This is a genomic window from Duganella sp. CF517, assembly GCF_900110275.1.
Taxonomy (GTDB): domain Bacteria; phylum Pseudomonadota; class Gammaproteobacteria; order Burkholderiales; family Burkholderiaceae_D; genus Rugamonas.
In genome coordinates this window covers 915,197-971,147 of record NZ_FODC01000001.1, presented here as the reverse complement: position 1 = coordinate 971,147, position 55,951 = coordinate 915,197, and the positions used below count along the sequence as shown (strand labels likewise).

Annotated in this window: 54 protein-coding genes and 1 riboswitch (2 of these 55 cut by a window edge); of the genes, 30 read left to right on the top strand and 24 right to left on the bottom strand. The window is 64.3% G+C overall.

From position 1 onward, the window contains the following. Positions 1–307, bottom strand: the 5' end (the start) of a protein-coding gene (gene dapC / locus BMX85_RS04150) for a succinyldiaminopimelate transaminase (RefSeq protein ID WP_090315215.1). Its footprint begins 911 nt before the window's first position; only the first 307 of its 1,218 coding nucleotides appear in the window; its start codon is at positions 305–307; its stop codon lies off the left edge, out of view. Positions 308–495: 188 nt separating this feature from the next. Between dapC and BMX85_RS04145 the strand changes: the two genes are divergently transcribed. Next, a complete protein-coding gene (locus tag BMX85_RS04145) occupies positions 496–2,337 on the top strand; it encodes a DUF4153 domain-containing protein (protein ID WP_177196639.1) in 1,842 nt (613 codons plus the stop codon). Between the two features lie 15 nt (positions 2,338–2,352). Here the strand turns inward: BMX85_RS04145 and BMX85_RS04140 are convergent, their stop codons facing one another. After that, the gene (locus BMX85_RS04140) at positions 2,353–3,321 is read right to left on the bottom strand and encodes a dipeptidase (protein ID WP_090314385.1); all 969 of its coding nucleotides are present in this window, start codon (positions 3,319–3,321) and stop codon (positions 2,353–2,355) included. 117 nt (positions 3,322–3,438) lie between these two features. Between BMX85_RS04140 and BMX85_RS04135 the strand changes: the two genes are divergently transcribed. Further along, positions 3,439–4,707: a DEAD/DEAH box helicase gene (locus BMX85_RS04135; protein WP_090314384.1), complete on the top strand. Its 1,269-nt coding sequence runs from the start codon at positions 3,439–3,441 to the stop codon at positions 4,705–4,707. Between the two features lie 17 nt (positions 4,708–4,724). Here BMX85_RS04135 and BMX85_RS04130 read toward each other — a convergent pair whose 3' ends face one another. The 7 genes from BMX85_RS04130 to BMX85_RS04100 are packed head-to-tail and all read right to left on the bottom strand — an operon-like array spanning position 4,725 to position 9,998. Beyond that, a complete protein-coding gene (locus BMX85_RS04130; RefSeq protein WP_090314383.1) occupies positions 4,725–5,075 on the bottom strand; it encodes a translation initiation factor Sui1 in 351 nt (116 codons plus the stop codon). Further along, complete coding sequence (locus BMX85_RS04125) at positions 5,072–6,055, bottom strand: nucleoside hydrolase (protein ID WP_090314382.1); 984 nt, start codon at positions 6,053–6,055, stop codon at positions 5,072–5,074. Before BMX85_RS04125 ends, BMX85_RS04130 begins: the two co-directional genes overlap by 4 nt. A 49-nt stretch (positions 6,056–6,104) precedes the next feature. Continuing rightward, entirely contained in the window at positions 6,105–6,611 is a 507-nt protein-coding gene (locus tag BMX85_RS04120) for a DUF2867 domain-containing protein (protein ID WP_090314381.1), read from the bottom strand. A gap of 9 nt (positions 6,612–6,620) precedes the next feature. Beyond that, positions 6,621–7,292 (bottom strand): hypothetical protein, encoded by a 672-nt coding sequence (locus BMX85_RS04115; protein ID WP_090314380.1) that lies wholly within the window; start codon positions 7,290–7,292, stop codon positions 6,621–6,623. Next, positions 7,289–8,269, bottom strand: a complete 981-nt coding sequence (locus BMX85_RS04110) for an MlaD family protein (protein WP_090314379.1) — start codon at positions 8,267–8,269, stop codon at positions 7,289–7,291. The genes BMX85_RS04115 and BMX85_RS04110 overlap by 4 nt, the downstream gene beginning before the upstream one ends. A 21-nt stretch (positions 8,270–8,290) precedes the next feature. Beyond that, entirely contained in the window at positions 8,291–9,079 is a 789-nt protein-coding gene (locus tag BMX85_RS04105) for an MlaE family ABC transporter permease (RefSeq protein WP_090314378.1), read from the bottom strand. 52 nt (positions 9,080–9,131) lie between these two features. Beyond that, on the bottom strand, positions 9,132–9,998 hold the full coding sequence (locus BMX85_RS04100) for a LysR family transcriptional regulator (protein WP_090314377.1): 867 nt from the start codon (positions 9,996–9,998) through the stop codon (positions 9,132–9,134). 115 nt (positions 9,999–10,113) lie between these two features. Between BMX85_RS04100 and BMX85_RS04095 the strand changes: the two genes are divergently transcribed. Next, a complete protein-coding gene (locus BMX85_RS04095; protein ID WP_090314376.1) occupies positions 10,114–11,517 on the top strand; it encodes an MFS transporter in 1,404 nt (467 codons plus the stop codon). A gap of 102 nt (positions 11,518–11,619) precedes the next feature. Here the strand turns inward: BMX85_RS04095 and ribB are convergent, their stop codons facing one another. After that, on the bottom strand, positions 11,620–12,300 hold the full coding sequence (gene ribB / locus BMX85_RS04090; RefSeq protein ID WP_090314375.1) for a 3,4-dihydroxy-2-butanone-4-phosphate synthase: 681 nt from the start codon (positions 12,298–12,300) through the stop codon (positions 11,620–11,622). A gap of 95 nt (positions 12,301–12,395) precedes the next feature. Further along, positions 12,396–12,546, bottom strand: a riboswitch (FMN riboswitch). 98 nt (positions 12,547–12,644) lie between these two features. Here ribB and BMX85_RS04085 point away from each other — a divergent pair. Together BMX85_RS04085 and BMX85_RS04080 are read left to right on the top strand one after the other, a co-directional pair. Continuing rightward, positions 12,645–15,491: a M16 family metallopeptidase gene (locus BMX85_RS04085; protein ID WP_090314374.1), complete on the top strand. Its 2,847-nt coding sequence runs from the start codon at positions 12,645–12,647 to the stop codon at positions 15,489–15,491. 53 nt (positions 15,492–15,544) lie between these two features. Continuing rightward, positions 15,545–15,745: a hypothetical protein gene (locus BMX85_RS04080; RefSeq protein ID WP_090314373.1), complete on the top strand. Its 201-nt coding sequence runs from the start codon at positions 15,545–15,547 to the stop codon at positions 15,743–15,745. Between the two features lie 10 nt (positions 15,746–15,755). Here BMX85_RS04080 and BMX85_RS04075 read toward each other — a convergent pair whose 3' ends face one another. Then, positions 15,756–16,154, bottom strand: a complete 399-nt coding sequence (locus BMX85_RS04075) for a VOC family protein (protein WP_090314372.1) — start codon at positions 16,152–16,154, stop codon at positions 15,756–15,758. 135 nt (positions 16,155–16,289) lie between these two features. On the opposite strand from BMX85_RS04075, the gene BMX85_RS04070 reads away from it, so the two are divergent. Then, positions 16,290–16,745 (top strand): hypothetical protein, encoded by a 456-nt coding sequence (locus tag BMX85_RS04070; RefSeq protein ID WP_090314371.1) that lies wholly within the window; start codon positions 16,290–16,292, stop codon positions 16,743–16,745. Positions 16,746–16,748: 3 nt separating this feature from the next. Here the strand turns inward: BMX85_RS04070 and BMX85_RS04065 are convergent, their stop codons facing one another. Next, positions 16,749–19,187: a TonB-dependent receptor gene (locus BMX85_RS04065; RefSeq protein ID WP_229210266.1), complete on the bottom strand. Its 2,439-nt coding sequence runs from the start codon at positions 19,185–19,187 to the stop codon at positions 16,749–16,751. Positions 19,188–19,491: 304 nt separating this feature from the next. Here BMX85_RS04065 and BMX85_RS04060 point away from each other — a divergent pair, with 304 nt between their 5' ends. Genes BMX85_RS04060 through BMX85_RS04050 form a run of 3 tightly spaced genes read left to right on the top strand, consistent with a single transcriptional unit; the run spans position 19,492 to position 23,325 of the window. Next, entirely contained in the window at positions 19,492–20,904 is a 1,413-nt protein-coding gene (locus BMX85_RS04060; RefSeq protein WP_090314370.1) for a flavin-containing monooxygenase, read from the top strand. Between the two features lie 8 nt (positions 20,905–20,912). Continuing rightward, positions 20,913–22,430, top strand: coding sequence for an aldehyde dehydrogenase (locus BMX85_RS04055; RefSeq protein WP_090314369.1), 1,518 nt, complete (start codon positions 20,913–20,915; stop codon positions 22,428–22,430). 19 nt (positions 22,431–22,449) lie between these two features. After that, positions 22,450–23,325 carry an SDR family NAD(P)-dependent oxidoreductase gene (locus BMX85_RS04050; RefSeq protein ID WP_090314368.1) on the top strand — a complete coding sequence of 292 codons (876 nt, stop codon included), beginning with the start codon at positions 22,450–22,452 and terminating at the stop codon, positions 23,323–23,325. A gap of 6 nt (positions 23,326–23,331) precedes the next feature. On the opposite strand, the gene BMX85_RS04045 is transcribed toward BMX85_RS04050, so the two are convergent. Then, positions 23,332–24,396, bottom strand: coding sequence for an AraC family transcriptional regulator (locus BMX85_RS04045; RefSeq protein WP_090314367.1), 1,065 nt, complete (start codon positions 24,394–24,396; stop codon positions 23,332–23,334). A gap of 175 nt (positions 24,397–24,571) precedes the next feature. On the opposite strand from BMX85_RS04045, the gene BMX85_RS04040 reads away from it, so the two are divergent. After that, entirely contained in the window at positions 24,572–25,765 is a 1,194-nt protein-coding gene (locus BMX85_RS04040; protein WP_090314366.1) for an MFS transporter, read from the top strand. Here the strand turns inward: BMX85_RS04040 and BMX85_RS04035 are convergent. From BMX85_RS04035 to BMX85_RS04020, 4 genes are all read right to left on the bottom strand, one after another. Beyond that, positions 25,743–27,101: a diguanylate cyclase domain-containing protein gene (locus tag BMX85_RS04035; protein ID WP_090314365.1), complete on the bottom strand. Its 1,359-nt coding sequence runs from the start codon at positions 27,099–27,101 to the stop codon at positions 25,743–25,745. The genes BMX85_RS04040 and BMX85_RS04035 overlap by 23 nt on opposite strands. Before the next feature lie 316 nt (positions 27,102–27,417). Further along, complete coding sequence (locus BMX85_RS04030) at positions 27,418–28,611, bottom strand: aminotransferase-like domain-containing protein (protein WP_090314364.1); 1,194 nt, start codon at positions 28,609–28,611, stop codon at positions 27,418–27,420. Between the two features lie 109 nt (positions 28,612–28,720). Then, positions 28,721–29,182: a RidA family protein gene (locus BMX85_RS04025; protein WP_090315211.1), complete on the bottom strand. Its 462-nt coding sequence runs from the start codon at positions 29,180–29,182 to the stop codon at positions 28,721–28,723. A gap of 100 nt (positions 29,183–29,282) precedes the next feature. Next, complete coding sequence (locus BMX85_RS04020; protein ID WP_177196638.1) at positions 29,283–30,263, bottom strand: DMT family transporter; 981 nt, start codon at positions 30,261–30,263, stop codon at positions 29,283–29,285. Between the two features lie 123 nt (positions 30,264–30,386). Between BMX85_RS04020 and BMX85_RS04015 the strand changes: the two genes are divergently transcribed. Continuing rightward, positions 30,387–32,057 carry an aminotransferase-like domain-containing protein gene (locus BMX85_RS04015; protein ID WP_090314363.1) on the top strand — a complete coding sequence of 557 codons (1,671 nt, stop codon included), beginning with the start codon at positions 30,387–30,389 and terminating at the stop codon, positions 32,055–32,057. A gap of 119 nt (positions 32,058–32,176) precedes the next feature. Next, a complete protein-coding gene (gene htpG, locus BMX85_RS04010; RefSeq protein ID WP_090314362.1) occupies positions 32,177–34,096 on the top strand; it encodes a molecular chaperone HtpG in 1,920 nt (639 codons plus the stop codon). A 146-nt stretch (positions 34,097–34,242) separates the two neighbouring features. Here the strand turns inward: htpG and BMX85_RS04005 are convergent, their stop codons facing one another. The 4 genes from BMX85_RS04005 to kynU form a co-directional block, all read right to left on the bottom strand. After that, entirely contained in the window at positions 34,243–34,863 is a 621-nt protein-coding gene (locus tag BMX85_RS04005; RefSeq protein WP_090314361.1) for a CHRD domain-containing protein, read from the bottom strand. A gap of 81 nt (positions 34,864–34,944) precedes the next feature. Beyond that, positions 34,945–35,490 carry an RBBP9/YdeN family alpha/beta hydrolase gene (locus BMX85_RS04000; RefSeq protein ID WP_090314360.1) on the bottom strand — a complete coding sequence of 182 codons (546 nt, stop codon included), beginning with the start codon at positions 35,488–35,490 and terminating at the stop codon, positions 34,945–34,947. Positions 35,491–35,695: 205 nt separating this feature from the next. Continuing rightward, positions 35,696–36,586 carry a tryptophan 2,3-dioxygenase gene (kynA, locus tag BMX85_RS03995; RefSeq protein WP_090314359.1) on the bottom strand — a complete coding sequence of 297 codons (891 nt, stop codon included), beginning with the start codon at positions 36,584–36,586 and terminating at the stop codon, positions 35,696–35,698. A gap of 10 nt (positions 36,587–36,596) precedes the next feature. Beyond that, positions 36,597–37,847, bottom strand: coding sequence for a kynureninase (gene kynU, locus BMX85_RS03990; RefSeq protein ID WP_090314358.1), 1,251 nt, complete (start codon positions 37,845–37,847; stop codon positions 36,597–36,599). Positions 37,848–38,487: 640 nt separating this feature from the next. On the opposite strand from kynU, the gene flhD reads away from it, so the two are divergent. From flhD to BMX85_RS03905, 17 genes are all read left to right on the top strand, one after another. Beyond that, positions 38,488–38,805: a flagellar transcriptional regulator FlhD gene (flhD, locus tag BMX85_RS03985; protein ID WP_090315207.1), complete on the top strand. Its 318-nt coding sequence runs from the start codon at positions 38,488–38,490 to the stop codon at positions 38,803–38,805. Positions 38,806–38,901: 96 nt separating this feature from the next. Further along, positions 38,902–39,447, top strand: a complete 546-nt coding sequence (gene flhC / locus BMX85_RS03980) for a flagellar transcriptional regulator FlhC (protein ID WP_090314357.1) — start codon at positions 38,902–38,904, stop codon at positions 39,445–39,447. A gap of 62 nt (positions 39,448–39,509) precedes the next feature. After that, positions 39,510–40,244 (top strand): class I SAM-dependent methyltransferase, encoded by a 735-nt coding sequence (locus tag BMX85_RS03975; RefSeq protein WP_090314356.1) that lies wholly within the window; start codon positions 39,510–39,512, stop codon positions 40,242–40,244. 132 nt (positions 40,245–40,376) lie between these two features. Beyond that, complete coding sequence (gene motA / locus BMX85_RS03970; RefSeq protein ID WP_090314355.1) at positions 40,377–41,237, top strand: flagellar motor stator protein MotA; 861 nt, start codon at positions 40,377–40,379, stop codon at positions 41,235–41,237. Between the two features lie 53 nt (positions 41,238–41,290). Then, positions 41,291–42,238 (top strand): flagellar motor protein MotB, encoded by a 948-nt coding sequence (motB, locus tag BMX85_RS03965; RefSeq protein ID WP_090314354.1) that lies wholly within the window; start codon positions 41,291–41,293, stop codon positions 42,236–42,238. Between the two features lie 75 nt (positions 42,239–42,313). Continuing rightward, the gene (locus tag BMX85_RS03960; protein WP_090314353.1) at positions 42,314–42,862 is read left to right on the top strand and encodes a chemotaxis protein; all 549 of its coding nucleotides are present in this window, start codon (positions 42,314–42,316) and stop codon (positions 42,860–42,862) included. 83 nt (positions 42,863–42,945) lie between these two features. Then, positions 42,946–43,311, top strand: coding sequence for a response regulator (locus tag BMX85_RS03955; RefSeq protein WP_090314352.1), 366 nt, complete (start codon positions 42,946–42,948; stop codon positions 43,309–43,311). Between the two features lie 39 nt (positions 43,312–43,350). Beyond that, complete coding sequence (gene cheA / locus BMX85_RS03950; RefSeq protein WP_090314351.1) at positions 43,351–45,546, top strand: chemotaxis protein CheA; 2,196 nt, start codon at positions 43,351–43,353, stop codon at positions 45,544–45,546. A 32-nt stretch (positions 45,547–45,578) separates the two neighbouring features. Then, positions 45,579–46,067 (top strand): chemotaxis protein CheW, encoded by a 489-nt coding sequence (locus BMX85_RS03945; RefSeq protein ID WP_090314350.1) that lies wholly within the window; start codon positions 45,579–45,581, stop codon positions 46,065–46,067. Between the two features lie 134 nt (positions 46,068–46,201). Next, positions 46,202–47,926 (top strand): methyl-accepting chemotaxis protein, encoded by a 1,725-nt coding sequence (locus tag BMX85_RS03940; RefSeq protein WP_090314349.1) that lies wholly within the window; start codon positions 46,202–46,204, stop codon positions 47,924–47,926. A gap of 49 nt (positions 47,927–47,975) precedes the next feature. Next, complete coding sequence (locus BMX85_RS03935; RefSeq protein WP_090314348.1) at positions 47,976–48,851, top strand: CheR family methyltransferase; 876 nt, start codon at positions 47,976–47,978, stop codon at positions 48,849–48,851. A gap of 3 nt (positions 48,852–48,854) precedes the next feature. Continuing rightward, positions 48,855–49,451, top strand: coding sequence for a chemoreceptor glutamine deamidase CheD (gene cheD, locus BMX85_RS03930; RefSeq protein ID WP_090314347.1), 597 nt, complete (start codon positions 48,855–48,857; stop codon positions 49,449–49,451). 46 nt (positions 49,452–49,497) lie between these two features. Beyond that, a complete protein-coding gene (locus BMX85_RS03925) occupies positions 49,498–50,568 on the top strand; it encodes a protein-glutamate methylesterase/protein-glutamine glutaminase (protein ID WP_090314346.1) in 1,071 nt (356 codons plus the stop codon). A gap of 174 nt (positions 50,569–50,742) precedes the next feature. Beyond that, positions 50,743–51,132, top strand: coding sequence for a chemotaxis response regulator CheY (cheY, locus tag BMX85_RS03920; RefSeq protein ID WP_008450066.1), 390 nt, complete (start codon positions 50,743–50,745; stop codon positions 51,130–51,132). 91 nt (positions 51,133–51,223) lie between these two features. Continuing rightward, a complete protein-coding gene (locus BMX85_RS03915) occupies positions 51,224–52,441 on the top strand; it encodes an EAL and HDOD domain-containing protein (protein ID WP_090314345.1) in 1,218 nt (405 codons plus the stop codon). 84 nt (positions 52,442–52,525) lie between these two features. Then, complete coding sequence (locus BMX85_RS03910) at positions 52,526–52,876, top strand: hypothetical protein (protein ID WP_090314344.1); 351 nt, start codon at positions 52,526–52,528, stop codon at positions 52,874–52,876. 14 nt (positions 52,877–52,890) lie between these two features. Then, positions 52,891–53,520 (top strand): DUF1640 domain-containing protein, encoded by a 630-nt coding sequence (locus tag BMX85_RS03905; RefSeq protein ID WP_090314343.1) that lies wholly within the window; start codon positions 52,891–52,893, stop codon positions 53,518–53,520. Here BMX85_RS03905 and panC read toward each other — a convergent pair. Genes panC through BMX85_RS03890 form a run of 3 tightly spaced genes read right to left on the bottom strand, consistent with a single transcriptional unit; the run spans position 53,517 to position 55,556 of the window. After that, positions 53,517–54,356 (bottom strand): pantoate--beta-alanine ligase, encoded by an 840-nt coding sequence (gene panC / locus BMX85_RS03900; RefSeq protein ID WP_090314342.1) that lies wholly within the window; start codon positions 54,354–54,356, stop codon positions 53,517–53,519. The genes BMX85_RS03905 and panC overlap by 4 nt on opposite strands. 51 nt (positions 54,357–54,407) lie before the next feature. After that, on the bottom strand, positions 54,408–55,328 hold the full coding sequence (locus tag BMX85_RS03895) for a segregation and condensation protein A (protein ID WP_090314341.1): 921 nt from the start codon (positions 55,326–55,328) through the stop codon (positions 54,408–54,410). Between the two features lie 18 nt (positions 55,329–55,346). Beyond that, a complete protein-coding gene (locus BMX85_RS03890) occupies positions 55,347–55,556 on the bottom strand; it encodes a DUF3460 family protein (RefSeq protein ID WP_090315205.1) in 210 nt (69 codons plus the stop codon). 137 nt (positions 55,557–55,693) lie between these two features. Here BMX85_RS03890 and BMX85_RS03885 point away from each other — a divergent pair, with 137 nt between their 5' ends. Next, on the top strand, positions 55,694–55,951 hold the start of the coding sequence (locus BMX85_RS03885; RefSeq protein WP_090314340.1) for a DMT family transporter. 645 nt of this gene lie beyond the right edge of the window; the window shows 258 of its 903 coding nt (coding positions 1–258); the start codon lies at positions 55,694–55,696; the stop codon falls past the right edge of the window.

Sequence of the window (55,951 nt, the reverse complement as noted above, 5' to 3'; positions counted from 1 at the left end):
GCGCCTCGCGCGAGCCGTTCACCGGCAGCACCTGGGTGGCCGGATTAAGGGCCGGCAGGCCATAGCGGCGCTCCAGCCAGCCGGCGATGGCGCCACGCAGCGCATCCGAGCCGATGGTGGTCGGGTAGTTGGCCAGGCCGTCGATATTGTCGATCAGCGCCTGCTGGATGAAAGCCGGCGTCGGATGTTTGGGTTCGCCCATGCCAAGGCTGATCGCCTTGTGGCTTGGGCTGGCGCTCACCTGCGCAAACAACTGGCGCAGCTTTTCGAACGGATAGGGTTGCAGCTTTTCGAGATGTGGATTCACGTGGCGGACCGGGTGCGGATCGTTGAAAAAGGAACGGCGTAGGTCAGGCATTATAGCGCCTATGGCGCACCCGGGTCATTCACGGTCTGGACGCTTTGTCATCAATGCTAAACAGGTAACATGGCGTGATTGCCAATCATGCGATACTCGGCGCATTGACAGTACACAGAATGACAAGGGGGCGAATCATGGAGCTATCGGCGGTGGAGCGGGACGAGATGGCGCTCGGTACGGGCGTCAGCCGGCGGGTGATGGCCGCAAGGCTGGTCACGGGACTGCTGCAGGGCGTGCTGCTGTATTGGCTGTACCGCGCGGGCAAGGAGGGCCTCTGGCCGGCCACGGCCCCGTATCTGGCGGTGCCGTTGATGATGCTGGCGCTGTTCCTGCCGGTGCTGCTGGTGTCGAGTGTCGGCCATATGCCCGCCCGCAAGGCGGCGGCCTGGCTGGCGGCGGCCTCGCTGGTCATTCTGGCGATGGCGCTGCACGACGCCTGGCGCGGCCACCATGGCTACCCGATGTTCGACAATTGGACGGAGCGGCGTGTCTATTCCCCGTCGCAGATACTGGCGCTGTGCAGCGTTCCGTTTTTCTTCATCGCCCAGTCCCTGGTGCTGTCCGGCGTCCATGATCGACGCCGGGTGGCCAGCTACGGCACCTACTTTGAAGTCGCCTGGAAGCTCGGCGTGCAGCTGTTGTTTTCGGTGTTCTTCGTGGGCGCGCTGTTCATGGTGCTGTTCATGGGAAGCGCGCTGTTCAAACTGATCAAGTTGAACTTCCTGGAGCAACTGCTCACGGAGGCGTGGTTCAACGTGCCGGTCGTCTTCACCGCATTTTCCTGCGCCATGCACATCACCGATGTGCGGCCGGCCATCGTGCGCGGCATCCGCACCTTGCTGCTGGTGCTGATGTCGTGGATTTTGCCGGTGGCGGCGGTCATCGTCACCGGCTTCCTTTGCAGCCTGCCGTTCACGGGGTTGCAGGCGCTGTGGGAGACCCGCCACGCCACGTCCGTCCTGCTGGCGGCGGTGGTGGTGCTGGTGGTGTTGATCAACGCCGCGTTCCAGAACGGGGACGCGGCGGCCGGCGTCCAGGCGATCGTGCGACTGAGCACGCGCGCCGCCTGCATCCTGATTTTCCCGCTGACCGCGATCGGCATTTACGCGCTCGGGCTGCGGGTGGCGCAGTACGGCTGGACCACCGACCGCATCATCGCGGCGGCCTGCCTGCTGGTGGCCAGCTGCTACGCGATCGGCTACGCTTGGGCGGCGTATCAGTACGACACCTGGTTGCGTCCTCTGGCCCCGGTCAACGTCACCGCCGCGTTTTTGGTGATCGCGGTGATGCTGGCGTTGTTTACGCCGATCGCCGATCCGGCGCGCATTTCGGTCAACAGCCAGATGGCGCGGCTGGAAAGCGGCAAAACAGCGGTCGGCCAGTTCGATTTCCGCTTCCTTCGGTTCGAGGGCGGTCGTTACGGCAAGGCCGCGTTGGAGCGGCTCGAGCACTGGTCCGCGGGTGGCGATGTGGCACTGGTGCGCGCGGAGGCGGCGCGGATGCTGGCACTTGCCGATCATGAGCGCTGGCCAACGCCGAGGCCTTCCGGCGCGCCGATCGACGTCGAGGGGCATGTCACCGCCTGGCCCTCCGGCGCCAGGCTGCCGGCGAGCTTCGTGTCGCAACGGTGGCAGGATGTCGCCGACGACCAGAAGCCCGAGTGCTTGCGTAGCAAGGAAGGCAGCTGCGATGGTTTTATGATCGACCTCACCGGTGATGGCGTCGACGACGTCCTGCTGATTAACAGCAGCAGCGGGAACAATGCGCTGATGACCCAGGATGCGGAAGGCAAATGGCGATCGATCGGTTCGATCAGCTATAAAATTTCGCGCTGCCATCCGTTGATCGACAAGCTCAAACAAGGCGATTTCAGTATTGTCCCGCCCAAGGTGCGTGAGCTCGACATCGGTGGACACCGGGTTGCGGTGACGATGAACCCCGACCTGCCCGAAACTGGCTGTGGCCCTGTTAAATAGTTTGCCGCGCGCGCGTCATGGTTTGTGCCACACCTGCTGCGCCACGCGCATCATGTTGCGGCCCATGACCAGCGCGGCATCCTGGTCGCCCAGGCCGATTTTACGCAACGCGGCGGCCATTTCGCGCCATACTTCCGGCGGAGTGAAGGTCGGCGGTTTGTCGGCGCGGTAGCCGGCCGACGCCGGCCACCAGTGGCTTGGGTCGAAATCGCCTGGTGGCGTGTCGTCCAGGTCTGGCTGCTGGAAGCAGATATCGAGGCCGATGCCGACGTGCTGCACGCCCACCAGGTCGGCGATGTAGGCGACGTGCCGCGCGACGTCGTCCGCGCCCGGGTTTTCCACCCCGACGAACCACGACAAACCCGATACGCAGACGACGCCGTTGGTGTCGGCGCAGGCGCGGATTTGCTCGTCGGTGACGTTGCGGCCATGCGGGACCAGCGTGTAGGCGTTGGTATGGCTGAAGATCACCGGTTTGGACGACGCGGCCATGATATCGAGGCTGCACATGCGGCCCGTGTGTGAGCAGTCCATCAGCATGCCGGCGTCGTTGATGGCGGCGACCATGCTGTGTCCGAGCGGCGTCAGGCCGCGCGGCAGGTCGTGGCAGCCGTCGGCCACGCTGTTGTTGCGGTTATAGGCCAGGTGGATCTGGCGCACGCCCAGTTGCGCATATAGCGCCACCATTTCCGGCTGGTCCAGCAGCGGCATGGCGCCTTCCAGGTCGAAGGTGATCGCCATGCGGCCATCGGCGGCGGCCTTGATGATATCGTCCACGCTGGAGACCAGGGTGTAGCGTTCCGGTTCGGCGGCGATGGAGGCGCGGTAGCCGGCGATCACGGACATGACCTGCGACACCGGATTCATATCGGCGCCCACGTTCAACGAGACGTAATTCACGCCGGCCGCGTGCAGCTTGCGCACAGGCGTGAAGTCGGCGTGCGGGTGCTGCGGAAGGCAAACGTGGGCGTCCCAGTTGATCATGGTGTTTTCTATGTCGAAAAGGCCACTCTACCCGAGAACGGCGCCGCTTGCCAAGGGATGGCGTCCGCGCATGCTTTATACTGTCGGCCAATTCACACGCTTACTTTATAGGCCAACATGTCATTTGCTTCGCTGGGCCTTGCTCCCTCCCTGATCAACGCGGTCACCGAAATCGGCTATCTGGAGCCGACGGCGATCCAGAGCGCCGCCATTCCCGCCATTTTGCGCGGCGAGGACTTGCTGGGCGCGGCGCAGACGGGTTCAGGGAAAACCGCCGCCTTTGCGCTGCCGCTGCTGCAGGCGTTGCTGGACAACCGCAGCGGCGCGCGCCAGCTGCATGGCCTGATCCTGGTGCCGACCCGCGAGCTGGCGGCGCAGGTGGGAGAGTCGGTGCGCAAGCTGGCGTCGCATCTGCCGATGCAGGTCAAGGTGTCGATCGTGTTCGGCGGCGTGTCGATCAATCCGCAGATGATGGCGCTGCGCGGCGGCGCCGACATCGTCATCGCCACGCCGGGACGGCTGTTGGACCTGATCGACCATAACGCCCTGAAGATATCGCGCACCGCGATGCTGGTGCTGGACGAGGCGGACCGCTTGCTGGACCTTGGCTTTAGCGAAGAACTGGGCCGGATACTGGAACTGCTGCCCAAGCAGCGCCAGAACCTGTTCTTCTCGGCGACCTTCCCGCCGGCGGTGCAGGCGCTGGCCGACGGCATGCTGCATCAGCCGACCCGCGTCGAGGTGTTGTCCGAGCCTTTGAGCAAGCCCGATATCGCGCAGCGCGCGATCATGGTCGACGTGCCGCGCCGTACCATGCTGCTCAAGTATTTGATCCAGGAACAAAAGTGGAGCAGGGTGCTGGTGTTCGTCGCCACCAAATACGCGGCGGAGCACGTGGCCGACAAACTCAATCGCAATGGCATCCGCGCCGGCGCCTTCCATGGGGAATTCAGCCAAGGGGCGCGCACCGAGGTGCTGGGCGATTTCAAGGCCAGCCGCCTGCAGGTGCTGGTGGCGACCGACGTCGCCGCGCGCGGCATCGACATCGCCCGCCTGCCGGCGGTGGTGAATTACGATTTGCCGCGTTCCGCCGTCGACTACACCCACCGCATCGGCCGCACCGGCCGTGCCGGGGAGAGCGGCGTGGCGATCAGTTTTATCAGCGCCGAGACGGAGCAGCATTTCCGCCTGATCGAGAAGCGTCAAGATATTTTGCTGCCGCGCGAGCGCATCGCCGGCTTCGAACCGGTGGAGACGCTGCCACCGCCGGCGGCCGATTCGGTCACCGATACGATCAACGGCGGCATCAAGGGCAAGCGCAAGAGCAAGAAGGACAAGCTGCGCGAAGCGGCCGCCCGCGATGGTGGCGAGCCCTCCGGCGAATAAAGCGTTCGGAAATCGTCTTAGCCGCCGGTGCGTTTGGGGCTGTGACCCTGTTTTTTCAGGGTTTCCATCACCAGGTCGCAGTGATCGCCCTGGATCTCGATCACACCGTCCTTGACGGTGCCGCCGGAGCCGCAGGCCCCGCGCAGCTGCTTGCCCAGCAGGGCCAGGGCGATGGCGTCGAGCGCCAGCCCCTTGACCAGGGTGACGGTCTTGCCGCCACGGCCCTTGGACTCGCGCGACACCTTGACGTTGCCGTCGCCCGCAGGCCTGGCCTTGGCGGCGGTTTTGCAGACGCAGTCGGCAAGCGGCTTGCCGCAATCGGGGCAGATGCGGCCCGTCTCCGTCGAATAAACGAGGCGGGTGCTCATGGCTTGTCCTCCAGCAGTCGTGTCATCAGGATGTTAAAGAAGCGTTTTTCATCGGACGCCAAGCAAACCGCCGCATTCGGCTTGCCCGACTCCTCGCGGGTGTAGCCGTCGTCGCCGACGACAATGCGCAGCGCCGTGGTGGTGCAAGTGGCCGGATCGATCAACCACGTCACGGGCACCACGTCGAACAGCGACGGCATGTTGCTCGACCATGGCTGGTAGGCGTCGATCCACTGGTGGTACATCAGCGCCAGCGCGTCGGTGACGGGCGAGCCGTGGCCGAACAGGGCGTTGCGTTCGACTTCATCGAGGCGTATTTGCGTGGAGTCGAGCGGCATCATCACGATCGGCACGCCGGACTTGAACAGCTTTTGCGCGCCGGCGATGTCGGAGGCGATGTTGTATTCCTTGTCGGCCGGGCGCGCCGGCACGTATTGCGATTTGCGGTAGCCGGCGCGCACCGAGCCGCCCATCATCGCCACCTGTTTCAGCTTGGCGAAAGTGGCGGGATCGCGTTCGATGGCCGCGCCGACGTTGGTCAGCGGGCCGAGCGCCAGCAGCGTGATCCGGCCGGGCTGGCGTTTGATTTGATCCAGCAGGAAGTCCACCGCCGGCACCCTGGCCGGCGGCTTGCCGCGTCGGGCGTAGCGCGCCTGCGTGAACGGCTGCGGATTGCCGGTGCTGGCGATGCCTTGCGCGACCGGGATGCCGCCGTGGCCCGTCTCGCGCAACATCCGCTCCAATAGCTGCGCGCGCAGGCCGGTGTCGCCCCACGCGGTGGTGATGCCGACGATGTCGATCTCCGGGCTTTGCAGCAGCAGCGCCAGCGCGAAGGAATCGTCGATGTCGTCGCCGATGTCCATGTCGACGATGACCTTGATCTTTTCGGCCGGATGGGCCGGCGGCGCGAGCATGGCGCATGACAGCGCGAAGAATATGGACAGCAGGCCGCGCAGCGGCCGGGGGAGGGAGTAAGCCATGATGGATATGTGTCGTTGGATGCGCGAGTTTAGCAGAGCGCGGGCGCGGTCAGGCGAGTCTGGCCTGCTTCATCGATGCGGGCACGATGCGCTTGTGCAGCGGGGTGACAAACAACATGTAGAAGCGTCCCAGCGCGTTATGCGTGTGCACGACGGTGCTGACCGAGACCTTGTTGCCCACTTTGCAGACCGAGACTTCCACATTGAGGTGTTTATCGGAGTCGCCGAGGATGATTTCTTCATCGCTCAAATAGACAATCGAAAATATGCCGACGCGGTCTCCCAGCCGGTAGTCGCTCGCGGGTTTATCTTTGTCGAAGTCGCCCAGGTGGCCGAGGTTTTTAAGGCCGACGAGCCGCACCACGCGGTTGCGCAGGGCCATCAGCGCGTTGATCCACGCCGGCGTGGTCGCCACCACCTTCAGATATAGTTCCAGCGCGGTGTCCCTGCCGGGCGGGAGTTCCTGTGCGTAGCAATCGTAAAAGTAGGCGCCATCGAGCCGCTGATGGATGACGCTTTCACTGGGCACTGCTGCTGCGGATATCGATGACGTCATTGGATTGTTTTATGGTCGGTTGCTTACAAGGTCGACGCGGCGTTTGATGCGCTGGGCTTCGGCGGCGTCGCCGGCTCGTTCGGCGCGCATGGCCTGCACGCCCAGCCACGCCAGCAGCGGACGGCGCCAGCCTTGCGCCGAGGCGGTTTCCACGGCGTCGGCCAGCAACGCCGGGGTGGCCTTGTTCGCCCGCAGCAGCACGCCGGAGGCGACCAGTTTCGATAGCGGGTCCGCGATCGCCTGCGCGGCGGCGGCGGCGGCCGTGTCGCTGGACGCCGCCGCCACCGGCTGGTGCTGCGCGGGCAGCAGCGCCGCATCGGCGGCGGTGGCGCGGCCGGACAGATAGGCCGCGTAGGCGCGGTCGGCCGGGCCGGCGTCCGCCGCCAGCTTGTCGAAGCCTGCGCAGTCCTCGAACACGAGCGACGCCACGCGGGCGGCGCAGCGTATCAATTCGGCGCGGATGATCAGATCGACCTTGCCGGTGCTGCCCAGCGCGTCGCGGGCGCGTTTGTATTCCGCTTCCTCGACCCGGGCGTTGCCGGTCATGTAGGCGGCGGTGGAGCGCTCTAGCGAGCTTTGGGCGTTCATCTGCCAGTCCGGCACCGGCGGGTTGTTGCCGCAGGCGGCCAGCATGGCGGCCAGGGACATGGCGGCGGCGATCAGCGCAGCGGTATTCTTCATGGCAGTTTGATCTCCGTATCACGCTTGAACGGCCATTTCTTGTTGATTTCGTTGACCAGTTGTTCGACCCGCCGCAAGCTGCTTTCCACCTCGGCGCGCAGCGTACCCAGATCGGCGGTGGCTTCCTTAGCGTTGGCGCCGACCGCTTGCGCCTCCACCAGCACCGCGTCCATTTTTTTCAGACTGTTGCGGGCGTCGGCCAGCAAGCCATTCAGCTGGACGATGGTGGCCTGCGCGTCGGTGACCACACCCTGCGGCCCGAAGACCTGGGTGTCGGCGTGACCGATCAGGCTATCGGCCTTGGTGGCCAGCGCGTTGACGGTGGCCAGCAGCTTGTTGGCGCGTTCGGTCAGCTGCTGCGCGTTTTTGTCGTCGCCGGCGATCAGACCCATGGCCCCCGACGGACCGTTCAGTTTTCCGGTCACGCCCTGGATGTTGGCCAGGCTGGCCGCCAGCGCGGAATTTTCCGCCGTCAGCGTATTAAGGTTTTCCAGCAGATCCCGCGCAGTGGCGAGCAGGCGCGGGATTTCGGCGCCCGGATCGCCGACCAGCAGCGTGCGCGCGGCGCCTTCCTCCAGCGGCGGGTCGGCAGGGATGCCGGTGAAGGCGCGCAGCTTGGCGCCGCCCACCAGACCGCGCTCCAGGGTAAAGATGCTGGACTTGCGCAGCCAGTGCGCGTCGTCGCGCGGCACATCGACGACGATGCGGGCCTTGCCTTCCTTGCTCAATTCGATGCGGCGTACGCGCCCGATCGGGAAGCCGGCGAAGGTCACGTCCATGCCGACGACCACGCCCTCGGAGTCGTCCGCCTCCAGGAACAGCGTTTGCGTGGATTCGAAAGCGCCGCGCGCGTAGAGCAGGTACACCGCCGCGCCGGCGACCAGCAGCACCATGATCACCAGCAGCACGGCGGCTTTGAATTCGGCGTTGCGCACAGGGGGCGCCGTGTGGGTTGTTTGGGATGGTTGTTCAGTCATGGTTTCTCGGGCTATCGCCGCTTAGTAGTAGTTGCCCATCAGTGAGGCCACTTCGATGAGGAGGATCATGGCGAACAGCCGCACCATGTCCGACAGGCCGTGCGTGACCTTGACGCGGTAATTTCCGCCGAAGTAGAACGAGGACGCCATCGGAATCAGGCCGACGGCAAAGCTGAAGAACACGACCTTCAGCACCAGTATCAGCGTGACGGCGGGGTTGAACACCTGGCCGACCACGCGCGTGTAGCCTGTGAGCGCCCATGGCGTGAAGCCGTACAAGGTCAGGTAGGCCAGGATCAGGGTCAGCACGCAGCTGACGGCGGCCAGCATCCAGACCGCGAAAACGCCGGCGGCCACGCGCGGGAAAAAATCGCCGCGCAGCTCCTGCACGGTGGCGACCGCGCCGGCGCCGCGCGCTTGCGAGAACTCCAGGCCGGTGGGCAAGGTGGTGCGCAGGGCGACGAAAGCGGCGGCGGTCAATGGAATGAGCTCCAGCACCAGCACCCGCACCACCATCTCCAGCGCGAAGCGCGACAGCCCGTAGCTTTGCGAGGTGACCACCACGATGCGGATCAGCACAAGGCTCACCAATGCCGACAGCACGCCGAACCAGGCCAGGTTGGGCACGGTGTCGGCCACCAGGTGGCGCGCCAGCACCGGGCGGTTGGCGCGGCCGTAGGTGCCGGGCGTCAGCGCGACCGACGCCATGAGCACCGCGAACTGCGCCAGCCGCCACCACGTCTGCAGCCAGTCGACCGCGCCATGGTGGAGCCGTTGCAATATGGATGGAGTTGATGCTTGAGCGTTCATGTTGGCATCTTAGCACCGGGACGGCGCGGGCAGGTGTTCGTCATGGTCGACATCACGCCGGCGGAAAGCTGTCGACGATGGCGTCGGCGGCGGCGCGTACGCGCGCGCTGCGACTCAAGTCGCTGTGCATCACCAGCCAGACATCGTACTGGTCGACCCGGTCCGGCCAGATGCGCGTGAGCTGTGGATCGGCGTCGGCCATGTGGCAGGGCAGTTCGGTCACGCCCATGCCTTTGCGCGCCGCCTCCAGCAGCATCAAGCCGCTATTGACCTCGATCGCCACGCGGGCGTTGGCGACCGGCTCCAGGCAGATTTTCTCCCGGTGGCGTGGCGCCACCGTGCTTTGATAGATCACGATATCGTGTCCCGCCAGGCCGTTGCCCGGAATCGGCATGCCACGCTCCTTCAAGTAGGCGGGCGTCGCGTACAAGCCCATGCTGCGTTTGGTGAGGTGGCGCGAGATCAGGTCGGGGCTCGTCGGTTTGAGCGTGCGCACCGCCAGGTCGGCCTCGCGCCGCGTCAGGCTGGTGATTTCGGTGCCGGTGCTCAGAACGATGCGGATTTCCGGATGCGTCTCGTGCAGGCGGCGCATGGCCTCGATGACGAAATGGCTCGCCATCGTGTCCGACGTGGTGACGCGCACGACGCCGGAGAGGCGGTTGTCGATGCCCTGCATTTCGCGCTGAAACCGCAGCGCCGCCTGTTCCATCGATTCGGCGGCGGTGACGGCCAGTTCGCCGGCGGGCGTGGCCATGTAGCCGGACGGCGTGCGCAGGAACAGGCGCGCGCCCAGCGAATCCTCCAGCGCGTTAAGGCGGCGGCCGACGGTGGCCTGGTCGATATTGAGCTCGCCGGCGGCGGCGCGCAGCGTGCCTTTGCGGTAGATGGCGAGGAAAATCCTGGCGTTGTCCCAGTCCATGGTCGTTCGGTCCGTCGATCGGAATGCATTTTTGCATCGGAGTGCCGATGGTATGCGTATTTACTGCATCAGGCAAGCGGCCTAACATGGGACAGATCTTTTTGAGGGACGCTCGATGACTACCCACTCCACCACAGGGACGGCCATTTCGGCGCCGGCCCGGCAGGTTCCACCTCTCCTGATGCTGATGACGCTCGCGATCGGCTTCGTGATGGCGATGATCGACGTCACCGCTGTCAATACCGCTTTGTCCGACATCTCCGTCAGCCTGTCGGTACCGCTCACCGGGCTGGTTTGGGTGGTGGACGGCTACACGCTGACCTTCGCCGCGCTGCTGCTGGCAGGCGGCGCGCTGGCCGACCGTTTCGGACCGAAGAACGTTTATCAGGGCGGCTTGAGCGTGTTCATACTGGGCTCGGTGGCGTGTGCGCTGGCCCCGAGCGGCAACGCGCTGATCGCGGCGCGGCTATTGCAGGGCGCCGGCGCGGCGCTGTTCATGCCTAGTTCCCTCAGTCTGCTGACGCATGCCTATGAAGACCAGGCCACGCGGGCGCGCATGCTGGGCACGTGGTCGGCCATCGTCGGATGCTCGGCCACCGCCGGTCCGCTGGTGGGCGGTTTGCTGGTCCATGAATTCGGCTGGCGCAGCGTGTTCTGGGTGAACGTTCCGATAGGCCTGGCCGGCATCGTGTTGACGCAGATGCTGGCGCCGGCCACGCCGCCGCATCGGCGCGCTTTGTCGATGCTCAGCCACGCGCTGGGGGTGGCGGCGCTGGCGGCGTTGAGTTTTGTGCTGATCGAAGGGCCGGTGCTGGGCTGGATGTCGGCGGCGGTGCTGGCGGCGGTTTTTGCCGCTGTGGGCTGCGGCGCGCTGCTGGTGGCGCGCGAGCGCACCGGCGCGCATCCGCTGCTGCCGCGCGCCTTGTTCGATACGCCTGCTTTCGCGGCGGCCAATGGCGTGGGGTTCCTGATCAACTTCGCGGTGTTCGGGCAGTTGTTTTTGCTTAGCCTGTACATTCAGCAGGGCGGGGCGGATGCGCTGGACACCGGGTTGAAGCTGATACCGATGATGGCGGCCTTCGCAGTCGGTAATTTGACTTCGGGCGCCATTGTGGCGCGGGCGGGCACGCGGCCGCCGATGTTGTATGGGCTGATGGTGGGCTTGGGGGCGGCGCTGGCGATGCTTGCCGGGCTGTCGCCGCAGACGCCTTACTGGTTGCTGGTGCTGGGGACGATCGTGATGAACGTCGCCATCGGTATCGCGATTCCGGGAATGACGGCGACGGTGATGCTGGTGGCGGGCAAGGCGCATGCCAACAGCGCGGCAGCAGCGCTGAACGCCAATCGCCAGATCGGTGCGCTGGTGGGCGTGGCGATGATGGGAACCGTGTTGCATGTGACGGCGGATTGGGCGTGGCGTTTGCCGGCGGCGTTCGGGTTGGTGTCGTGCGCGTATGCGGCCGCCCTGGGCCTGGTGTATTTCTATGTGAAACCGCTGATTTCCCGGGAAGGCACGTAGTGCGGATTAGGCGGAACGCCGTAATCGGCCATCGATGAGCCGCTGGGCGCATGCATGGCCGGTTACGCTGCGCTAATCCGCGCTATGTGTCTGCGTTGTCAATCAGATGTCGCGGGTCTTGCGCCACTCGATCATCTCGGCGATCGTCAATATCGGCATCGCATGCAGTTCGGCGAAGCGCTCGATCTCGGCGCCGCGCATCATCGTGCCATCGGGGTTCATCAACTCGCACAGCACCGCCGCCGGCTGCAAGCCGGCCATCGTGGCCAGGTCCACCGAGCCTTCGGTATGACCTTTGCGCGCCAGTACGCCGCCAGGCGTCGCCCGCAACGGGAACACATGGCCCGGATGAACCAAATCCCCCGGCCGCGCGTCGGCGGCGATGGCGGTGCGGATCGTGGTCACGCGGTCGGCCGCCGAGACGCCGGTGGTGACGCCTTCGCGCGCTTCGATCGATACGGTGAACGGCGTGCCGTAGCGACTGCCGTTGTCGGCGGCCATCGGCGGCAGCTCCAGCGCGCGCACCTTGTCGGCGCTCAGGCACAGACAGACGATGCCGCTGCATTCGCGGATCATCATCGCCATCGATTGCACGGTGACCTTTTCGGCGGCGACGATCAGGTCCGCTTCGTTTTCGCGGTCGAAATCATCGAGCAGGATCACCGGCACGCCGGCGCGCATGGCCTCGAGCGCGGCGGCGATGCGGCCTTCCAGATCGTCCGAAACGAGGGAGTAGGGGGAAACTGCGGATACTGCGGATACTGCGGATACTTGGTCGAACATGGTGGAACGCTCCTCGCACTAGCGAAAAACGCGACAGGGCAAGCGAATACGCGCGGCCTGCCACACCGATCGCTCGGGCGGCAGGCCGCGTCACCGCACATCTTCTTTCATCCGGACTATACCGTCGGCCCTGGCATCGCACCAGATCTGCTGACCCGCTTCAAAACGATTGAAGCGGCGCTCGCGGGCTTGACCATCGCTGGCCTTACCGCCGGTGGGGAATCGCACCCCGCCCCGAAGACGTAAGTTGGCGCCTGCCGGTCGGCAGGCGAACGAGGATTTTAGCCCAAATTAAGTTTTTCAGTGTAAGGTGGCTTTTTCCGATTTTTTAGACTGTCTGCCGAATGAAATTGATTAAATTGCAGGTGCTGTCCGGGGCGTTGCTGCTGTCGTTTTCCTTCCTGGCGCAAGGCCAGGGACAAGTCGGGGGCCAGGGCAAGGAAGCTCCGCTCAAATTAAGCGACGTGCTGCCGATCGGACCCCAGGTCAAGGTTGGCAAACTGGCAAACGGCCTGACATATTATGTGCAGAAGAACGCGCGTCCCGAGAAGAAGCTGGAACTGCGGCTGGTCGTCAAAGCCGGTTCCATCCTGGAGGACGACGACCAGCAAGGGCTGGCGCACTTCACCGAGCACATGGCCTTCAACGGCTCCACCAATTTCAAGCGCAACGAGTTGGTATCGTATCTGCAGTCGATCGGGGTGAAGTTCGGCGCCGATTTGAACGCCTACACCAGCTTCGACGAAACCGTCTATATCCTGCCGATACCGACCGATAAAAAGGAGATTGTCGAGCAGGGCTTCCAGGTGCTGGAGGACTGGGCGCACGGCCTGTCCTTCAACGACGCCGACATCGACAGCGAACGTGGCATCGTGCTCGAAGAACTCCGCATGGGCAAGGGCGTGGACGACCGCATGAACAAGGTGGTGCTGCCGAAGGTGCTCAATGGTTCGCGCTACGCGCAGCGCATGCCGATCGGTAAAGAAGACATCATCAAGAATTTCAAGTACGACGCCATCAAACGCTTCTACCGCGACTGGTATCGCCCGGACCTGATGGCGGTGGTGGTGGTTGGCGATATCGAGCCGGAAGCGGCGCAAAAACTGATCGAACAGCATTTCAGCAAGTTGAAGAACCCGGCGCACCCGCGGCCGCGCGAATACGCCAAGATCCCCGAGCGCCAGGAATCGGAAGGCATCGTCTTCACCGACAAGGAAGTCAGCAATAATTCCGTTTATATCCGCTACCCGATCCAGCCCTGGCCGGCCGGCGAGACCCTTGCCGACTACCGCCAGAAGCTGATCGAGAGTTTGTATAGCTTCATCCTCAGCCAGCGCATGTACGAGTTGACGCAGCAGGCCAATCCACCGTTCCTGCAAGGCGGCAGCGGCATGAACAAGATCGTGCGCGGCTACCGCTCGTTCGGCGCCGGCGCGGTGCTGGGCAAGGGTGGGGTAACGCCGGCCATCAACGCGCTGGTGGAGGAAGACGAGCGCGCCCGCCAGTACGGGTTTACCGCCTCCGAAGTGGAACGGGCCAAAAAGGGCATCCTGCGCACTTACGAGAATCTGTACAACGAGCGTGACAAATCCGATTCGTCCGGCTACGCGGCCGAATATATCCGCCACTTCCTCGAAGACGAAACCATCCCCGGCATCGCCGCCGAGTACCGCTATGCGCGCGAGCTGATTCCGGAGATCTCGCTGTCGGAGGTGAATGCGGCCGTCAAGGTGGCGATCCCGGACAACCAGAGCAAACTGGTGATCTACACTGGCGTCGACAAGCCTGGCGTGGCGGCGCCGAAGGCGGCCGACCTGGTGGCCATCGCCAACGCGGCCGAGAAGATCAGCGTCAAGGCCCAGGAGGAGAAGGTCTACGCAAACCAGCTGATGCCGGTCCTGCCGAAGCCGGGCACCATCGTCAAACAAACCGTCAACGCGAAGATCGGCACCACGGAGCTGGTGTTGAGCAATGGCGTAAAAGTGGTGCTCAAGCCGACCGACTTCAATAACGACCAAGTGATGATGGCGGGGCTGCGCTACGGCGGCTGGTCGCTGTTCGACGACAAGGATGTCTTCGCGGCCCACTATGCCAGCAGCATAGTCGGCCAGATGGGTATATTGAACTACACGCCGAACGACGTGGTGAAGGTCCTGGCCGGGAAGAGCGTCAGCTCCCAGGCCAGCGTCAACTCGCTCAACGAGTCGGTGTCCGGCGGCTCCGGCAGCGACGACATCGAGTCGATGCTGCAGCTGGCCTACCTGCAAATGACGCAGCCGCGCAAGGATGCCGCCATCTACAGCGCCTACGTCGACCGCCAGCGCGAACTGGCGCAGAACAATATGGCGCGGCCGGAGTCTGTGTTCTACGATACGATCACCGCGACGATCTACAACAACAGCCCGCGCGTGCTGCGCGCCGCCAAGCCGGCCGACTTCGACCAGCTGGCGCTGGACCGCGTGATGGAGATCTATAAAAGCCGGCTGTCCAGCGCGCGCGACTTCACCTTCTTCATCGTCGGCAGCTTCGACGTGGAGAAGATCAAGCCGCTGATCGCGACCTACCTGGCCAGCCTGCCAACCGGCGAGGTTCCGGTGGCCTTCAAGGATGAAGGCGTGCGTCCGGTGCGGGGCGTGGTCAAGAAAGAGGTGCGCGCCGGCGCCGATCCGAAGAGCACCATTTCGCTGTCGTTTACCGGCGACGCCAAATACTCGCGCGAGGAGCGCCTGCGGCTGCAGGCGCTGATCGAGGTGCTGAACATCAAGCTGATCGAGGTGCTGCGCGAGAAGATGGGCGTGATCTACAGCGGCGGCATGAACGGTTCCCTGAACCGTCTCCCATACGGGAATTACTCGATCAGCGCCAACCTGCCGTGCGCGCCGGAGAACGTCGACAAGGTGATCGCCGCGACCTTCGCCGAGATCGAGAAGATCAAGCAGGACGGCGCCGACGAGGCGGACCTGAACAAGGTCAAATCCTCCTGGCTCAAAGGGTATCAAAAGGGCATGCGCGAGAACGGCTACTGGATGGCGTCCCTGCAGAATGCCTTCTTCAACAACAGCAATCCGGAGGATATCCTCAAGTACGAGGAGCGCGTGCAGGCGCTCAAGCCGTCGGACCTGAAGGCGGCGGCCAAGCTTTACTTCGACATGAATAATTACGTGCAGGTGGTACTGTACCCGGAGAAGTAAGCCTGCCGCCTGTTACACTGGAGGCTCGTACCCACCCGATGTAGAGGTAAATCATGGCAAAGAAAAAAGAGGAACTGGACCCGGAAACCCTGGAGTTGATCAACTGGTGTATCGAAGTTGAGGGTTTCCTGGTCAAAGGTGGCGCGACGGTGGCGGAGGCGCAGGATCACATCGAAGAGCAGGTCGAATGGTTCACCGACCAGTTCTACGACGGCCTGACACCGGAAGAAGCGGCCAAGGAGGCATTGGCCTGAGTTTTTTGTATTAAAGACCCACGGCGTCGTGACAGACGACGCCCAGTTTATTCCCCTCCGGGTCGCGGAAGTAGGCGCCATAGTAGTTGTCGTGGTACTGCGGACGCAGCCCCGGAGGTCCTTCGCACCGGCCGCCATGCGCCAACGCGGCGGCGTGCGCGTGGTCGACCGCTTCGCGCGATGGCGCCATCAGGGCGATCATCTGGCCATTACCGCATCCCGCCGACTGGCCGTCGTACGGTTTGCCGATGATGAACAGCGGCCGCCCGCCCTCGGCCGGCATCCACGCCGCCCACGGCTTGGCCGGATCGCTGAAGCGCAGTCGCGTCCCAAGCGTCGCCATCACCGCGCCGTAAAATCCGAACGCCTCTTCAAACTCGTTGGTGCCGATGTAGACATGCGATAGCATTTGTTTTCCACGCTTGAGTATCAATTCGATAATTATATACGCGAGGAAACGAGCTTTCAGCGGCGCGCCGGAAGATCGCCGGGCCGTTTATGCTTTAATAGACTGAATGGCAAATAAACCGGCACGGGGGATGCGATGACGAGGGGACCTCTTTTCAGGGCGGCCGCGACGGCCGCGTTCACCGCCACGGTGGCGCTAGCCGGCGCGCCGATAACGGCCACCGCCGCGCCGTTGCGGGGCGATCATCCGTACATCGGCATCTGGAAAATCACGCTGCCCGACGGCACCTGCAGCGAGACCTACCGCGTGCGCGCCGACGGCAGCACGCTGGTGTTCAGCCACGAGGAGGTGGCCGAGTCCACCTTTGTCATCGCCGACCAGCCGGACAAGCAGGGCTTCTACAAGTCGGTCGACACCCTCGTCAAAGACAACGGCAAGCCCGATTGCGCCGGCCAGATCACCAAGCCGGGGCGGTCGGTCACCAACTACCTGCTGTTCCATCCCGGCGGCGACATGTTCCTGATGTGCGTGGAGCGCAGCATGGAGCGCTGCATCGGCCCTTTCGTGCGGGTCGATGGCAGCGCCATCTAAGTCCTACAGGCTGCCCCTCAACTCCAGCGCGATGGTGCGCGGCGGCGTGACGATGGCGTACGGCAGGCCGAATGGCTTGGTCTGGCCGTCAAGTGTGTGCACATACTGTTTGTCGAACAGATTATTCACCAGCAGGGCGATGCCGAATTTGCCGTTGGCGTTATCCCAGCCAAGGCGGAAGTCGGCCTTGCTGCGCGCCTCGCCGGTGCGGACGGCCGGCGCGTGCAGGCATTGCAGCGCGCGCGTGTCGTCGTTGCAGCGCGCCTTGCTCTGGTAGGTGCCTTGCAGGGTGCTGCTGATCCGGCCGCCCAGCGCTTCCCAACTGGCGTTGACGCCGCCCATGCCGTTGAAGGTGGGCGTGCCGACCGTTTGGCCGGACAGGTCCAGCGCCGCGCCGCTGTCGTCGGTGGTGCGGTAGCGCTTATAGGTCTGGTCGATCAGCTCCAGTCCCGCGAACAAGGTCAGGTTCGGCGATACCCGGATGCGGCCGTCGAGATCGAGTCCCTTCGCTTGCTGGTCGCTGTTGACCACATTGTAGGTCGGTATGGGGCCGGTGCCGCCTAGCTTGATGTCCTGCAGGTTCTTGAAACGGTAGGCGAACACGGAGCCGTTGAGGGTGGCCTTGATGGACGGGGCGTACAGCTTGAAGCCCACTTCCAGATTGGTCATTTTCTCGGGATCGTAGCTCGGGTCGCGCTCTTTGGCGTTGGGCGATGCCGCGTTCGGCGGCGTGAAGACATTGAAACCGCCGGCCTGATAACCTTTCGACAGTGAGGCGAACAGCAGCAGGTCGGGCGTCAGCTTATGGTCCAGCACCAGGCGCGGGCTCCAGTCGGTCCAGCTTTTGGTGGAGTGGACCGGCGTGGCCGCCAGTTGCCCGGCCGCGTAGAAGATCTGGTTCGACGGCAGCGCGGAGGCGTCCAATCCCGCCAGCGGACCATAGGTGTTGAGCAGCGCGTCCAGCGCCGGCGATTCGCGCCCCGGCACATGCCACTCCATATTCTTGCGGTCGCGGCTCCAGCGCAGGCCCAGGGTCAGGTTGGTGGATGGCGTGGCGTGCCAGATTACGTCTTGATAGACGGAGAAGGCGCGCGTCCGCAGGTAGTTGTGGGTGGTCTCGCCCCAAGGGAAGTTGGACGACGCGTCGACACCGGGAATGCCGGCTTGTCCCAACGCGCCGAACAGGTTGGCCAGGTCGGCGTTGCCGCCGCCGAGCAGGCTGACGTTGTCCAGCGTCGCGGTATTGAGCAGGGCGGTCGACGATTGCCGTTCGCGGTTGTCGTAGAAGCTGGCGCCGGCGATCCAATCCAAGTGCCGGGTTTTACCGGACAGCTTGAATTCCTGCTGCCAGTTGTAGGCTTTTTTCTGATCCGTGTTCGCCAGCGAGAAGCCGGCGCGCGCGCCGCCGTCGTTGTCGGTCAGGTTGTAGGTGGAGAAGGTGCGGTAGGCCGTGATCGAGCGCAGTGTGAGCCCGCCCAGAGGCAGTTCGGCGCGCAGGGAGGCGCCGTCGAAGGTGCGGCGCTCGCTGCCGGCGGTGTCGTTCTCCAGCCGCGCCTTGCGCGGATCGACAAAGTTAGCCACATAGGCGGCGTCGTAGATGCCCGTGAAGCCGGCGAACGGCAACGCCGGGTCCTTGACCACGCCGAAGGCCGGCCAGCCTTTTTGGCGCAGCTGCTCGTGTTCCAGGGTCAGGTTCAGGGTCGCATCGCTGATTTTTTGTTTGAGCGAGAGGCGCGCTGCCCACGACTTGTCGCCGGCGGTGCGGTCGCCGGTGGTGGCGTTGCGCGCCCAGCCATCGCTTTCGGCGCGCACGAACACCAGCCGCGCCGCCGTGTTCTCCGCCAGCGGCACGTTGAGCATCGCGTCCGCATCGACGCGGCCGTATTCTCCGATCTTCAGGTGGCCGTTCATGTCGAGCGCCTGATCCGGCTCGTTGGTGACGACGGAGATCGCGCCGGCCGCGCTATTGCGGCCAAAAAGCGTCCCCTGCGGTCCCTTGAGCACCTCGACGCGCTGGATGTCGATGAAATTCATCAGCGCGCCGCCGGTCTTGCCGGTATAGACCCCGTCCACGTAGATCCCGACCGGCATGTCGGTGCCGATGCCGAAGTCGCCCGCCTGCACGCCGCGTATGCCGAAGACCGGTTGCGTGGGCTGGGTGGCCTCCACCTCCAGGCCGGGAAGATAACCATTCAAGTCGCCGAGGTTCCTGGCGCCGAGGTTGCGGATGTCCTTGGCCGTTACGACCTCCATCGAGATCGGCACCTCCTGCGCCGACTGCGCGCGCGATTGCGCGGTGACGACCACCTTCTGGATGTCGTCCTGGGCCAGCGCGCCCAGGGGGACGGCGGCGCTGCCCGCGAATGCCACGGCGATGCTGCGCGCCAGCGTGTGCAAGGCGGCCTTGCGGCCGCATCGCGCCTGTTCTTGGTTTGTCTTCACGATATCTCCCGTTGTTATGTTTGGTCTGACGGACTGACATTTTTTAAGTTTCTGACATCGAATGTAGTCGCGCGCCGCACCGGCAAAGGGGCCGGATCGGACACCGGAGGATGCCGGTATGGCCAAACAGGCCCCGGTGTTGCGTGGACGCCCCGAGCGCGGCGTTGGCCGGAAATGCTCCCTGCCTGTCCCTTTGGCCCCCGTGCGGCGTCCACTTTGTTTGCACAATGAGTTCGCACAATGAGTTCGCACAAGAGTTCGCACAAGAGTTCGCACAACGCAACGACAGACAAGGGAGACAAAGATGGAACAAGAACGGGTACAGGAGCGGACAGACCGGGTTATCGACTGCGGCAACGCCGTCTGCGTGATCGGCGCGGGGCCGGGCGGACTGTCCGCCGCACGCGCCCTGAAGGGAATGAAGCTGCCATACGAGCAGTTCGAGCGCCACTCGGACGTGGGCGGCATCTGGGACATGCACAATCCCGGCAGCCCGATTTATGAATCGGCGCACTTCATCTCGTCGCGCGACCTGTCGGGTTTCATCGGGTTTCCGATGCCGAAGTCCTACCCCGACTATCCGACCAACCAGCAGATATTAAGCTATGTGCGCAGCTATGCCGACGCCTTCGGCCTGCGCGAGGCGATCCGCTTCAACACCCCCGTGCGGGACGTGCGCAAGGACCACGACGGCAAGTGGGTGGTGACCCTGGGCGACGGCGGGCGCCGGCGCTACCTGGCCGTCATCTGCGCCACCGGCTGCAACTGGGACCCGAACATGCCCGAGATCAAAGGCCACTTCAACGGCGAGATCCGCCATTCGGTCACCTTCAAGAGCAGCGATGAATTCGACGGCAAGCGGGTGATGATCGTCGGCGCCGGCAATTCCGGCGCGGACATCGCCTGCGATGCCGCCGCCCGCGCCGACAAAGCTTACATCAGCATGCGGCGCGGCTACCACTTCATCCCCAAGCACTTGTTCGGGCTGCCGGCGGACCAGGTGGGCGAGAGCGGCCCGCAATTGCCGATCTGGATCGCGCGGCCGGTCATGGGCATGCTGCTGAAAATGTTCACCGGCGACCTGACGCGCTTCGGCCTGCCCAAGCCGGATCACCGCCTGTTCGAAAGCCATCCGCTGCTGAACTCCCAGCTGCTGCACCATCTTCAGCACGGCAACATCGCGGTCAAGCCGGACATCTCGCACTACGACGGTGATGACGTGGTTTTCAAGGACGGCAGCCGCGAGGCGCTCGACTTGGTGATCTACGCCACCGGCTACAAGTGGAGCTGCAAATACGCCGGCGAATACTTCGAGTGGCGCGGCGGCAGGCCCCAGCTTTATCTGTCGATGTTCAGCCGCGATCACCGCAATCTGTTCGGCATCGGCTATGTCGAAACCAACTCCAGCGCCTATAAGCTGTTCGACACCGAGGCCTTCATGATCGCCGCCTACCTGCGCGACCAGCTGGACAACCCCGGCAAGGACAGCCCTTTCGATGCGCTGATCGCCAGCGACGACCCCGATCTGTCGGGCGGACTCAAATTCGTCAAGTCGCAGCGGCACGAGGTTTATCTGGAGGCGCACGCGCTCAAGTCTTATCTGAAGCGCCTGCGCAAAAAAATGGGATGGCCGGAATTGAGCGAGTCCTATTACGACGACCTGCGCAACAGCGTGGCCGCATCGCGGCCAGCCGCCGGCCTGCGCGCGGCCGCTTAAGGAGCAACATGGACAAAACACTGCTGTACTACCAGGCGCGGGCCGCCGGACTGGAGTTCGAGACACGCGCCCTGATCGGCGGCCGCTTCGTCGACGCCATCTCCGGCGATCGCCTCGACACCGTCAATCCCGCCAACGGCACCCGTCTGGCAAGCGTTGCCAGTTGCGGCGAGGCCGACGTGGACCTGGCGGTCGGCGCGGCGCGCCGGGCCTTCGACAACGGCGACTGGTCGCGGGCGTCGCCCAAACATCGCAAAAAGGTCTTGCTGCGGCTGGCCGACCTGGTCGAGGCGAATCTGGAGACGCTGGCGCTGATGGAAAGCCTGGACTCGGGCAAGCCGATACGCGACGCGCTGTCGGCCGACCTGCCCGACATGATCGAGAGCCTGCGCTGGCACGCCGAGGCGGCCGACAAACTGTACGACCAGGTGGCGCCGACCGCGGCGGACGTGGTGGCGATGATCGTGCGCGAGCCGATCGGCGTTGTGGGTGCGGTCCTGCCGTGGAATTTCCCGATCTACCTGGCCGGATGGAAGATCGGCCCCTCGCTCGCCAGCGGCAACTCGCTCGTCATCAAACCGGCGGAGCAGACCACGCTGACGGCGCTGATGCTGGGCCGACTGGCGCTGGAGGCGGGTATTCCCGCCGGCGTGCTCAATATCGTGCCGGGCTACGGCGAGACCGTGGGCCGGGCGTTGGGCCGCCACCGCGACATCGACTGCATCAGCTTTACCGGTTCGGGGGAGGTGGGCCGGCTGTTCCTGAAGTACTCGGCCGAGTCGAACCTGAAGCGGGTGGTGCTGGAATGCGGCGGCAAGAGCCCGGCGCTGGTGCTGGCGGACGCCTTCGATCTGCCCCGGGTGGCGCAACAGGTCGCGACAGGCGCGTTGTTCTGCCAGGGTGAGAATTGCAGCGCCGGTTCGCGCCTGATCGTCCACCATTCGCGCAAGGACGAATTGCTGGAGGAGGTCAAGCGCGCCTTCGATGAGTGGAGCGTCGGCGACCCGCTCGATCCGGCCACCCGCGTCGGCGCATTGATCGAGCCTGGACACATGCACCGTGTGCTGGCATATATCGCCGGCGGCAGGGAGCAGGGCGCACGGCTGGTGCACGGCGGCGCCCGGGTGCGCCTGGACAGCGGCGGCAGCTTCGTCGAGCCGACCATTTTCGACGCCGTGCTGCCGTCGATGACGATCGCGCGCGAGGAGATATTCGGGCCGGTGCTGTCGGTGATGGAATTCGACGACCTGGCCCAGGGCGTGGCCATCGCCAATGACACCAGTTACGGCCTGGCGTCGTCGGTCTACACCAGCAACCTGGACGCCGCCCACGGGGTGGCGAAGGCCATCCGCGCCGGCACCGTGTCGATCAATTGTTTTTCGGAAGGCGATACCGGCGTGCCGTTCGGCGGCTACAAGGAGTCGGGCTTCGGCGGACGCGAAAAATCGCTGCTGGCGCACGACCAGTACACCGAGACCAAGACCATCTGGATGCAGCTGGGCGCGGCCGGACCTAAAAACAACTGAGACCGGAAGGGAAATACACATGGCGATAACAACGAACGCCGGCCGGGAGGGGCGGGTGGCCCTGGTCACGGGCGGCGCGGGCGGCATAGGAAAGGCGATCTGCCGCGGTTTCATCGAGCGTGGCATCACCTGCGTGCTGGCCGACCGCGACCAGGCGGCGCTGGACCGGGCGACGGCGGAGCTGGGGGCGGGGGCGGTGGGCGTGCGGGTCGAGCTGGACGACTTGGACAAGCTGCCCTCCTTGCTGGCGTTTATCCAGCAGCGCTTCGGCCGGCTCGACATCCTGGTCAACAACGCCGCCATGACCGGGACCGGACATTTCGAGGAGCGTTCGGTCGATCACATCCTGGCGGAATTGAATATCAACCTGCTGTCGCCGATCGTGCTGACCCGGCTGGCCTTTGGCGCCTTGCAGCGCGCCGGCGACGGCCGCGTGATCAACACCGTGTCCCTGGGCGGGATTTTCCCGTTGCCGGAAACGGGGATTTACTCGGCGACCAAGTTCGGCCTGCGCGGCGCCATGCTGTGCCTGGGCCTGGACCGCGAGCGGCACGGCGTGCATGTCGGCAGCGTGCTGCCGTCGGCGACCGAAACGCAGATGCTGATGCGCGAGGCGATCGACGGCGGCAACACGCTGCAGTTCATGGACCCGCCGCAGCAGCCGGAGGACGTCGCGCGCCAGGTCATGCGGATGCTGGACAGCCCGTGTCTGGAGCGCTATCCGCGCGTCAGCGAGTCCTGGACGGTGAGGCTGGCGATGCTGATGCCGAACATGCTGCCCAAGCTGATACCGCTGTTCCGCCAAAAAGGGGTGCGCGGCCACGCGCGCTATCTGGAGTCGCTGCGCCGGCGCGGGTTGGTGGTGCTCCGCGCCGGAAAGTGGGAAATTCCTTAGCCGGCATTAATCCGCCCGCTCCGGCATCAACAGCCTCGGGGCGGGCACGCCTTGCCTGATCTGGTTCGGCAGGATGCCGGACCAGCGCTTGAAGGCGCGGCGGAAGTTGCGGGCGTCGGTGAAGCCGGTCGCCATCGCGATATCGACCAGCGGCATCGCGCTGCGCCTCAGCAGATCGAGCGCGCACTCGTAGCGGACCTGGTCCACCAGCCGCTGGTAGGAGGTGTCCAGCTCCGCCAGGCGGCGGCGCAGCGTGCGCTCGCTCATGTTGAGGGCCGCGCCGGTCTGCGCCAGCCCGGGCATCTCGTCGACCGAGGCGCGCAGCACGTTCATGATCGACTCCACCAGGTCGTTGCGCGGCGTGCCGATCGACAGCAACTGGTCGATCTGCGCCTGCAGGCTTTCCTGCATAAAGCTGTCGTGCGTCGGCAGCGGGCAGTGGTACCACGACATGTCGCAGATCAGGCGGTTGAGCGGCGCGTTGAACACCACGGGACAGCGGAAGTATTCGCTGTAGGCGCTGGCGTAGGCGGGGCGCGGATAGCGCAATTCAAGGCGCGACGGGCGCACGTGCGAACCGACCATCGCGCGCGCCACGGCCACGCCGCTGACGAAAATTTCCTCGATGAAGAACGGTTCCAGTTCCGGATCGTGGAAACGGGTGGCCGCTTCGATCATGAAACTGCGCTCGTCGATGACGGCCAGTTCGTTGATGACCAGGGTGCCCGCCGCGCGCTGATACTTGATCAGGTAGAGCAGCGCCTCGCCGAGGGTAGGGCAGGTGAGCATGCCCAGGCCGGGCAGGCCGAAGCACACAACGGTTTGCCGCGCGCCGGTGGCGATGCCCATGGCCGGATCGCCCCAGCGCTGCATGGCGCGCCGCACCAGCATGCTGGTTTGGCGGTAGGAGACGCGGAACCCGGCGTCGCGCAGATTCTCCGGCGTGAATCCCAGTCCCTTGCACAGCCTGTCGACCGAATGGCCACGACTGGCCAACAGCTGCAAAACCTGGCGTATCACGTGCGGCGGGACGTCGGCATCGGCGTCGGGGAGGTGCGGTTTTGCCGGCATTGGCCACTCCTTCGGGTTGATGAACGAGGCTAGCACAGGATTTGCGGGCCGGCGCGCCGAAAGCAGATAAATGGCCGCCGGAGTGTCGTTTTTGGCCGCTTTGGCCCCGTCCGGCGCGGCATCCGCCGTATGCTTTGATCACGGCAAATCGTGCCGCCATCACCATGGACCAGCGATGACCAGCATACCCGCAGCGCCCCTGCCCGATATCGACGCCGACGCCGTGAAAACCACGGCCGCTTCGACCCTGATACTGTCCTGCGCGTGGGCGCTGGGCATAGGCGGCACCACCATGATGCCGCTGCTGGTGACCAACACGATGGCGCGGCTGGGGTTCGACGAGGGCCAGGCCACCTTGATGACCGGTGTCGAGATGGTCGGCATGCTGGCCGGCTGCATCCTGCTGCCGCCGATGGCGCGCCGTTGGCCGGGGCGGTGCACCAGCGTGTCGCTGGTGCTGCTGGCGCTATGCCAGATGCTGACGGCGTTGACGATGTCCACTCCGCTGTTCGGCGCGCTGCGGCTGGTGGCCGGCGTCTGCGAAGCGCAGATGATCGTCATGGTCGGCATCTGCCTGGCCTGCCATCGCGACGCCGAGCGCTTATGGGGCGTGGTGCTGCTGTTGTCCGGGCTTGCGGTGGCAGGCGTGTTCACGTTGGTCTCGCTGCTGCCGGATGTGGCGGCGGGCGACGGGATCTGGATCGGCCTTGCGCTGCTGGCGGCGGTGGCGGGCTTGGCGGCCGTGCGCATACCCGCGCTGGTGCCCGCGCGCCGGCCGCCGCCCGCGGAACCCGGCGCCGGGCGGCGCCGCGTCGGCGCCGGCGTATGGCTGGCGTGGGGCGTGTTCGTCGGCGTCTACAGCGTGCAGGCCGGCGTGTGGGCGGTATCGGCGCTGCAGGGCGAGCGTATCGGCCTGTCGCTGCCGACGGTGGGGGCGCTGCTGGCGGTGTCGTCGCTACTTGGTTTCTTCGGCGCGGTGGTGCCGGCGATACCGGCACTGGCGGCCCGGCGCGGACCGACCGTCATGGGCGCGCTGCTGGTGATGTTCGCATCGGTGGCCTGCTTTTTCACCGCCGACGGCGCGGCGCCGTTCTTCGCCGGCCAACTAATGTTGAACATGGCGTTCTACGCCATCATGGCGGTTCTCAACAGCTTCATCTCGGCGCGCGACCGCGATGGCAGCCTGCTGTCGCAATCGGTGGTGGTGACGTTCGCCGCCGTGGCGGCGGGCACCGTCGGCGCGGGCGCGCTGTTCCAGGAAGCCGGCGGCGTGGGCGTGATCGTGTTCTCGCTGCTGGCGCTGGCCATCAGCGTGCCGCTCGGATTGAAGGCGCTGGGTGGCCGCGTCAGCGCGTCACCAGCGCCTTGACCGCCTCCAGCGCGGCGCCGCCGGTGCTGGTCGATTGCACCTGATTGCGCCCGCCTTCCTTGGCGACGTACATCGCGCGGTCGGCGGCGACAAACAGCGATTCCGTGTTGTCCAGCTGGTGCGGGTGGATCGTCGCCACGCCGATGCTGACGGTGAGCCACTCGGACGTCGTGGAGCGCGGGTGCGGAATGCGCAGCGATTCGATGTGGGCGCGGATCGCCTCGGCCATCATGGCGGCCGTCTCGGCCCCGGTCTCGGCGAACAGCAGCACGAATTCCTCGCCGCCGTAACGGGCCGCCAGGTCGGTGGGACGCAGCGCGTGGGAGGCGATGGCGCCGGCCACCCGCTGCAGGCAGGTGTCGCCCGCCGGATGGCCCAGCGTGTCGTTGTACAGTTTGAAGTGGTCGACGTCCAGCACCACCAGCGACAACGGCTGGCCGCTGCGCATGGAGCGTTGCCACTCCTTTTCGAGGAAGCTGTCGAAATGGCGCCGGTTGGCGATCTGCGTCAGCGGATCGACCATGGCGGCGCGCTGCAGCGCATCCTCCGATTGCTTGTGGTGCGTGATGTCGTGCAGCAGGCCGATAAACAGCGGCTGGCGCAGGTACATCGGCGTGAGCGTCAGGTCCATGCACACCGAACTGCCGTTGCGGTGGCGGATGATCACCTCGCGCGTCCCGTGGCTATGCGTCATCTCGGGCGACGCCGCATAGCGGGCGAAGTATTCCAGGTATTCCTGCGCTACCAAAGGGTTGAGCAGCTCCGAGATCGCGCGCCCGGCCAGCTCGTTCTCCTGGTAGCCCAGGTGTTTGTCGCAGGCCGGATTGGTGAACTGGATGCGGCCGTCCGCCTCGATGATCAACAGGCCCTCGGCCATGCTGTTGACGATGGTGCGCAGGCGCTCGGCCTGTTCTTCCTGGGTTTCGCTGTTGCTGCGGATTTGCAGCTGCGTGCGCACGCGCGCGCACACTTCGGCCATGCGCAACGGCTTGCTGATGTAATCGACCGCGCCGATGTCGAAGCCCGCCACCACGTCGTCGGTGTCGGTCCTGGCGCTCATGAAGATGACGGGAATGCGCGCCGTCGCCGCGTTGGCTTTGAGCTGGCGGCAGGTTTCCAGGCCGTCCATCCCGGGCATCACCACGTCGAGCAGTATCAGGTCGGGATGGACGCGGCGCGCGATCTTGAGCGCGCGTTCGCCGGAGGTGGCGACAAAGGTCTGATAGCCCTGTTCGACCATCAGCTTGCGCAGCACGGCCAGGTTCTCCGGCGCGTCGTCGACGATCAGGATGGCGGCATCGCGCCGCGTGGACAAGCCGGAACTGGCGGGGTTCATTGCGCGTCGCCTTCAATCCGCCGGGGCGTCGTGGCATGGGACCGCGATCGCGCGGGTGCGTGGCGCGAGGGGCGAGTTGGGGAAGTTTGTACACGCATGAACAAAGGCTTGCCTTACTAAGTGACTATCCATTCAAATCATACCGCGTTGCCCGCCCGATATGTAAACATTCAGCGCATGATTTTGGAGGGATACTTCAGGCTTGAAAGCGACGCCGACCCAATAGCCAGCAGGGACCGTGCTTTTCTTTGTAGGGATGACAAGAAGGGGGGCGTGGGCGGCGGACGCCGCCCACGGGATACCACGACAGGCGGGGTTAGATCTTGGCGGCGATCAGTTTGCCGAGAATCTCGATACCGGTGCGGATGCGTTCCGGCGGCACGGTCACGAACGACAGGCGCAAGGTGTTGGTTTCCGGTTCGTTGGCGTAGAACGGCGAACCCGGGACGAAGGCCACTTTCTGGGCGATCGCCTCGTCCAGCAGCTTCATGGCGTCGATGTGCTTCGGCAGCGTGACCCAGATGAACATGCCGCCTTCGGGCTTGGTCCACTCGACGCCGGCCGGGAAGTACTGGGCCATCGCGTCCAGCATGACCTGGCACTGGTTGCCGTACAAGGTGCGGATCTTCGGGATGTGCTGCTCGAGGAAGCCGTCCTTGATCACTTCATGCACCACCATCTGCGTCAGCTGCGAGGTGTGCAGGTCGGCGGCCTGCTTGGCCAGCTCCAGGCGGCGCACCAGCGGCAGCGGGGCCACCACGTAGCCCAGGCGGATGCCCGGCGTGAGGACCTTGGAGAAGGAACCCATGTAGATCACGCCTTCCGGGTTCATCGCCACCATCTTCGGCAGCGGATCGCCCTTGTAGCTCAAGGCGCCGTACGGATCGTCCTCGATCAGCGGCAGGCCCAGACGGGCGCAGGTCTCGACCAGTTCCAGGCGGCGCTCGACGGACAGGGTGCGGCCGGTCGGATTCTGGAAGTTCGGCAGCGCGTACAGCAGGCGCGCGCCGGCGGCGACCGGGTCCAGCGACGACGGCACCAGGCCATGTTCGTCGGTGTCGACCGATTTGAATTCCGGACGGTAGACCGAGAAGGCCTGCAGCGCGCCCAGGTAGGACGGCGTCTCGACCAGCACGCGGCTGCCTTCGTCGATCAGCACCTTGCCCAGCAGGTCCAGCGCCTGCTGCGAGCCGGACGTCATCAGCACCTGCTCAGGGATGATTTTGGCGCCGTTGGTCGACAGCGAATCGGCGATCCACTGGCGCAGCGGCAGGTAGCCGTCGGTCGGGCCGTATTGCAGCGCCACTTTGCCGTTGTTCTCGAGGACCTTGTCGAAGGCGAGCTTCATTTCGTCGACCGGGAAGGTCAGCGGCGAAGGCAGGCCGCCGGCGAAGGAGATGATCTCCGGCTGCTGCGTGATCTTGAGGATCTCGCGGATGAAGGACGATTGCAGCTGGTCGGCGCGTTCGGAGAAGCGCCACTGGATCGGGTTGGGGTTTTCGATTTTCATACTTGTCTCACTCAATGTGTGCCCCGGCCGAAGACGGCCCGGCGATTCAACAAGCGCGCTTGTGGCGCACTTTTATAGAAGGAACGGCGCCGGGTAAGACGCCGCCCGCTTACGCGACTTCCGCGATCAGTTCGATTTCGACGCAGGCGCCAAGCGGGATTTGTGCGACACCAAAGGCCGAGCGGGCGTGCTTGCCGGCGTCGCCGAAGACTTCGCCCAGCAGCTCGGAAGCGCCGTTGGTGACCAGGTGCTGTTCGGTAAAATCAGGGGTGGAGTTCACAAGGCTCATCAACTTGACGATGCGGCGCACGCGGTTCAAATCGCCGCCGACGGCCGTCTGCAGGGTGCCGATCAAGTCGATGGCGATGGCGCGCGCGGCCTGCTTGCCCTCGGCCGTGTCGATGTTCTTGCCCAACTGGCCCACCCACACGCTGCCGTCGGCGCGTTTGGCGATGTGACCCGAGATGAACACCGTGTTGCCGGTTTGCGCGTACATGACGTAAGCGGCGGCCGGGGTGGCCGGTGCGGCCAGGGTGATATCGAGCGCTTTCAGTTTTTCGTAGACAGACATGTGCTTATCCATATAGTAAGTGGTGGGGCTGTAGACCGATATTGTACTCTCGAGACAGGCGACGCCTGCATTCGGGCCAAAATCAAGATACTCCACGGTTTTAGCCGCGTTTCACCTGCATTTTGCGGCCGATGCCCACCGTGGCGATGACGGCGATTGCAAATATCACGGTCGGCCACTCGAGCGCCTCGCCCAAAACCAGCGCCGCGCCGAGCAGCGACAGGAACGGCTGCACCAGCTGCACCTGGCCGACCCGCGCCACGCCGCCGAGCGCCATGCCGCGATACCAGAAGAAGAATCCGATGAACATCGAGAACACCGAGACGTAGGCGAAGCCGGTCCACGCGGCGGCGCCGGCGGCGGCGATCTGGCCGGCCTCGCGCCAGCACAGCCAGCCGACCACCGGGAGCAGCACCGGCGTGGCCAGCACCAGCGCCCAGCAGATGGTCTGCTGCCCGCCCAGCGTCTGCGACAGGCGTCCGCCGGCGGCGTAGCCCATGGCCGCCAGCAGCACGGCGGCGAAAATCGCCAGATCGGCCGCATGCAGGCCGCCGCCGCTCTGGCGCAGCGCGAAGCCGGCCACCAGCGCCGAGCCGCACATGGCCATGACCCAGAAGCCGGTCGAGGGTTTTTCGCCCCCCAGCAGGGCCGCGAAGACGGCGGTGGCCAGCGGCAGGATGCCGATCAAGACCGCGCCGTGGGCGGCGGGCAGCGAGCGCATGGCGATGGAGGTCAGCCACGGGAAGCCGATCACGCAGCCGGCGGCCACCATCGCCAGCGGCGCCAGGGCGGCACGCGGCGGCAGCGGCGCGCGCTTCCACAGCAGCCAGGCGCCGGCCAGCACGGCGGCGACCAGCGCGCGGGCCAGCGCGACGAACATCGGCGACAGGCCGGCGCCATCTCCGGCGGCGCCGACGGCGAGCCGGGTGAAGGGCAAGGTGAGACTGAAGATGGCGACACCGATCAGGCCAAGCAGCATGCCGGCGGTTTCGTCGCTTATGCCGCCCAGGCGTGGCGCGGCGCGGGTGGAAATCGGCGCGGCGATCGCGGGCGGGGCGCTGCGGGTGGCGATGCGGGTCATGCTGGCTCCAGGTTTTTCAGTGGTTTTGCTTGGTCTTGCTCGGCTATGGGTGTATCCTACGGTACAAAAGCCAGTACAGTGCCGGTACACTTTAAACTTAATTTCTTATACTGTGACGGTGGGATGACCAATACACGCAAGCGCACGTCGCTTTTAGGGGCCGCCGCGTCGGCCGCGGCCGAAGCTGTCAACGAGGCGCTGGCGGCGTCACACGCCCGCGCGTTGGCCGCCGCGGCACCCGGTCCGGCGGTGGCCACGGTCAAGCCGACGCTCAAATCCAATGTGCCGGTCTCGATCGATTCGCCGCCGGCGCGCGCCGTGCGGACCTCCAAGCCCAAGCCCGCCGCCGGCCCGTTGGTGGGATTGCTGTCGCGCGAATCGGGCGAAACGCTGATCGACCAGATCGTGCGCTCGGTGGCGGCGCGCATCGACGACCGGCTGCTGCGCGGCGGGGCGCGCATGCCGTCGATCCGCGCCTTCGCGGCGGCGCACGGCGTGTCGGCCTTCACGGTGGTGGCCAGCTACGACAAGCTGGTGGCGACCGGCTACCTGGAGTCGCGCCGGGGCGCCGGCTTTTTCGTGCGCGAGCGGGCGCCGATGGCGCTCAACGCCAGCGAGGGATCGGCGCCGGCCGGCGCGGCGGCTGCGCGCTCGCGCCTCGACGCCAAGCCGATCGACGTGGTCTGGCTGGTGCGGAATATGTTCCGCCAGATGCCGCACCACCAGATGCCCGGCTCCGGCGTGCTGCCGCCCGAATGGCTGGACGGCGCCGCGATCGCCAACGCGCTGCGCGCGGTCAGCCGCCAGAATCCCAATCTATTAGTGAGCTACGGCCTGCCGCAGGGCTTCCTGCCGCTGCGTCAGCAGCTGCAGCACAAGCTCGCCGAGCTGGAAATCGCCGCCGCGCCGGAGCAAATCGTCACCACGGCCGGCGTCACGCAGGCGCTGGACCTGGTGGCGCGCGAGTTCACCCGCCCCGGCGACACCATCTTCGTCGACGATCCGGCCTGGTTCCTGATGTTCGGCTCCTTCGCCGCGCTGGGCGCCAACGTGATCGGCATCCCGCGCCTGGCCGACGGCCCGGATATCGCCCGGTTGGCCGAGCTGGCGGCGATCCACAAGCCCAAGCTCTATATTATTAACTCGGTGCTGCACAACCCCAGTTCGACGTCGCTGTCGGCGGCCAAGGCCTTCCAGGTGCTGCGGCTGGCGGAGGAGCACGACTTCATCATCGTCGAAGACGATATTTACTGCGACCTGCACCCCGGCAGCGCGGTGCAGCCGGCCACGCGGCTGTCGGCGCTGGACCAGCTGCAGCGGGTGATTTACCTCAGCGGCTTTTCGAAGACGATGGCGGCCAACCTGCGGGTCGGCTTCATCGCCACGTCGGCCGAGCGGGCCGAGAGGCTGGCCGACCGCAAGATGCTGTCGACCCTGACCACCAGCGACATCGGCGAGCGGGTGGTCTACAAGGTGCTGTCCGAGGGCTCGTACCGCAAGCACGCGGACCGGGTGCGCACGCGGCTCGACGGCATCCGCGCCAAGGCGGTGCGGCAGATGGAGCGCGTCGGCCTGAAGGTGGACGTGGCGTCGCCGGCCGGGATGTTCGTCTGGGCCGACGCCGGCTGCGACACCAGCGTGCTGACCGAGCGCGCCATGGCCGACAACCTGCTGCTGGCCCCCGGCAGCCTGTTTTCGCCGGCGCAGCTGCCGTCGACGCGCATGCGGCTCAACGTGGCGGCGATGCAGGAACCGGGCGTATGGCGGTTCCTGGAGCGGGAGTTGGGCAAATGAGTGGCGAAAATGAGTTGACAAAGTAGTAAGCTGCTCTTGAAAACCATTTTATAATCCCCACTTTCGCCACACCCGTGCGACTTCGCGCACGCACACTAAGACTATTAGAGGCTCTAAAAATGGCAGATAACGATAAGCAAACCCTTGGTTTCCAGGCTGAAGTGAAACAGCTGTTGCAGCTGATGATCCACTCCTTGTACTCGAACAAAGAGATTTTCCTGCGCGAGTTGATCTCGAACGCGTCCGACGCGTCCGACAAGCTGCGCTTCGAGGCGATCAACAACGACGCCCTGTACGGCAACGACCATGAACTGAAGATCAAGGTCTCGTTCGACAAGGCCGCGCGCACCATCACCATCTCCGACAACGGCATCGGCATGAGCCGCGACGAGGCGATCTCGCACCTGGGCACGATCGCCAAGTCGGGCACCAAGGAATTCTTCGGCAAGCTGTCGGGCGACCAGCAGCAGGACGCGGCCCTGATCGGCCAGTTCGGCGTGGGCTTCTACTCCGGCTTCATCGTCGCCGACAAGATCACCGTCGAAACCCGCCGCGCGGGCGCCGAGGCGTCCGAGGGCGTGCGCTGGGAATCGGCCGGCGAGGGCGATTACTCGGTCGAGCAGATCGAAAAGACCGGCCGCGGCACCGACATCATCCTGCATCTGCGCGAGGGCGAGGACGAGCTGCTGTCGTCGTGGAAGATCAAATCCATCATCCGCAAGTACTCCGACCATATCTCGCTGCCGATCGTGATGCAGAAGGAGGAATGGGACGACGAGAAGAAGGAAACCGTCGTCAAGGACGATTTCGAGACCGTCAACCAGGCCAGCGCGCTGTGGGCGCGCAGCAAATCGGAGATCACGCCGGAGCAGTACGAGGAATTCTACAAGCACGTCTCGCACGACTTCCAGGCGCCGCTGACGTACACGCACAACCGCGTCGAAGGGCGCAGCGAGTACACGCAGCTGCTGTACATCCCGGCCAAGGCGCCGTTCGATCTGTGGGACCGTAACAAGCGTGGCGGCATCAAGCTGTACGTCAAGCGCGTGTTCATCATGGACGACGCCGAGCAGCTGATGCCGGCCTACCTGCGCATGGTCAAGGGCGTCATCGATTCGGCCGACCTGCCGCTGAACGTCTCGCGCGAGATCCTGCAGGAGTCGCGCGACGTCAAGGTGATCCGCGACGGCTCGACCAAGCGCGTGATCGGCATGCTGGAGGAAATGGCCAACGCCGACGAGCAGGAAAAGAAGGACAAGTATGTCACCTTCTGGAACGAGTTCGGCCAGGTGCTGAAAGAAGGCATCGGCGAGGACGCCACCAACAAGGATCGTCTGGCCAAGCTGCTGCGCTTCGCCTCGACCGCCAACGAGAACGACGAGCAAAGCGTTTCGCTGGAGCAGTACGTGGCGCGCCTGAAGGAAGGCCAGGACAAGATCTACTACGTCACGGCCGATAACTATGTCGCCGCGAAGAACAGCCCGCACCTGGAGATCTTCCGCAAGAAGGGCGTCGAAGTGCTGCTGCTGACCGACCGCGTCGACGAATGGATGCTGTCGTTCCTGACCGAGTTCGAAGGCAAGGAATTGGTGTCGGTGGCCAAGGGCGGCCTGGATCTGGGCGCGCTGGAAGACGAGGAAGAGAAGAAAGAGCACGAAGAGACCGAGAACTCGTACAAGGATTTGGTCGGCAAGATGAAGGAAGCCTTGTCGGACAAAGCCAAGGACGTGCGCGTGACGTTCCGCCTGACCGATTCGCCGGCCTGCCTGGTGGCGGACGAGCATGAGCTGTCGGGCAACCTGCTGCGCATGCTCAAGGCGGCGGGGCAGAGCGCGCCGGAGTCCAAGCCTATCCTCGAGATCAATCCTAACCATCCGCTGGTGACGCGGTTGAAGTACGAGGAATCGGGCACCTTGTTCGGCGATTGGGCCAACATCCTGTTCGACCAGGCGTTGCTGGCCGAAGGTGGTTCGCTGAGCGACCCGGCCTCGTTCGTCAAGCGTCTCAATGAGATGCTGCTGAGCGGCGCAGGCAAGTAAGCCGACCAGGGCGGGTCATCGTAGGAGTCACCACAGATCCACGTCGGGCGGATTAGGCGGAACGCCATAAACGGCCATGCATGCGCCAGCGACGGCGCATGCATGGCCGTTTACGCTACGCTAATCCGCCCTGCGTGTTTTAGTGGCTATTTCAATTTGATCGCGTTTTTCGGGCGTCGCCGCGCCAGTATCAGCAATACGGGCAGGCCAATGCTCAGCAGCGCGATGCTTTCCGGCTCCGGAACGGCCGCCGCCGGTGCGACCTCATAGAAGCCGCGCACCTCGCCGGCGGACGCGTAACTGGTGTGGATGTTGAAATAGGCGGTTCCGTTCTGGAGGCCGTTTTCAAACGCCGCTTCCGCGAACGCGGTGCTGTTGCCCCAGCTGCTCAGGAAGCTCGGGCTCCAGCTCGATGCCAGCGAGGTGTCGTAGGTGTAGGTGTAAACGCCGCTCCTGACCCCCTGCGGAAAGCCGCTCAGATTGGGAATCGGCGTCATGACGCCGGCGATGCCTTCGCCCGGCGTCGGGGTGCAGCAGTGGATGTGCGCGGCATAGGTTTCGCCCACCAAGCCGCTGAAGGTGACGTTGATTTCCAACAGATGCGCGGTGGGGTCGAACCGGATCGTGCTGGCGCCGATGCCCGGCGAGGTGTTGGGCGGTGCTTCCTGCTGACCGGTGAGAATGGCGCTGTAGTTGGCGGCGCCGGCGCCCATCGCCGATAACATCAAACCTGCCGCCGCCAAGCTGTTGCGGATACGCTGATTCATTCTTGTTCCCTCCATTGTTATAGATGCGTTATTGGGCCTTCTTGCGTCAATGTTAGAGGGAGTGCCGGTGCGCGAGTTCCCTCAGCGCTGGACTTTTTTGCAGAGGTCCAGCAGCAGCCGTTCGCCCTCCGGCCAGGGGCCGTAGCCGGCGTCGCCATTGATATGGCCGGCGTTGCCGATTTCAGTGTAGTCGCTCCCCCAGGCCATTGCGAACTGTCGCGCGCGTAGCGTGCTGACGTAGGGATCGTCGGTGCTGGCGATGACGATGCTGGGGAAGGGCAGGCGCTCTAGCAGCATCGGCTGGAAGCCGGTCGTGCAGTCGGGGTAGGATGGGGCGTCGGTGTCGCTGGGCGCGACCAGGAAGGCGCCGGCGATCCGGTGCGCGGACCCGGAGGCGGCCCAGCGCGTCACCAGGGAGCAGCCCAGGCTGTGCGCGGCCACCACCGGCGGACGTTGGCAGCGGGCAATGGCGGCGTCCAGTTCGGCCACCCATTCGTCGCGGTCCGGGGTTTGCCAATCGCGGTGGGGCACGCGGACCCAGCCAGGGTGGGTTTGCTCCCATCGGGTTTGCCAGTGGGCGGGGCCGGAGTTCCACAGGCCGGCCAGAGTGAGCACTTCATAGTCCATGCGGGTTCCTTGCTGGGTTGGATGGCTGGCATCTTAACCCGCCCAAGGTGCCGTGCCGAGCGACCCGCGCGATATGCGCAAGTTGAGACAAACGGGGTGATCCAGGGCCTTTACGGCGCAGCCCGTGTCCGAATGTCGGCACTGACCCCGGGGGGGAGCTTACGGCGCAGCCCGTGTCCGAATGTCGGCACTGACCCCCGGGGGGTTAGAGGGCGGTGCGTAGCGCGAACAGTTCGGGGAACAGCACCACGTCGAGCATCTTGCGCAGGTAGCTGACCCCGGCCGTGCCGCCGGTGCCGGTCTTGAAGCCGATGATGCGCTCGACCGTGGTGACGTGGCGGAAGCGCCAGAAACGGAACGCCGTTTCGAGGTCGACCAGCTTTTCGGCCAGCTCGTATAACGCCCAGTATTTCGACGGGTCGCGGTAGACCTCGAGCCAGGCGTTTTGCACCGAGTCGTCGGCGGCGGTCGGCAAGGTCCAGTCGGCGTCGAGCCGCTCGGCGGCGATCGGCAGGCCGTTGCGGGCCAGCAGTTTGATCGCTTCGTCGTAGACCGAGGGCTCGCGCAAGGCCTTGTCGAGCACCGCGAAGGCGTCCGGCGCGGTGGTGTGGACGCTCAGCAGGGCGGCGTTTTTGTTGCCCAGGATGAACTCGATTTCGCGGTATTGATACGACTGGAAGCCCGACGAAGCGCCCAGATACGGGCGGATCGCGGTGTATTCGGGCGGCGTCATCGTCGCCAGCACGTCCCAGGCGTGCACCAGCTGGTCCATGATGCGGGCCACCCGCGCCAGCATCTTGAAGGCCGGCGCCAGGTCGTTCGATCGCAGGTGCGCGCGTACCGCGTGCATTTCGTGCAGCATCAGCTTCATCCACAGTTCGCTGGTCTGGTGCTGGACGATGAACAGCATTTCGTTATGGTTGGGCGACAGCGGGTGCTGGGCGTTGAGGATCTGGTGCAGGCCCAGATAGTCGCCGTAGCTCATCGCGTTGCTGAAGTCCATTTGCGCGCCGTGCCATTCGGCGTCGCCGGCGCCGGGGTTGTCGGTGTTGGCGTGCATCGGGCAGCCCGTGGCCGCCGGTTTGTGTTCGGTCATGATGATCTCGTCAGGTGACGGCGTCGCGCTTGGCGTCGACGTCGTAGTCTTTGCGGTCCAGGATGTCGCGCAGGATCTCGACCGCGTCCCAGACTTCCGTGTAGCTGGTGTACAGCGGCGTGAAGCCGAAGCGCATGATGGCCGGTTCGCGGTAGTCGCCGATGACGCCGCGCGCGATCAGCGCGGCCATCACCGCGTAGCCGTGCGGGTGCGTGAAGCTGACCTGGCTGCCCCGGCGCGCGTGCTGGCGTGGTGTGACCAGGCCCAGCGGGTGGTCGGCGCAGCGTTGTTCCACCAGTTCGATGAACAGGTCGGTGAGCGCCAGCGATTTTTCGCGGATCGCCGCCATCGACGTTTGTTCGAACACCTCCAGTCCGCTCTCGACCATCGCCAGCGACACCACCGGCTGCGTGCCGCACAGCGCGCGGCCGATGCCGTCCACCGGGGCGAAGTCGGGCGCCATGGCGAACGGCGCGGCGTGGCCCCACCAGCCCGATAACGGCTGCGTGAAGCGCGCCTGGTGGCGGCGCGGCACCCAGATGAAGGCCGGGGCGCCCGGGCCGCCGTTCAGATACTTATAGGTGCAGCCGACGGCCAGGTCGGCGCCGTCGCCGTTCAGGTCGAGCGGCACCGCGCCGGCCGAGTGCGCCAGGTCCCAGATGATCAGCGCGCCGGCCGCGTGGGCCAGGGCGCTGGCGGCGCGCATGTCGTGCTGGTAGCCGGTGCGGTAGTTCACGTGGGTCAGCATGACGACGGCGGTGTCGGCGCCGATGGCGGCCGGCAGTTCCTCGACCGAATCGACCAGCTTGACGACATAGCCGCGATCGAGCCAGCTGCTCAGGCCCTTGGCCATATAGATGTCGGTCGGGAAGTTGGAGCGTTCGGTGACGATCACGCGCCGCCCGGCGCCGGACGGCTCGTCCGCCTGCATGTGCAGCGCGGCGGCCAGCGCCTTGAACAGGTTGAGCGAGGTGGTGTCGGTGACAACGACCTCGTCCGGAGCGCCGCCGATCAGCGGCGCCAGCCGGTTGCCCAGCCTTTTTGGCAGGTCGAACCAGCCGGCGGTATTCCAACTGCGGATCAGATCGTGTCCCCATTCCTGCGCGATGACGTGCTGGGCACGGGTCAGGGCCGACTTTGGCCGGGCGCCCAAGGAGTTGCCATCGAGATATATCACGCCGGCCGGCAGATCGAAGCGTTCGCGCAGCCCGGACAGCGGGTCCCCGGCGTCGCGTTGCAGGCAGTCATTGCGGGTTGTCATTAAGTTACCTTCCTTCGGATGCATTGATGCTTTAGGCTTAAACAAGTTGCCTGATACGCCAGTGTAACAGGAAAAACCGCTGTTTTTGCCGCCGCGCGGGCTATCGGCCGCACCCCGACACCAGCGGCAAACCCGCATGGATGCTGACTTTGCGGGGTGCTCGACAATTATTTTCGAGTTTTTTCAAAAAAATTCAAAAAAACCCTAAAGTTCCCGGAAGCGCTGCCGTTACCAGATTCATGAAGCGCGTAAAAGTCGGTAAATCGGCGTCAAAGCGCGATTCGGCTTGCATCGATGTAGTCGAAAATAATTTAAAATTTTTCTGTGGAAACCCTAAAGTTCCCGAAAAAGCTGCCGTAACCGGGTTAGATGTAGCAAAAAAGAGTCGCCATACGAACTATTTTTTCGTGTCATGACAGGACTTTTTTGAAGATCTCACGCCATAAAATTTCCACGCCGCAAGGGCGTAGAGCCTCGATCCTAGTGTGTTTGTCAGACAAACACCGACGGGTCGCGTTCGCTATTGCCTGACGCAAAATACGGAAGGTATCCTCTACTCGTATTTTTGTTGCTCCCGCAGAATGTATCTCACTGGAAACGCAATTGTGTTCCGCAGTGAAACAAATACTGGGAGATGGAAATGACCGCAAACGATATGATGGCTGAAATTCGCGACGCTAACCTGAGCTACCTGATGCTCGCGCAGCAGATGATCCGTGCCGACAAAGTCACCGCGATCTTCCGTCTGGGCATCGCCACCGAAATCGCCGACCTGATCGAAGGCATGAGCAACGCTCAGATCCTCAAGCTGGCAGGCGGCAACATGATGCTGGCCCGCTTCCGCTTCGACGACGGCGCCATCCTGTCGATGCTGACCAGCCATAATAAAGACCGTTCGCTGGCCCAGTCGCACGCCGCCATCCTGATGGCCGGCCAGGCTGTCGAAGAAATCGCTTAAGTCGTTTAAGTCGTTTAAGTCGTTTAAGTCGTTCCAACCGAACGCCATCGCATCGCAAAGCGCATTACCATCATTAGACAGCCGGGAGCAGGGATCATGACCAAGAAAAGCGTAGTGTCTGAAGCACAAGAAATTCAGCTCGCGATCGAACTGATCCAGCTGGGCGCGCGCCTGCAACTGCTGGAAACCGAAGTCTCGCTGTCGCGCGAGCGCCTGCTCAAGCTGTATAAAGAGCTGCGCGGCGTGTCGCCACCGAAAGGCATGCTGCCGTTCTCGACCGACTGGTTCCTGACCTGGCAGCCGAACATCCATTCCTCGCTGTTCATCAACATCCATAAATTCCTGGTCGACCACGCCGGCGCCACCGGCATCGAAGCGGTCATGAAGGCCTACAAGCTGTACCTCGAACAAATGCCGCCGGAACCGGGCGAAGAGCCGCTGCTGTCGCTGACCCGCGCCTGGACGCTGGTGCGCTTTTTCGGCAGCAAGATGCTGGAACTGGCCCCGTGCGGCAAATGCCAGGGTAAATACGTGGTCAACTGCATGGACTTGAACGGCAGCTATGTCTGCGGCCTGTGCCACATGCCTTCGCGCGCCGGCAAGACCAAGAAGTCCCGCGACGCCGACGCCCTGGCCGCGTGACCCGCCACCTCCCCCAAGCTTCCTATCTCCAACGCATCGCCCGCGCGCCCGCCGTGCGGGCCTTGCTGATCCAATGCGGCGCCGCGCCGCTCAGCCTCGGCCTGGTGTACCTGCTGGCCACTGTCCGCTTCCCCGTCGATTATCCGACCGTCGCCGTGGTCCACGGCCTGGTCGCCGCCGCCATCACGTGGCGCGCGGGACTGGCCGTGTGGTGGCGCGCGATCGAATTCTTTTTCCCGCTGGCGGTATTGGCGACCTGGTCGCTGCGGCTGCCGCCGTGGCTGTTCCTGGCGGTTTTTCTCGTCCTGCTGGGGCTGTACTGGTCGACCTTCCGCACGCAGGTTCCCTATTATCCGTCGCAGCCGGCCGTGTGGGACGCGGTGCGCCAGCAGTTGCCGCCGCCGCGCGCGGACGGCCGGCCGCTGCGCGTGATCGACATCGGCAGCGGACTGGGTGGGCTGGTGATGTACCTGGCGCGCGCGCGGCCCGATATCGAGTGCGTCGGCATCGAGCTGGCGCCGCTGCCCTGGTTATATAGCAAGGCGCGCGCGGTCATGCGCGGCAGCCGCGCGCGCTTCGTGTTGGGCGACTACGAGCGCCTCGATTTCGCCCAGTTCGATCTGGTGTTCGCCTATCTGTCGCCGGCCGCGATGGCGGGCCTGTGGCGCAAGGCGCAGGCCGAAATGTGTCCCGATGCCATACTTATAAGCTATGAATTTGCAATCGACGCGCGGGCGCCGGATCAGACCATTCTCGCCACAGACGACACCGCGCCGCTCTATAAATGGTACTTTTAAGCATCATTTGGCGTTAATCACTTGCTCGGCCACCCCCGGACACGTTATTGTAGTTCTACACGTAAATTTATTGAAATCGGGCCGGCGTTAGTTGACATTTTGGCCTTGTTTCACTATGGGGAGTCAGGTCACTTGTTAGTCATAATTGGATATGTGGTGGTGCTGGTCGGCGTCTTCGGCGGCTACGCGATGGGAGGCGGGCATCTGGCCGCGCTGTTCCAGCCGCTCGAGCTGGTGATGATCGGCGGCGGCGCGGTCGGGGCTTTTATCGTTGGCAACAACGGCAAGACCCTGAAGTCCACGCTGGCCGCGCTGCCCACCCTGTTCAAGGGCTCGCGCTACACCAAGGACTTGTACATGGAACTGATGTCGCTGCTGTTCGACGTCCTCTCCAAGGTCCGCAAGGAGGGCTTGATGTCGATCGAAGGCGATATCGACAGCCCGGAGCAAAGCCCGTTGTTCAGCAAGTATCCGAGCGTGCTGGAAGACCATCACATCGTCGAGTTCATGACCGATTACCTGCGCCTGATGGTGTCGGGGAATATGGACGCGTTCCAGATCGAAAACCTGATGGACAACGAGATCGAGACCCACCACCACGAGGGCGCCGCGCCCGGCCACGCGATCGCCCGCTTGGGCGATGGCATGCCGGCGTTCGGTATCGTGGCGGCCGTGATGGGGGTGGTGCACACGATGGAAAACGTCGGCCTGCCGCCGGCCGAACTGGGCATCCTGATCGCCCACGCGCTGGTCGGCACCTTCCTTGGTATTTTGCTGGCGTATGGTTTCGTCGGTCCGCTGGCCAGCCTGCTCGAGCAGAAGCTGGAGGAGTCGACCAAGATGTACCAGTGCGTCAAGGTCACCTTGCTGGCCAGCTTGAACGGCTACGCGCCGGCGCTGGCCGTCGAGTTCGGCCGCAAGGTGCTGTACTCGACCGAGCGTCCGACCTTCGGCGAGCTGGAAGACCATATCAAGAAATCGAAGTCGAAGTAAGCCCGGGATGAAACGCGCTACTGGAATCATGTTGGACTCTGTGAGGAATCGTCATGGCTGAAGAAGGCTTACGGCCAATTATCGTCAAGCGCATCAAGAAGCACGGCGGCGGCCACCACGGCGGAGCGTGGAAGATCGCGTATGCCGACTTCGTGACCGCGATGATGGCGTTCTTCCTGTTGATGTGGCTGCTTGGCTCGACGTCCAAGGGCGACTTGAAGGGGATTTCGGATTACTTCAAGACGCCGCTGAAGGTGGCCATGCAGGGCGGCTCGGGCAGCGGCGACAGTTCGTCGGTGATCCCCGGCGGCGGCAAGGATTTGACGCGCAAGGACGGCCAGGTCGCCGCCAGCAGCGATCCGAGCGCGCAGAAAAAGGTCAATATCAACGCCGCGCGCGCCGCCGTCGAGGCCGAGGACGCGCAGCGGCTGAAGTCGCTCAAGGACAAGATCGAGACGGCGATCGAAACCAATCCGGTGCTGGTCAAGTACAAGAACCAGTTGCTGCTCGATATTACGACCGAGGGCTTGCGGATCCAGATCGTCGACGAGCAGAACCGTCCGATGTTCGCGCTGGCCAAGGCCGAGTTGCAGTCGTACACGAAAGAGATTTTGCACGAGATCGGGTTCGTGCTGAACGATGTGCCGAACCGCATCGGCCTGTCGGGCCATACCGATTCGACGCCGTACATGAGCGAGACCGGCTACAGCAACTGGGAATTGTCGGCCGACCGCGCCAACGCCTCGCGGCGCGAACTGATCGTCGGCGGCATGGCCGACGCCAAGGTGCTGCGGGTGGTGGGGCTGGCCTCGGCCGCCAACCTGGACAAGGCCGATCCGTTCAACCCGATCAACCGCCGCATCAGCATCCTGGTGATGAACAAGCGCACCGAGGAGAGCGTGATCCGCGACGGTGGCCGCCAGATCGAGGTCGGCGCCGAGGAGGAAGCGGCGCCGGCGCCGGCGGCCGCGGCGCCGGCCGCTCCGCCGGTGCGCAAATAGGTGGTGAAGAGAGTGTGTACTGATAGTCAAGCAAGGCGTACAGCGCGCAGCGAAGAGTAGAACATAGAGAATGTTATGACGAGAAAAAAAATCCTTGGGTCGCATGTAAAACGCCTGCTGTCGGGCGTGTCTGACCACGGGCGCAAGCATCTGACCGAGGTCGAGACCGATTTGCTCCAGACCCGGCTGCTGCTGGAGGAGGCCATCGAGAAGCTGTCCTTCAACTTCATGGCCATCCACCAGACGGTCGAGGCCGAGCGGGCCACGATCCAGCTGCTGCTCGACGGCGGCATCGCCACGCCCGAGCAGCGCGCGCAGTTGCAGGCGCTGCAGGGCCAGGTGGGCGGCTATGTCAACGCCGCCATCACCAGCATGCAGTTCCAGGACATGACGAGCCAGCTGATCGACCGCACGCTCAAGCGCGTCACCGGCCTGCGCGAATTCCTCGGCACCCTGGGCGCGCACGGCGCCGAGATGCTGCCCGAGAGCGACAACGAGGAAATCGTCGCGCTGCTGGGCAAGGTCAGCATGGCGCTGGCGATACAGAGTTTGGAACTGCGCAGCGTGTTGCGCAAGGCGGTAAGTCAGCAACACCTGGAGAGCGGCGACATCGAATTGTTTTAAGGGTCGGCAGACCCCCCGCTGAACACCGATTGTTTAAAAAAAATGGACGTGCGCGTCCAGCATTGATAAGAGTGAGAACCAAGATGGCCAAGACAATACTTGCAGTTGATGATTCCAGTTCCCTGCGCCAGATGGTGGCCTTCAGCCTGAAAGCCGCCGGCTACCTGGTGGTGGAAGCGGTTGACGGCCAGGACGGCCTGGAAAAAGCCAAGCTGCAAAGCGTCGACCTGGTGCTGACCGACCAGAACATGCCGCGCATGGACGGCCTGCAGCTGATCGCGCTGCTGCGCGAGCTGCCGACCTACGCCAAGACCCCGATCCTGATGCTGACCACCGAGTCGTCCGACGAGATGAAGGCCAAGGGCCGCGCGGCCGGCGCCAACGGCTGGCTGGTCAAACCGTTCGATCCGCAGCGCCTCATCGAGGTAGTGAAGAAGGTCATCGGCTGATAAGGCGCGTGCAATGAGCGAACTTTACGGAGTATCACCATGACCATCGACATAAGCCAGTTTTTCCAGGTCTTTTTCGATGAGGCCGAGGAACTGCTGGCTGAAATGGAGCGGCTGCTGCTGGCCGTGGACATCGCCGCCCCCGATGCCGAGGATCTGAACGCGATCTTCCGCACCGCCCATTCCGTCAAGGGCGGCGCCTCCACGTTCGGCGTGACCGACATGACGGAGGTCACGCACATCCTCGAGACCCTGCTCGACCGCATCCGCAAGGGCGAGATGGCGCTGACGTCCGAGCACGTCGACGCCTTCCTGGCCGCCAAGGACATCCTCAAGATGCAGCTCGACGGCCATCGGCTCGGCAGCACCGTCGACCAGGACGCCGTCGGCGACGTGCGCATGATGCTGCAGTCGCTGACCCAGGACGTGCCGGTGGTGGCGCTGTCGCCGGTGGCGCCGGCGTTTAGTACCAACGCCGCGGCGGGTCCGAAAGTGGTCGACCACAGCGGCGGGCGCCGCTACCGGCTCGAGCTGCCCGTCATGGTGCACCGCGAGGTGACCGCGCTCGGCGCCGAGCTGGGATTGATGGGCCACGTGTCCATCACGCCGCTCGACAAGGACCGCAACGCGATGGTCGTGACCACGCACGAGAGCCTCGACGACATCATCGCCATCTGCTCGTTCGTGCTCAATCCGGACGACATGGTGGTGACCGAATTGCCGGCGCTGAGCGACAAGCAGGCGCGCATGGAAAACGCCGAGCGTTCGAAGGTCGAGAGCGACCTCGGTTACGGCTTTTTCGACGACACCGAATTGCATCCGCCGAGCGCGGGCGGCGGCCAGGGTTATGGCTTCTTCCAGCCGCTCGACGAGATCCGCGCCAACGCCAAGCAGGGCAACGACGACGCCAACGGCTACGGCTTCTTCCAGCCGGTCGAACAGATCCGCGCCGCCGCCGGCATCGTGATCGAGGCGCCGCCGACGCCGGCCGTGGCCGAGGAACAGGAAAAGAAGGCCGCCAAGGAGAAGGGCGCGTCGGCCGGGGCCGAATCGTCGTCGATCCGCGTGTCGATCGAAAAGGTCGACCAGCTGATCAACCTGGTGGGCGAGCTGGTGATCACGCAGGCGATGATCGAGCAGCGCGTCGACACGCTCGATCCGATGGCGCACGAGCGCTTGCTCAACAGCGTCAGCCAGCTGACCCGCAACACCCGCGACCTGCAGGAAGCGGTGATGTCGATCCGCATGATGCCGATGGACTTCGTGTTCTCGCGCTTCCCGCGCATGGTGCGCGACCTGGCCGCCAAGCTGGGCAAGAAGGTCGACTTCATCACCAACGGCGCCGCGACGGAACTGGACAAGGGCCTGATCGAACGCATCGTCGATCCGCTGACGCACCTGGTGCGCAACTCGATCGACCACGGCATCGAGATGCCGGACGTGCGGCGCGCGGCCGGCAAGAGCGAGTCGGGCCGGCTGTTCCTGTCGGCCTCCCACCAGGGCGGCAACATCATCATCGAGGTGTCGGACGACGGCGGCGGCTTGAACCGCGAGCGCATCCTGGCCAAGGCCGAACAAAACGGCCTGCCGGTGAGCGAGGCGATGAGCGACGCCGAGGTCTGGCAACTGATCTTCGCGCCCGGCTTCTCGACCGCCGAAACGGTGACCGACGTCTCCGGGCGCGGCGTCGGCATGGATGTCGTCAAGCGCAACATCACCGCCATGGGCGGCGTGGTCGACATCCGCTCGGCCAAGGGTTTCGGCACCACGATCTCGATCTCGCTGCCGCTGACCCTGGCGATCCTGGACGGCATGTCGATCCGGGTCGGCGAGGAGGTCTACATCCTGCCGCTGGGCTTTGTCATCGAGTCGCTGCAGCCGGTGGCCGACGACGTCAAGGAAATCAGCGGCAAGGGCCGCGTCATCAAGGTGCGCGGCGAGTACCTGCCGCTGGTGCCCTTGTACCAGATGTTCGACATCACGCCGCGCTTCACCGATCCGACCCAGGGCATCGTGGTCATCATCGAGACCGACGGCCGCAAGGCCGGCCTGTTCATCGACGACCTGGTCGGCCAGCAGCAGGTGGTGGTCAAGAACCTGGAATCGAATTACCGCAAGGTGGCCGGCATTTCCGGGGCCACGATCCTGGGCGACGGCGGCGTGTCGCTGATTCTGGATGTCGCCGCATTGATACGCTCGTCGCGCCAACTGTCCGACGAGCAGATTTTCTCCTGACCCACGCAACGCAACGTAAATAGGAAACCATCATGGCAGACGTACTAACCACAGGCGCCAACGAGATCGCCGGCCACGAATACCTGGCGTTCACGCTCGGTTCGGAGGAATACGGCATCGACATCCTCAAGGTGCAGGAGATCCGCGGCTACGAAGTGGTCACCCGCATCGCCAACGCGCCGGAGTTCATCAAGGGCGTCATCAACCTGCGCGGCATCATCATCCCGGTGGTGGACATGCGCATCAAGTTCAACCTGGGCGAGCCGGTGTACGACCAGTTCACCGTCGTCATCATCCTCAACATCAACGGCCGCATCGTCGGCATGGTGGTCGACTCGGTGTCCGACGTGACCACGTTGACGCCGGAGCAGGTCAAGCCGGCGCCGGAAATGGGCACCGCCTTCAGCTCCGACTACATGATCGGCCTGGGCACCATCGACGAGCGCATGCTGATCCTGGTCAATATCGACAAACTGATGTCAAGCGCCGAGATGGGCTTGATGGAACAACTGGCGGCCTAAACCCAGCCCCGAAGCGGCCGGCAGTCGGCCGCGGAAGCGCCCCACAGAGGGCGTGCCCAACGACTATAACGATCATCGGCCTGGTAGTACCGTTCCGGCGAGCACACGCACAGACAGCATAGGGGAGAACCAACATGAATTTACGCGATTTCACCATCGGGACACGGCTGCGCATCGGCTTTGGCGGCATTTTGCTGATCCTGGTGGCAATGGTCCTGATGACCAACTACCTCAACTTCAGCAACAAGAGCAAGCTGACCACGGGCCTGGAGCTGAGCACCGCCAAGAACCTGCAGGCGGCGGCGATGAAAAGCTCGATGCTCGAAACCGGCATCGCCATGCGCAATATCGGCCTGCAATCGGACGTGAGCCTGATGCAGAAGGAAGAGCAGAAGGTCAAGGACCAGCGCGCCCGCTACGACAAGGCGGTCGCCGACCTCAAGGCGCTGGGCCTGAACGACGACGAGAAGAAGGTGCTCGGCGATATCTCCAAGCTCGACGCCGACACCGACAGCGCCTTCAAGGAGGCCATCGGGCAGGTGCTGGCGTTTAACAGCGAGGGCGCGGCCAAGGTCATTTCCGGCCGCATCGATCCGCTCAACCAGCAAACGCTGACGCAGATTAACAAACTGGTCGACATGCAGCAGGCCGACGCCAAGCATGTGATGGAGGGGTCCGTCACCGCCGACCGCTCGCTGATGTTCGTGCTGTTCGGCCTGGGCGCCGTGGCCGTGGCGCTGGGCGTGGTGTGCGCGGTGGTGATCACCCGTTCGATCGTGGTGCCGCTGTCGGGCGCGGTGGCGGTGGCCAAGCGCGTGGCGTCGGGCGAGCTGACGTCGGACGTGCGGGTCGAGGGCAAGGATGAAACGAGCGAGCTGCTGCAGGCGCTGCGGGACATGAACGAGAGCCTGGCCAAGACGGTGGGCGATGTGCGCAGCGGTACCGAACTGATCACCACGGCGTCGCACGAAATCGCCGCCGGCAACGCCGACCTGTCGTCGCGCACCGAGTCGCAAGCGAGCTCGCTGGAGGAAACCGCGTCGTCGATGGAGGAGCTGACGTCGACCGTCAAGCAGAACGCCGACAACGCCCGCCAGGCCAACCAGCTGGCGGTGACCGCGTCGTCGGTGGCCGAGAAGGGCGGCAGCGTGGTGTCGCAGGTGGTCGAGACGATGGGCTCGATCAAGGCCAGCTCCAGCAAGATCGTCGACATCATCGGCGTCATCGACGGCATCGCCTTCCAGACCAACATCCTGGCGCTGAACGCGGCCGTCGAGGCGGCGCGCGCCGGCGAGCAGGGCCGCGGCTTCGCGGTGGTGGCGTCCGAAGTGCGCAACCTGGCGCAACGCTCGGCCGGCGCGGCCAAGGAGATCAAGGGCTTGATCGGCGACTCGGTCGACAAGGTCGACGCCGGCAGCCGCCTGGTCGACGAGGCCGGGCAGACCATGGACCTGATCGTGACGTCGATCCGCCAGGTGGCCGACATCATGGGCGAGATCACCGCCGCCACGCAGGAACAGAGCAACGGCATCGAGGAAGTCAACCAGGCCATCACGCAGATGGACGAGATGACGCAGCAGAACGCCGCGCTGGTCGAGCAATCGGCCGCCGCCGCCGAGAGCATGCAGGAGCAGGCCGAATTGCTGGCGCAGGCGGTCAGCGTGTTCAAGCTGGCCGACGATGCCGGCATGCGCCGGCCGGCCGCCGCCATCGCGCCGTCGACGACCAAGCGCGCCGCGCCCAAGCCGGTCGCCGCGCCGGCGGCGGCGGTGGCCGCGCCGGCCAAGGCCAAGGCGCCGGCGGCGCCGAAGAAACTGACCACGTCGCCGACCAGCGGCGACGAATGGGAAGAGTTTTAAATTGTCTTGCAAAAGACCAGCATCATCGCAGTAAACCGAGGAATACCCCATGCCGCATACTAAAGACACCGTCAAAGAGTTCGATTTCAACGCCAAGGATTTCGAACGTGTTCGCGGCCTCATCTACAAACGCGCCGGCATCTCGCTGGCCGACAGCAAGCAGGAAATGGTCTACAGCCGCCTGGCGCGGCGGCTGCGCGCCACCGGCATCGCCTCGTTCGCCAAATACCTCGACGACCTCGAGGCCGGCCGCCTGGGCGAGGAGTGGGAATCGTTCACCAACGCGCTGACCACCAACCTGACATCGTTCTTCCGCGAGGCGCACCACTTTCCGCTGCTGGCCGAGCATGTCAAGAACAAGCGCGAGCCGATCACCATCTGGTGCTCGGCCGCCTCCACCGGCGAGGAGCCGTACTCGATCGCGATGACCGTGTGCGAGGCGTTCAACACCTTGACGCCGAACTGCCACATCATCGCCACCGACATCGACACCAACGTGCTGGCGCACGCCGAAAACGGCGTCTACACGATGGACCGGCTCGACAAGATGTCGCCGGAACGCTCGCGCCGCTTTTTTCTCAAGGGCAAGGGCGACCGCGAAGGCATGGCGCGCGTGCGCCCCGAACTGCGCAACATGATCACGTTCAAGCCGCTCAACCTGCTGGCCGACGGCTGGCCGATCAGCGGCCAGTTCGACGTCATTTTTTGCCGCAACGTGATGATTTATTTCGACAAGCCGACCCAGCGCAAGATCCTGTCGCGCTTTGTCCCATTGATGAAGCCGGACGCCTTGCTGTTCGCGGGCCATTCGGAGAATTTCCTCTACGTGTCCGAGTCGCTCAAACTACGCGGCAAGACGGTGTACGAGTTGGACGATCAACACCGCGGCGCCGCGACCAAAAGCGGCGCGACCAACACGAGATAACCCATGGACCTCGAACAATTTGCCACGAACGTGTATTTCGACCGCACGTTCGATTGTGAAGCCGCCAAGATTTTGCCCGGCGAGTATTACTTCACCAACAAGGACATGCTGATCGTGACCGTGCTCGGCTCGTGCGTGTCGGCCTGCATCCGCGACCGGGTCACCGGCCTGGGCGGCATGAACCACTTCATGCTGCCCGACGGCGGCGGCGACGGCAGCCCGGTGTCGGCGTCGGCGCGCTACGGCACCTATGCGATGGAAATCCTGATCAACGACCTGCTCAAGGCCGGCGCCAAGCGCGAGAACATGGAGGCCAAGGTGTTCGGCGGCGGCGCCGTGCTCAAGGGCTTCACGGCGATCAACGTCGGCGAGCGCAACGCGGCCTTCGTGCTGAGCTTTCTGAAGACCGAGAAGATCCGCGTGGTGGCCGAGGACTTGAACGACATCCACCCGCGCAAGGTGTATTTCTTCCCGCGCACCGGCAAGGTGCTGGTCAAGAAGCTGATGCAGACCCACAACGACACGCTGGCCAAGCGCGAGATCGAATACGCCAGCCGCCTCAAGAAGGCGCCGGTCGGCGGCGAGATCGATCTGTTCTGATAGTCACCGCAGTAGATAGAGGGCCAGTCCCGGAAAGTAGCGTTTTATGAAGATCAAAGTCCTCATCGTCGATGACTCCGCGCTGATCCGCAGCGTCATGAGCGAGATCATCAACAGCCAGGCCGACATGGAAGTGGTGGGCGTGGCGCCCGATCCGCTGGTCGCGCGCGAATTGATCAAGCAAACCAATCCCGACGTGCTGACCTTGGACGTCGAGATGCCGAAGATGGACGGCCTCGATTTCCTCGAGAAATTGATGCGCTTGCGCCCGATGCCGGTGGTGATGGTATCCTCGCTGACCGAGCGGGGCTCGGAAATCACGATGCGCGCGCTGGAACTGGGCGCGGTCGATTTCGTCACCAAACCGAAAATCTCGATCCAGGCGGGCATGCGCGAGTACACCGACCTCATCACCGACAAGATCCGCGCCGCCGCCAAGGCGCGCGTGCGCGCGCGCGTGCTGCCGCAGCCGGGCGCCGAGGGCCAGGTGCCGTTGCCGCAGCTGCGCAACCCGCTGACGTCGTCCGAAAAACTGATCATCATCGGCGCCTCCACCGGCGGCACCGAGGCGATCCGCGAATTCCTGATGCAGATGCCGTCGGACTGCCCCGGCATCCTGATCGCGCAACACATGCCCGAAGGCTTCACCCGCTCGTTCGCCAAGCGGCTCGATACGCTGTGCAAGATCTCGGTGCAGGAGGCGGCCGGCAACGAGCGGGTGCTGCCGGGCCACGCTTACATCGCGCCCGGCCACTCGCACCTGTACCTGACCCGCAGCGGCGCCAACTACATGACCCGCATCGACCAGGCCGATCCGGTCAACCGCCACCGGCCGTCGGTCGACGTGCTGTTCCGTTCGGCCGCGCAGGCGGCCGGCAAGAACGCCGTCGGCGTGATCCTGACCGGCATGGGCAAGGACGGCGCGGCCGGAATGCTGGAGATGCGCAGCGCCGGGGCGTATAATTTCGCTCAGGACGAGGCCAGTTGCGTGGTGTTCGGCATGCCGCGCGAAGCGATCGCGGTCGGCGCCGCCCACGAGGTCGGCGCGCTGCAGGCGTTGCCCGGCATGGTGCTCGGCCACTTGGCCGCGCACGGCTCGCGCGCGTTGCGGGTGTAGTCGCAATTGTTTGTGCAATTACTCATGTAATTGCGAGGAACCCGGGCTAAATGTGTCCCGGGTGACGTTTTACTGCTACTTTGTTCGCCTTAGAGCAACGAAAATGCTATCCTACAACTTGATGGAAATTGTAGGCATTATTCACAACCGCGTAGAGAATCAACGGAGTAATTCATGGCTGATCCAAAGATGAAATTTTTAGTTGTTGACGATTTTTCGACGATGCGCCGCATCGTCCGGAATCTGTTGAAAGAACTGGGTTATGCCAATGTCGACGAGGCGGAAGACGGCGTGATGGCGCTGGCGAAGCTGCGCGCCGAATCGTTCGACTTCGTCGTGTCCGACTGGAACATGCCGAACATGGACGGCCTGACGATGCTGCAAAACATACGTGCCGACCCGGCGCTGGCCAAGCTGCCGGTGCTGATGGTGACGGCCGAGGCGAAGAAGGAAAACATCATCGCCGCCGCCCAGGCCGGCGCCAACGGTTACGTGGTCAAGCCGTTCACGGCCGCCACGCTGGACGAGAAACTGAACAAGATCTTCGAAAAACTCGGCGCTTGATGATGGTTTAAGCAACAAGGCGGCGCCGTCGTGGCGCTGTCCGGCCCGTAGCCCGCGCCTGGCGCGGTCGCGGGCTTCACCCCTCATAGCCATGCACCAGACCAATTTCCTCGTTCGTGAGCCGTTGTTGGATGCCAAGCAGCGGGTGGTCGGCTATGAACTGTCGTGGCAACAGCAACAGTCCGCGCCGGCCTCGACGCCGGCCGATCTGGAGTTGCTGGTCGACTTCGTCGCCGAGCAAATGGTCGACGAGGACAACGGCGGCAACTGGCTGCTGCGCGACAAAATCCTGTTTCTCGAAGCCGTGCCGGCGATGCTGTCGACCGACGCGCTGCATCGCCTGCCGCCGGAGCGCACGGTGCTGTCGCTCAAGGCGGCCGCGCTGGCCAATCCGGACACGCTGGCGGCGGTGCAGGCGCTGCGCGCCGGCGGTGTCGGCATCCTGCTGCGCGAAGCCGACCTGGCCCGCAGCGGCGCCCGCTTGCCGACGCTGGCCTCGTATGTCGAGGTGCGTTTTTCCGGCGCCGACGTCGCCACCCAGGCGCGCACCTACGCCGCCTTCAAGCAATCGACGGTGGGCATGATCGCCCGTCCGGTCAGCAACTGGGCCGACTTCGACGCCTGCGCCGCGCTGGGCCTGAACGCCTTCGTCGGCAAGCTGCACCTGACGCCACGCACCAGCTTGATGTCGAGCGGCATGAATCCGGCCCAGACCATCATTATGCAACTGATGCAGATGGTGCGGCAGAACGCCGACGTCGTCAACATCGAAACCGTGCTCAAGCACGACGCCACGCTGTCGTACAAGTTGCTGCGCTTCATCAACTCGGCCGGCTTCGGCGCAGGGCGCGAGGTGCAATCGATCCGGCAGGCCCTGGCCTTGCTGGGCTACACGCCGCTGTACCGCTGGCTGACCTTGCTGTTGGCGACGGCCAGCACGTCCGGCTATTCGCCGGTGTTGCTGGAGACGGCGGTGGTGCGCGGACGCCTGGCCGAGCTGCTGGGGCAGGCCGCGCTGGGCAAGACCGAGGCCGAGAATATCTTCGTCGCCGGCATGTTCTCGCTGCTGGACCGGCTGCTGGGCATCAGCATGAAAGAGGTGCTGGCCAACATCCAGTTGTCCGACGATGTGGTCACGGCGTTGCTCACGCGCGGCGGCAAATACGGGCCGTACCTGGCGCTGGCCGAGGCCTGCGAGCTCAATTCCGACCTGGTCGCCTCGCTGGCGGCGACGCTCAAGCTGAGCCCGGAAGACGTCAACACGGCGCACCTGTCGGCGCTGGCGTGGGCGCAAAGCGTGGCCGCGTAGCGCTGCTTAAGCCGGCGCAAACTCGGGCCGAATAACTTCCGTGCGCGCGTTGACACGACCGCTGGTCGGGCCGAAGATAGCCGGATGAACGCGAACTCCGACGAAGACTATATCGACGCCAAGACCGACGCCATCCGTGCCGGCATGGATGGGCGGCTGGGCGCGTTCGAGGCGAATGTGAATGGAAAATTCGCCACGTTGGGCGCCACCATAGCGCAAGCGAGGACTGAAATTAAAGAGTCGGCCGAACGCATGACTTCCCAGATGGTCAAATGGATGGTCGGCATATTTGTCGCCACGCTCACCATTTTCTTCAGCTCGATGGTGTTTTTATTGAATACCGCGATTCCGAAGTTGCAAGCCCAACCGGTGCAGACGGTGCAGCCCATTGTCATCCAGCTGCCACCCATGCCGGCGGCGCCTGTGCGACCTTGATAAAGGTGCCAACGATGAACGCCAATTCCGATAAAGATTATATCGATGCGAAGACCGAGGCGGTCCGGGCCGGTATGGATGGCAGGCTGGACGCTTTCGAGGCGAATGTGAATGGCCGGTTCGCCGAGCTGAACGCCAAGATCGATAAGTCGGTCGCCGAGCTGAATGCCAAGATCGATAAGTCGGTCGCTGAGCTGCATGCCAAGATCGATAAGTCGGTCGCCGAGCTGAATGCCAAGATCGATAAGTCGGTCGCCGAGCTGAATGCCAAGATCGATAAGTCGGTCGCCGAGCTGAATGCCAGGATAGACAGGTCGGTCGCCGAGCTGAACGCCAAGATCGATAAGTCGGTTGTTGAGCTGAATGCCAAGATAGACAGGTCGGTCGCCGAGCTGAACGCCAAGATAGACAAGTCGGTCGCCGACCTGCGCAAGGACATCGCGGAATTGGGCGCGCGCATGGTGCAGTGGATGGTCGGCATTTTTCTTGCCTCCATGGCGATTTTCATTACGGTCATGACCTTCGTGCTGAACAACGCCGTGCCGAAGGCGGCGCCGGCCACGCCACCGGTGATCATCCAGCTCTCACCGCAAGGCGCGACCATCCCGCCGCAGGCCACCCCGGCGGCTAAGCCCCGGCCTTAAATCTCCAGGTTGTCGATCAAGCGGGTCGAGCCCAGCTTGGCGGCGGCCAGCACCACCAGCGGCGCCCCTTGCGCCAGGTCGCCGGCGCTCGGCGGCTGCAGGTCGCTGCGCTTGCGGATCGACACATAGTCCGGCTTCCAGCCGCGCTTGGCCAAATCCTCCATCGCCTTATGCTCGACCTGGAAGATGTCCAGGTGGCCGGCGCGCATTTCGTTGGCCACGTAGTTCAGGCCCTGGAACAGCGCCGGCGCCTCCGCGCGCTCCGCTTCCGACAAATACATATTGCGCGACGACAGCGCCAGGCCGTCGTCGGCGCGGTAGGTTTCGGCGCCGATGATCTCGGTCGGCAGCGCGAACTGGCGCGCCATGTTACGCACCATCATCAGCTGCTGGTAATCCTTCTTGCCGAACACGGCCACCTTCGGCTGCACGCACGAGAACAGCTTGAGCACGATGGTGGTCACGCCGGTGAAGAAGCCGGGACGGAACTCGCCTTCCAGCGTGTTGCCCAGGTCTGCCGGCGGGTTGACGCGGAATTCCTGCGGCTCCGGATACAGGTCCTTTTCGGTCGGCGCGAACAGCACGTAGACGCCTTCCTTCTCCAGCTTCTCGACGTCGGCCTGGAAGGTGCGCGGATACTTGTCGAAGTCCTCGTTGGGGCCGAACTGCAGGCGGTTGACGAAGATCGACGCGACCACCGGATCGCCGTGCTTGCGCGCCAGGCGCATCAGCGACAGGTGGCCCTCGTGCAGATTACCCATCGTCGGGACGAAGGCGGTGCGCAATTGACCGCTCAGTTGGTCGCGCAGTTCTTCAATGGTGGTGATGATTTTCATAACATGTTCGCTATCAGCGTAAAAGGGAATTAGGTTGGCGCGGGCCGGGGTTCAGGCCGGCGAATAGGCCAGCCGCACATAGATGGGGGCGAACGGCTCGGCCTGGGTGATCTCGATCAGCGTCTCCTTGGCCAGCTCGAGCAGCGCGACGAAGTTCACCACCACCACCGGCACGCCGCCGGCGATGTCGAACAGGTCGGCGAACTCGACGAAGCGGCTCGATTGCAGGCGCCGCAGGATGCCGGTCATGTGCTCGCGCACGGACAGCTCCTCGCGGCTGATCTTGTGGTGCTGGGTCAGCTTGGCGCGCTTGATCACGTCCAGCCAGGCCTGCTGCAAGTCGACCGGCGCCACGTCCGGCCAGGTCGGCACCAGGCTTTGCTCGATGAAGATTTGCGTGCGCACGAAATCGCGGTCCACCTGCGGGATCGCGTTCAGGTCGTAGGCGGCCAGCTTGATCTGCTCGTACTCCAGCAGACGACGCACCAGCTCGGCGCGCGGATCGTCGTGTTCGATCTCCAGGTCCGATTGCCGCTGCGGCAACAGCATGCGCGACTTGATCTCGATCAGCATCGCCGCCATCAGCAGGTACTCGGCGGCCAGCTCCAGGTTCGACAGGCGGATCTGGTCGACATACTTCAGGTATTGCAGCGTGAGCTGCGCCATCGGAATGTCGAGGATGTTGAAGTTTTGCTTGCGAATCAAGTAGAGCAGCAAGTCGAGCGGCCCCTCGAAGGCGTCGAGGAAGATTTCCAGCGCGTCCGGCGGAATGTACAGATCGTTGGGCAGCTTGAGCAGCGGCTCGCCGTACAGGCGGGCGAGGGCGGCCACTTCCGATGTGACGGCGGCGGCCGCCTCGGCGACCTCGGGCGGCACGGGGGCGTCCGCAGCGGCGTCGCCGTCGGCGGTTACCGCCGGCGGCGGGTTTGGCACCTCGCCCGCCGGCTGCTCAGCCGTATCGTCTGGCAACATCCGTGCCGCCCCAAGTCCTTAGACTTTGTTCTGGTAGACGTAAGCTTGTTGCTTGACGGCCGACTCGAGCTGGCGTTCCTGCTCGTCGAGCGACAGCGGCGCCTTGTCCCACAGCAGCGCGCGGCCCAGACGTTGACCTTCTTCGATCGCCGGGTTTTTTTCCTTCAGCGACTTGATGAACAAGGTGTGGTCGGATTCGTACATCGAATGTTGTTTAGAGAATTTCATATAGTCCAAGTGAGTGGCTCAGCAATGGGTATTTTACCGCGCCGCGGCGCCGGCACGCTAATTCTATCGCCGCCGGCCACGCAAAGTGGCGGAATCGGGTATGCTCAAAGGCGTAATGTTGCAAAGATATAACTAAAATGACCGCACGCCTGAGTCCCAAAACCATCTTCCTGCTGACCCTGCCACCGCTGCTGTGGGCCGGCAACGCCATTGTCGGCCGCCTGGTGCACGACATGTTGCCGCCGGTGCTGCTTAATTTCCTGCGCTGGGTGATCGCGCTGCTGATCCTGCTGCCGCTGGCCGGTCCGGTGTTGCGCCGGGATAGCGCGCTGTGGCGGCATTGGCGGCAATACGCCCTGCTGGGGCTGATGGGCATCGGCCTGTACAACACGTTC

Bases quoted from the DNA above. Each gene is read 5' to 3' on its own strand.
- BMX85_RS04145 (WP_177196639.1), top strand. From the start codon at position 496: ATGGAGCTATCGGCGGTGGAGCGGGACGAGATGGCGCTCGGTACGGGC.
- BMX85_RS04140 (WP_090314385.1), bottom strand. From the start codon at position 3,321: ATGATCAACTGGGACGCCCACGTTTGCCTTCCGCAGCACCCGCACGCC.
- BMX85_RS04135 (WP_090314384.1), top strand. From the start codon at position 3,439: ATGTCATTTGCTTCGCTGGGCCTTGCTCCCTCCCTGATCAACGCGGTC.
- BMX85_RS04130 (WP_090314383.1), bottom strand. From the start codon at position 5,075: ATGAGCACCCGCCTCGTTTATTCGACGGAGACGGGCCGCATCTGCCCC.
- BMX85_RS04125 (WP_090314382.1), bottom strand. From the start codon at position 6,055: ATGGCTTACTCCCTCCCCCGGCCGCTGCGCGGCCTGCTGTCCATATTC.
- BMX85_RS04120 (WP_090314381.1), bottom strand. From the start codon at position 6,611: ATGACGTCATCGATATCCGCAGCAGCAGTGCCCAGTGAAAGCGTCATC.
- BMX85_RS04115 (WP_090314380.1), bottom strand. From the start codon at position 7,292: ATGAAGAATACCGCTGCGCTGATCGCCGCCGCCATGTCCCTGGCCGCC.
- BMX85_RS04110 (WP_090314379.1), bottom strand. From the start codon at position 8,269: ATGACTGAACAACCATCCCAAACAACCCACACGGCGCCCCCTGTGCGC.
- BMX85_RS04105 (WP_090314378.1), bottom strand. From the start codon at position 9,079: ATGAACGCTCAAGCATCAACTCCATCCATATTGCAACGGCTCCACCAT.
- BMX85_RS04100 (WP_090314377.1), bottom strand. From the start codon at position 9,998: ATGGACTGGGACAACGCCAGGATTTTCCTCGCCATCTACCGCAAAGGC.
- BMX85_RS04095 (WP_090314376.1), top strand. From the start codon at position 10,114: ATGACTACCCACTCCACCACAGGGACGGCCATTTCGGCGCCGGCCCGG.
- ribB (WP_090314375.1), bottom strand. From the start codon at position 12,300: ATGTTCGACCAAGTATCCGCAGTATCCGCAGTATCCGCAGTTTCCCCC.
- BMX85_RS04085 (WP_090314374.1), top strand. From the start codon at position 12,645: ATGAAATTGATTAAATTGCAGGTGCTGTCCGGGGCGTTGCTGCTGTCG.
- BMX85_RS04080 (WP_090314373.1), top strand. From the start codon at position 15,545: ATGGCAAAGAAAAAAGAGGAACTGGACCCGGAAACCCTGGAGTTGATC.
- BMX85_RS04075 (WP_090314372.1), bottom strand. From the start codon at position 16,154: ATGCTATCGCATGTCTACATCGGCACCAACGAGTTTGAAGAGGCGTTC.
- BMX85_RS04070 (WP_090314371.1), top strand. From the start codon at position 16,290: ATGACGAGGGGACCTCTTTTCAGGGCGGCCGCGACGGCCGCGTTCACC.
- BMX85_RS04060 (WP_090314370.1), top strand. From the start codon at position 19,492: ATGGAACAAGAACGGGTACAGGAGCGGACAGACCGGGTTATCGACTGC.
- BMX85_RS04055 (WP_090314369.1), top strand. From the start codon at position 20,913: ATGGACAAAACACTGCTGTACTACCAGGCGCGGGCCGCCGGACTGGAG.
- BMX85_RS04050 (WP_090314368.1), top strand. From the start codon at position 22,450: ATGGCGATAACAACGAACGCCGGCCGGGAGGGGCGGGTGGCCCTGGTC.
- BMX85_RS04045 (WP_090314367.1), bottom strand. From the start codon at position 24,396: ATGCCGGCAAAACCGCACCTCCCCGACGCCGATGCCGACGTCCCGCCG.
- BMX85_RS04040 (WP_090314366.1), top strand. From the start codon at position 24,572: ATGACCAGCATACCCGCAGCGCCCCTGCCCGATATCGACGCCGACGCC.
- BMX85_RS04035 (WP_090314365.1), bottom strand. From the start codon at position 27,101: ATGAACCCCGCCAGTTCCGGCTTGTCCACGCGGCGCGATGCCGCCATC.
- BMX85_RS04030 (WP_090314364.1), bottom strand. From the start codon at position 28,611: ATGAAAATCGAAAACCCCAACCCGATCCAGTGGCGCTTCTCCGAACGC.
- BMX85_RS04025 (WP_090315211.1), bottom strand. From the start codon at position 29,182: ATGTCTGTCTACGAAAAACTGAAAGCGCTCGATATCACCCTGGCCGCA.
- BMX85_RS04020 (WP_177196638.1), bottom strand. From the start codon at position 30,263: ATGACCCGCATCGCCACCCGCAGCGCCCCGCCCGCGATCGCCGCGCCG.
- BMX85_RS04015 (WP_090314363.1), top strand. From the start codon at position 30,387: ATGACCAATACACGCAAGCGCACGTCGCTTTTAGGGGCCGCCGCGTCG.
- htpG (WP_090314362.1), top strand. From the start codon at position 32,177: ATGGCAGATAACGATAAGCAAACCCTTGGTTTCCAGGCTGAAGTGAAA.
- BMX85_RS04005 (WP_090314361.1), bottom strand. From the start codon at position 34,863: ATGAATCAGCGTATCCGCAACAGCTTGGCGGCGGCAGGTTTGATGTTA.
- BMX85_RS04000 (WP_090314360.1), bottom strand. From the start codon at position 35,490: ATGGACTATGAAGTGCTCACTCTGGCCGGCCTGTGGAACTCCGGCCCC.
- kynA (WP_090314359.1), bottom strand. From the start codon at position 36,586: ATGACCGAACACAAACCGGCGGCCACGGGCTGCCCGATGCACGCCAAC.
- kynU (WP_090314358.1), bottom strand. From the start codon at position 37,847: ATGACAACCCGCAATGACTGCCTGCAACGCGACGCCGGGGACCCGCTG.
- flhD (WP_090315207.1), top strand. From the start codon at position 38,488: ATGACCGCAAACGATATGATGGCTGAAATTCGCGACGCTAACCTGAGC.
- flhC (WP_090314357.1), top strand. From the start codon at position 38,902: ATGACCAAGAAAAGCGTAGTGTCTGAAGCACAAGAAATTCAGCTCGCG.
- motB (WP_090314354.1), top strand. From the start codon at position 41,291: ATGGCTGAAGAAGGCTTACGGCCAATTATCGTCAAGCGCATCAAGAAG.
- BMX85_RS03960 (WP_090314353.1), top strand. From the start codon at position 42,314: ATGACGAGAAAAAAAATCCTTGGGTCGCATGTAAAACGCCTGCTGTCG.
- BMX85_RS03955 (WP_090314352.1), top strand. From the start codon at position 42,946: ATGGCCAAGACAATACTTGCAGTTGATGATTCCAGTTCCCTGCGCCAG.
- cheA (WP_090314351.1), top strand. From the start codon at position 43,351: ATGACCATCGACATAAGCCAGTTTTTCCAGGTCTTTTTCGATGAGGCC.
- BMX85_RS03945 (WP_090314350.1), top strand. From the start codon at position 45,579: ATGGCAGACGTACTAACCACAGGCGCCAACGAGATCGCCGGCCACGAA.
- BMX85_RS03940 (WP_090314349.1), top strand. From the start codon at position 46,202: ATGAATTTACGCGATTTCACCATCGGGACACGGCTGCGCATCGGCTTT.
- BMX85_RS03935 (WP_090314348.1), top strand. From the start codon at position 47,976: ATGCCGCATACTAAAGACACCGTCAAAGAGTTCGATTTCAACGCCAAG.
- cheD (WP_090314347.1), top strand. From the start codon at position 48,855: ATGGACCTCGAACAATTTGCCACGAACGTGTATTTCGACCGCACGTTC.
- BMX85_RS03925 (WP_090314346.1), top strand. From the start codon at position 49,498: ATGAAGATCAAAGTCCTCATCGTCGATGACTCCGCGCTGATCCGCAGC.
- cheY (WP_008450066.1), top strand. From the start codon at position 50,743: ATGGCTGATCCAAAGATGAAATTTTTAGTTGTTGACGATTTTTCGACG.
- BMX85_RS03915 (WP_090314345.1), top strand. From the start codon at position 51,224: ATGCACCAGACCAATTTCCTCGTTCGTGAGCCGTTGTTGGATGCCAAG.
- BMX85_RS03910 (WP_090314344.1), top strand. From the start codon at position 52,526: ATGAACGCGAACTCCGACGAAGACTATATCGACGCCAAGACCGACGCC.
- BMX85_RS03905 (WP_090314343.1), top strand. From the start codon at position 52,891: ATGAACGCCAATTCCGATAAAGATTATATCGATGCGAAGACCGAGGCG.
- panC (WP_090314342.1), bottom strand. From the start codon at position 54,356: ATGAAAATCATCACCACCATTGAAGAACTGCGCGACCAACTGAGCGGT.
- BMX85_RS03895 (WP_090314341.1), bottom strand. From the start codon at position 55,328: ATGTTGCCAGACGATACGGCTGAGCAGCCGGCGGGCGAGGTGCCAAAC.
- BMX85_RS03890 (WP_090315205.1), bottom strand. From the start codon at position 55,556: ATGAAATTCTCTAAACAACATTCGATGTACGAATCCGACCACACCTTG.